At 60.7% G+C, this 55,672-nt stretch carries 56 protein-coding genes and 1 pseudogene (1 of these 57 cut by a window edge); 37 read left to right on the plus strand and 20 right to left on the minus strand.

Going from position 1 to position 55,672, the window contains the following annotated elements; genetic code table 11:
- The 3 genes from ACJ8KE_RS00005 to rpiB form a co-directional block, all read right to left on the minus strand.
- Nucleotides 1-1,136: transketolase family protein (locus ACJ8KE_RS00005; RefSeq protein ID WP_319025367.1), on the minus strand; the 1,136-nt coding region annotated here is incomplete at its 3' end.
- Between the two features lie 18 nt (nt 1,137-1,154).
- Nucleotides 1,155-2,105: a transaldolase gene (gene tal / locus ACJ8KE_RS00010; protein WP_016926754.1), complete on the minus strand. Its 951-nt coding sequence runs from the start codon at nt 2,103-2,105 to the stop codon at nt 1,155-1,157.
- 193 nt (nt 2,106-2,298) lie between these two features.
- Nucleotides 2,299-2,757, minus strand: a complete 459-nt coding sequence (rpiB, locus tag ACJ8KE_RS00015; RefSeq protein WP_004936593.1) for a ribose 5-phosphate isomerase B — start codon at nt 2,755-2,757, stop codon at nt 2,299-2,301.
- Between the two features lie 318 nt (nt 2,758-3,075).
- Here rpiB and ACJ8KE_RS00020 point away from each other — a divergent pair, with 318 nt between their 5' ends.
- The 6 genes from ACJ8KE_RS00020 (at nt 3,076) to ACJ8KE_RS00045 (ending at nt 9,078) form a co-directional block, all read left to right on the plus strand.
- Entirely contained in the window at nt 3,076-4,188 is a 1,113-nt protein-coding gene (locus tag ACJ8KE_RS00020) for an MDR/zinc-dependent alcohol dehydrogenase-like family protein (protein WP_028127773.1), read from the plus strand.
- A 66-nt stretch (nt 4,189-4,254) separates the two neighbouring features.
- Nucleotides 4,255-5,523, plus strand: a complete 1,269-nt coding sequence (locus tag ACJ8KE_RS00025; protein ID WP_004936588.1) for an MFS transporter — start codon at nt 4,255-4,257, stop codon at nt 5,521-5,523.
- Between the two features lie 35 nt (nt 5,524-5,558).
- Entirely contained in the window at nt 5,559-6,329 is a 771-nt protein-coding gene (locus tag ACJ8KE_RS00030) for an SDR family oxidoreductase (RefSeq protein WP_042705973.1), read from the plus strand.
- Between the two features lie 29 nt (nt 6,330-6,358).
- The gene (locus ACJ8KE_RS00035) at nt 6,359-7,360 is read left to right on the plus strand and encodes a dihydroxyacetone kinase subunit DhaK (protein WP_033639686.1); all 1,002 of its coding nucleotides are present in this window, start codon (nt 6,359-6,361) and stop codon (nt 7,358-7,360) included.
- 3 nt (nt 7,361-7,363) lie between these two features.
- Nucleotides 7,364-8,020, plus strand: coding sequence for a dihydroxyacetone kinase subunit DhaL (gene dhaL / locus ACJ8KE_RS00040; RefSeq protein WP_033639687.1), 657 nt, complete (start codon nt 7,364-7,366; stop codon nt 8,018-8,020).
- 95 nt (nt 8,021-8,115) lie between these two features.
- Nucleotides 8,116-9,078 carry a sugar-binding transcriptional regulator gene (locus tag ACJ8KE_RS00045; RefSeq protein ID WP_004936575.1) on the plus strand — a complete coding sequence of 321 codons (963 nt, stop codon included), beginning with the start codon at nt 8,116-8,118 and terminating at the stop codon, nt 9,076-9,078.
- 66 nt (nt 9,079-9,144) lie between these two features.
- Here ACJ8KE_RS00045 and ACJ8KE_RS00050 read toward each other — a convergent pair whose 3' ends face one another.
- On the minus strand, nt 9,145-9,738 hold the full coding sequence (locus tag ACJ8KE_RS00050) for a lytic polysaccharide monooxygenase (RefSeq protein ID WP_004936574.1): 594 nt from the start codon (nt 9,736-9,738) through the stop codon (nt 9,145-9,147).
- 404 nt (nt 9,739-10,142) lie between these two features.
- Between ACJ8KE_RS00050 and ACJ8KE_RS00055 the strand changes: the two genes are divergently transcribed.
- Nucleotides 10,143-11,084: a LysR family transcriptional regulator gene (locus tag ACJ8KE_RS00055; RefSeq protein ID WP_025303805.1), complete on the plus strand. Its 942-nt coding sequence runs from the start codon at nt 10,143-10,145 to the stop codon at nt 11,082-11,084.
- 85 nt (nt 11,085-11,169) lie between these two features.
- On the opposite strand, the gene ACJ8KE_RS00060 is transcribed toward ACJ8KE_RS00055, so the two are convergent.
- Nucleotides 11,170-12,669: a glycosyl hydrolase family 18 protein gene (locus ACJ8KE_RS00060; RefSeq protein ID WP_016926761.1), complete on the minus strand. Its 1,500-nt coding sequence runs from the start codon at nt 12,667-12,669 to the stop codon at nt 11,170-11,172.
- A gap of 292 nt (nt 12,670-12,961) precedes the next feature.
- Here ACJ8KE_RS00060 and ACJ8KE_RS00065 point away from each other — a divergent pair, with 292 nt between their 5' ends.
- The 7 genes from ACJ8KE_RS00065 (at nt 12,962) to ACJ8KE_RS00095 (ending at nt 17,373) form a co-directional block, all read left to right on the plus strand.
- Nucleotides 12,962-13,288 carry a phage holin, lambda family gene (locus tag ACJ8KE_RS00065; RefSeq protein WP_004936551.1) on the plus strand — a complete coding sequence of 109 codons (327 nt, stop codon included), beginning with the start codon at nt 12,962-12,964 and terminating at the stop codon, nt 13,286-13,288.
- A complete protein-coding gene (locus ACJ8KE_RS00070) occupies nt 13,278-13,679 on the plus strand; it encodes a M15 family metallopeptidase (RefSeq protein WP_049299551.1) in 402 nt (133 codons plus the stop codon). The genes ACJ8KE_RS00065 and ACJ8KE_RS00070 overlap by 11 nt, the downstream gene beginning before the upstream one ends.
- Nucleotides 13,676-14,053, plus strand: a complete 378-nt coding sequence (locus ACJ8KE_RS00075) for a DUF2570 family protein (protein WP_028127771.1) — start codon at nt 13,676-13,678, stop codon at nt 14,051-14,053. Before ACJ8KE_RS00070 ends, ACJ8KE_RS00075 begins: the two co-directional genes overlap by 4 nt.
- Nucleotides 14,034-14,207, plus strand: a complete 174-nt coding sequence (gene lysC / locus ACJ8KE_RS00080) for an Rz1-like lysis system protein LysC (RefSeq protein WP_033634179.1) — start codon at nt 14,034-14,036, stop codon at nt 14,205-14,207. The genes ACJ8KE_RS00075 and lysC overlap by 20 nt, the downstream gene beginning before the upstream one ends.
- 214 nt (nt 14,208-14,421) lie before the next feature.
- A complete protein-coding gene (maeB, locus tag ACJ8KE_RS00085) occupies nt 14,422-16,701 on the plus strand; it encodes an NADP-dependent oxaloacetate-decarboxylating malate dehydrogenase (protein WP_016926766.1) in 2,280 nt (759 codons plus the stop codon).
- 109 nt (nt 16,702-16,810) lie between these two features.
- Nucleotides 16,811-17,020: a type II toxin-antitoxin system Phd/YefM family antitoxin gene (locus ACJ8KE_RS00090; RefSeq protein ID WP_004936539.1), complete on the plus strand. Its 210-nt coding sequence runs from the start codon at nt 16,811-16,813 to the stop codon at nt 17,018-17,020.
- Entirely contained in the window at nt 17,017-17,373 is a 357-nt protein-coding gene (locus ACJ8KE_RS00095; protein ID WP_025303801.1) for a type II toxin-antitoxin system death-on-curing family toxin, read from the plus strand. The genes ACJ8KE_RS00090 and ACJ8KE_RS00095 overlap by 4 nt, the downstream gene beginning before the upstream one ends.
- Before the next feature lie 9 nt (nt 17,374-17,382).
- On the opposite strand, the pseudogene mmuM reads toward ACJ8KE_RS00095, so the two are convergent.
- Both mmuM and mmuP read right to left on the minus strand, forming a co-directional pair.
- Nucleotides 17,383-18,302 (minus strand): annotated as a pseudogene (mmuM, locus tag ACJ8KE_RS00100) (homocysteine S-methyltransferase).
- Nucleotides 18,292-19,701, minus strand: coding sequence for an S-methylmethionine permease (gene mmuP, locus ACJ8KE_RS00105; RefSeq protein WP_025303799.1), 1,410 nt, complete (start codon nt 19,699-19,701; stop codon nt 18,292-18,294). The pseudogene mmuM and the gene mmuP overlap by 11 nt, the downstream one beginning before the upstream one ends.
- Nucleotides 19,702-19,878: 177 nt before the next feature.
- On the opposite strand from mmuP, the gene ACJ8KE_RS00110 reads away from it, so the two are divergent.
- The 4 genes from ACJ8KE_RS00110 (at nt 19,879) to ACJ8KE_RS00125 (ending at nt 26,160) form a co-directional block, all read left to right on the plus strand.
- The gene (locus ACJ8KE_RS00110; RefSeq protein ID WP_016926769.1) at nt 19,879-20,718 is read left to right on the plus strand and encodes a ChaN family lipoprotein; all 840 of its coding nucleotides are present in this window, start codon (nt 19,879-19,881) and stop codon (nt 20,716-20,718) included.
- A gap of 102 nt (nt 20,719-20,820) precedes the next feature.
- Entirely contained in the window at nt 20,821-21,618 is a 798-nt protein-coding gene (locus ACJ8KE_RS00115) for an energy transducer TonB family protein (protein WP_079450340.1), read from the plus strand.
- 54 nt (nt 21,619-21,672) lie between these two features.
- Complete coding sequence (locus ACJ8KE_RS00120; protein WP_442517049.1) at nt 21,673-23,799, plus strand: S9 family peptidase; 2,127 nt, start codon at nt 21,673-21,675, stop codon at nt 23,797-23,799.
- 120 nt (nt 23,800-23,919) lie between these two features.
- The gene (locus tag ACJ8KE_RS00125) at nt 23,920-26,160 is read left to right on the plus strand and encodes a TonB-dependent receptor domain-containing protein (RefSeq protein WP_016926772.1); all 2,241 of its coding nucleotides are present in this window, start codon (nt 23,920-23,922) and stop codon (nt 26,158-26,160) included.
- 22 nt (nt 26,161-26,182) lie between these two features.
- Here ACJ8KE_RS00125 and ACJ8KE_RS00130 read toward each other — a convergent pair whose 3' ends face one another.
- From ACJ8KE_RS00130 to amiA, 3 genes are all read right to left on the minus strand, one after another.
- Nucleotides 26,183-26,638 carry a YaiI/YqxD family protein gene (locus ACJ8KE_RS00130; RefSeq protein WP_028127767.1) on the minus strand — a complete coding sequence of 152 codons (456 nt, stop codon included), beginning with the start codon at nt 26,636-26,638 and terminating at the stop codon, nt 26,183-26,185.
- Nucleotides 26,638-27,558, minus strand: coding sequence for an oxygen-dependent coproporphyrinogen oxidase (gene hemF / locus ACJ8KE_RS00135; RefSeq protein WP_016926774.1), 921 nt, complete (start codon nt 27,556-27,558; stop codon nt 26,638-26,640). Before hemF ends, ACJ8KE_RS00130 begins: the two co-directional genes overlap by 1 nt.
- Before the next feature lie 65 nt (nt 27,559-27,623).
- Nucleotides 27,624-28,505, minus strand: coding sequence for an N-acetylmuramoyl-L-alanine amidase AmiA (gene amiA, locus ACJ8KE_RS00140; protein ID WP_049299544.1), 882 nt, complete (start codon nt 28,503-28,505; stop codon nt 27,624-27,626).
- A 205-nt stretch (nt 28,506-28,710) separates the two neighbouring features.
- Between amiA and ACJ8KE_RS00145 the strand changes: the two genes are divergently transcribed.
- Nucleotides 28,711-29,136: a GNAT family acetyltransferase gene (locus ACJ8KE_RS00145; RefSeq protein ID WP_004936504.1), complete on the plus strand. Its 426-nt coding sequence runs from the start codon at nt 28,711-28,713 to the stop codon at nt 29,134-29,136.
- A gap of 41 nt (nt 29,137-29,177) precedes the next feature.
- Here ACJ8KE_RS00145 and ACJ8KE_RS00150 read toward each other — a convergent pair whose 3' ends face one another.
- Complete coding sequence (locus tag ACJ8KE_RS00150) at nt 29,178-29,576, minus strand: YgiW/YdeI family stress tolerance OB fold protein (protein ID WP_016926776.1); 399 nt, start codon at nt 29,574-29,576, stop codon at nt 29,178-29,180.
- A 174-nt stretch (nt 29,577-29,750) separates the two neighbouring features.
- Between ACJ8KE_RS00150 and ACJ8KE_RS00155 the strand changes: the two genes are divergently transcribed.
- From ACJ8KE_RS00155 to ACJ8KE_RS00200, 10 genes are all read left to right on the plus strand, one after another.
- Nucleotides 29,751-30,215: a DUF2919 domain-containing protein gene (locus ACJ8KE_RS00155; RefSeq protein WP_079452163.1), complete on the plus strand. Its 465-nt coding sequence runs from the start codon at nt 29,751-29,753 to the stop codon at nt 30,213-30,215.
- 156 nt (nt 30,216-30,371) lie between these two features.
- Nucleotides 30,372-30,959, plus strand: a complete 588-nt coding sequence (locus tag ACJ8KE_RS00160) for an RpoE-regulated lipoprotein (RefSeq protein ID WP_004936494.1) — start codon at nt 30,372-30,374, stop codon at nt 30,957-30,959.
- A 177-nt stretch (nt 30,960-31,136) separates the two neighbouring features.
- On the plus strand, nt 31,137-32,036 hold the full coding sequence (locus tag ACJ8KE_RS00165) for a Dyp-type peroxidase (RefSeq protein WP_308383456.1): 900 nt from the start codon (nt 31,137-31,139) through the stop codon (nt 32,034-32,036).
- A gap of 201 nt (nt 32,037-32,237) precedes the next feature.
- Nucleotides 32,238-33,260 carry a sulfate ABC transporter substrate-binding protein gene (locus ACJ8KE_RS00170; protein ID WP_442517050.1) on the plus strand — a complete coding sequence of 341 codons (1,023 nt, stop codon included), beginning with the start codon at nt 32,238-32,240 and terminating at the stop codon, nt 33,258-33,260.
- A complete protein-coding gene (gene cysT, locus ACJ8KE_RS00175) occupies nt 33,261-34,100 on the plus strand; it encodes a sulfate/thiosulfate ABC transporter permease CysT (protein ID WP_019453852.1) in 840 nt (279 codons plus the stop codon).
- Nucleotides 34,100-34,975, plus strand: a complete 876-nt coding sequence (cysW, locus tag ACJ8KE_RS00180; protein ID WP_021505625.1) for a sulfate/thiosulfate ABC transporter permease CysW — start codon at nt 34,100-34,102, stop codon at nt 34,973-34,975. Before cysT ends, cysW begins: the two co-directional genes overlap by 1 nt.
- On the plus strand, nt 34,965-36,053 hold the full coding sequence (gene cysA / locus ACJ8KE_RS00185) for a sulfate/thiosulfate ABC transporter ATP-binding protein CysA (protein WP_025303786.1): 1,089 nt from the start codon (nt 34,965-34,967) through the stop codon (nt 36,051-36,053). Before cysW ends, cysA begins: the two co-directional genes overlap by 11 nt.
- A gap of 81 nt (nt 36,054-36,134) precedes the next feature.
- The gene (gene cysM, locus ACJ8KE_RS00190) at nt 36,135-37,016 is read left to right on the plus strand and encodes a cysteine synthase CysM (protein WP_123867776.1); all 882 of its coding nucleotides are present in this window, start codon (nt 36,135-36,137) and stop codon (nt 37,014-37,016) included.
- A gap of 252 nt (nt 37,017-37,268) precedes the next feature.
- The gene (locus ACJ8KE_RS00195) at nt 37,269-37,949 is read left to right on the plus strand and encodes a response regulator transcription factor (protein ID WP_016926783.1); all 681 of its coding nucleotides are present in this window, start codon (nt 37,269-37,271) and stop codon (nt 37,947-37,949) included.
- 6 nt (nt 37,950-37,955) lie between these two features.
- Nucleotides 37,956-39,275 (plus strand): ATP-binding protein, encoded by a 1,320-nt coding sequence (locus ACJ8KE_RS00200; protein WP_079452164.1) that lies wholly within the window; start codon nt 37,956-37,958, stop codon nt 39,273-39,275.
- Between the two features lie 300 nt (nt 39,276-39,575).
- Here ACJ8KE_RS00200 and crr read toward each other — a convergent pair whose 3' ends face one another.
- The 5 genes from crr to cysZ all read right to left on the minus strand — a co-directional run bounded on the left by crr (nt 39,576) and on the right by cysZ (nt 44,478).
- The gene (gene crr / locus ACJ8KE_RS00205) at nt 39,576-40,085 is read right to left on the minus strand and encodes a PTS glucose transporter subunit IIA (RefSeq protein ID WP_004936467.1); all 510 of its coding nucleotides are present in this window, start codon (nt 40,083-40,085) and stop codon (nt 39,576-39,578) included.
- Between the two features lie 49 nt (nt 40,086-40,134).
- Nucleotides 40,135-41,862, minus strand: coding sequence for a phosphoenolpyruvate-protein phosphotransferase PtsI (ptsI, locus tag ACJ8KE_RS00210; RefSeq protein WP_015378671.1), 1,728 nt, complete (start codon nt 41,860-41,862; stop codon nt 40,135-40,137).
- A gap of 46 nt (nt 41,863-41,908) precedes the next feature.
- Complete coding sequence (ptsH, locus tag ACJ8KE_RS00215) at nt 41,909-42,166, minus strand: phosphocarrier protein Hpr (RefSeq protein ID WP_004936458.1); 258 nt, start codon at nt 42,164-42,166, stop codon at nt 41,909-41,911.
- Between the two features lie 399 nt (nt 42,167-42,565).
- Nucleotides 42,566-43,534, minus strand: coding sequence for a cysteine synthase A (cysK, locus tag ACJ8KE_RS00220; protein WP_016926786.1), 969 nt, complete (start codon nt 43,532-43,534; stop codon nt 42,566-42,568).
- Between the two features lie 185 nt (nt 43,535-43,719).
- Nucleotides 43,720-44,478: a sulfate transporter CysZ gene (gene cysZ / locus ACJ8KE_RS00225; protein WP_033639704.1), complete on the minus strand. Its 759-nt coding sequence runs from the start codon at nt 44,476-44,478 to the stop codon at nt 43,720-43,722.
- Nucleotides 44,479-44,699: 221 nt separating this feature from the next.
- Between cysZ and zipA the strand changes: the two genes are divergently transcribed.
- The 3 genes from zipA (at nt 44,700) to ACJ8KE_RS00240 (ending at nt 48,035) form a co-directional block, all read left to right on the plus strand.
- Entirely contained in the window at nt 44,700-45,719 is a 1,020-nt protein-coding gene (gene zipA, locus ACJ8KE_RS00230; RefSeq protein ID WP_306376892.1) for a cell division protein ZipA, read from the plus strand.
- Nucleotides 45,720-45,798: 79 nt separating this feature from the next.
- Nucleotides 45,799-47,820 (plus strand): NAD-dependent DNA ligase LigA, encoded by a 2,022-nt coding sequence (gene ligA / locus ACJ8KE_RS00235; RefSeq protein WP_004936443.1) that lies wholly within the window; start codon nt 45,799-45,801, stop codon nt 47,818-47,820.
- Entirely contained in the window at nt 47,820-48,035 is a 216-nt protein-coding gene (locus ACJ8KE_RS00240; protein ID WP_004936441.1) for a DUF3820 family protein, read from the plus strand. Before ligA ends, ACJ8KE_RS00240 begins: the two co-directional genes overlap by 1 nt.
- 26 nt (nt 48,036-48,061) lie before the next feature.
- Here the strand turns inward: ACJ8KE_RS00240 and ACJ8KE_RS00245 are convergent, their stop codons facing one another.
- Nucleotides 48,062-49,054: a bile acid:sodium symporter family protein gene (locus ACJ8KE_RS00245; RefSeq protein WP_193843000.1), complete on the minus strand. Its 993-nt coding sequence runs from the start codon at nt 49,052-49,054 to the stop codon at nt 48,062-48,064.
- 96 nt (nt 49,055-49,150) lie between these two features.
- Between ACJ8KE_RS00245 and ACJ8KE_RS00250 the strand changes: the two genes are divergently transcribed.
- Nucleotides 49,151-50,071: a LysR family transcriptional regulator gene (locus ACJ8KE_RS00250; RefSeq protein ID WP_016926791.1), complete on the plus strand. Its 921-nt coding sequence runs from the start codon at nt 49,151-49,153 to the stop codon at nt 50,069-50,071.
- A 1-nt stretch (nt 50,072) separates the two neighbouring features.
- Here the strand turns inward: ACJ8KE_RS00250 and ACJ8KE_RS00255 are convergent, their stop codons facing one another.
- Nucleotides 50,073-50,540: a FlxA-like family protein gene (locus tag ACJ8KE_RS00255; RefSeq protein WP_016926792.1), complete on the minus strand. Its 468-nt coding sequence runs from the start codon at nt 50,538-50,540 to the stop codon at nt 50,073-50,075.
- 52 nt (nt 50,541-50,592) lie between these two features.
- Entirely contained in the window at nt 50,593-51,141 is a 549-nt protein-coding gene (locus ACJ8KE_RS00260; RefSeq protein ID WP_274872150.1) for a nucleotidyltransferase family protein, read from the minus strand.
- Between the two features lie 158 nt (nt 51,142-51,299).
- Between ACJ8KE_RS00260 and ACJ8KE_RS00265 the strand changes: the two genes are divergently transcribed.
- Both ACJ8KE_RS00265 and eutC read left to right on the plus strand, forming a co-directional pair.
- Complete coding sequence (locus tag ACJ8KE_RS00265; protein WP_240293658.1) at nt 51,300-52,685, plus strand: ethanolamine ammonia-lyase subunit EutB; 1,386 nt, start codon at nt 51,300-51,302, stop codon at nt 52,683-52,685.
- Nucleotides 52,682-53,473 carry an ethanolamine ammonia-lyase subunit EutC gene (gene eutC, locus ACJ8KE_RS00270; protein ID WP_110147244.1) on the plus strand — a complete coding sequence of 264 codons (792 nt, stop codon included), beginning with the start codon at nt 52,682-52,684 and terminating at the stop codon, nt 53,471-53,473. Before ACJ8KE_RS00265 ends, eutC begins: the two co-directional genes overlap by 4 nt.
- On the opposite strand, the gene ACJ8KE_RS00275 is transcribed toward eutC, so the two are convergent.
- On the minus strand, nt 53,452-54,354 hold the full coding sequence (locus ACJ8KE_RS00275) for a LysR family transcriptional regulator (RefSeq protein WP_016926796.1): 903 nt from the start codon (nt 54,352-54,354) through the stop codon (nt 53,452-53,454). The genes eutC and ACJ8KE_RS00275 overlap by 22 nt on opposite strands.
- A 451-nt stretch (nt 54,355-54,805) precedes the next feature.
- Between ACJ8KE_RS00275 and budA the strand changes: the two genes are divergently transcribed.
- Together budA and alsS are read left to right on the plus strand one after the other, a co-directional pair.
- The gene (gene budA / locus ACJ8KE_RS00280) at nt 54,806-55,585 is read left to right on the plus strand and encodes an acetolactate decarboxylase (RefSeq protein ID WP_004936416.1); all 780 of its coding nucleotides are present in this window, start codon (nt 54,806-54,808) and stop codon (nt 55,583-55,585) included.
- A gap of 32 nt (nt 55,586-55,617) precedes the next feature.
- Nucleotides 55,618-55,672, plus strand: partial view of an acetolactate synthase AlsS gene (alsS, locus tag ACJ8KE_RS00285; RefSeq protein ID WP_143778428.1) — the 5' end (the start) only. Its footprint extends 1,631 nt past the window's final position; only the first 55 of its 1,686 coding nucleotides appear in the window; it begins with the start codon at nt 55,618-55,620; its stop codon lies beyond the right edge, outside the window.

Below are 55,672 nucleotides of genomic sequence, written 5' to 3' on the forward strand. Positions count from 1 at the left end.
GAGCCGCCCAGGAACTCCGGCAGCACCTTGCCGAACGCTTCCAGCGCGTTCTGCGACGCCTTGCGGCTGGCGATGTTGGCCGGGTTGGCCTGCAGTTTTTCCACGAACGCTTTGGCGTCAGCTTTCCAGTCGGCCGGCAGCTCGCCGTTCATGCGGCGCTTGAACTCGGCGGCCAGTTCCGGGAAGGCCCTGGCGTAGGCGGCGAACTTGTCGTTCCAGGCCGCTTCCTTGGCCTGACCGGCTTCTTTGGCGTCCCACTGAGCGTAGATGTCCTGCGGGATTTCAAAGGCGGCGTATTTCCAGCCCAGCGCTTCGCGGGTGGCGGCCACTTCGGCGGCGCCCAGCGCAGCGCCGTGCACGTCATGGGTGCCGGCCTTGTTCGGCGAACCGAAGCCGATAACGGTCTTGCACATCAGCAGCGACGGCTTGTCGGTCACCTTGCGGGCTTCTTCAATCGCGGCCTTGATGGCGTCCGGGTTGTGGCCGTCGACGTTGCGCACCACGTGCCAGCCGTAGGCTTCGAAACGCAGGGCGGTGTCGTCGGTGAACCAGCCGTCGACGTGGCCGTCGATAGAGATGCCGTTGTCATCGTAGAAGGCGGTCAGCTTGCCGAGCTTGAGGGTGCCGGCCAGGGAGCAGACTTCGTGCGAGATGCCTTCCATCATGCAGCCGTCGCCCATGAAGGCGTAGGTGTGGTGGTCGACGATGTCGTGGCCGGGGCGGTTGAACTGCGCCGCCAGGGTGCGTTCGGCGATGGCGAAGCCGACGGCGTTGGCGATGCCCTGGCCCAGCGGGCCGGTGGTGGTTTCAACGCCCGGGGTGTAGCCGTACTCCGGGTGGCCCGGGGTTTTGGAATGCAGCTGACGGAAGTTCTCCAGCTCGCGCATCGGCAGGTCGTAGCCGGTGAGGTGCAGGAGGCTGTAAATCAACATGGAGCCGTGGCCGTTGGAGAGCACGAAACGGTCGCGGTCAGCCCAGTGCGGGTTAGTCGGGTTGTGGTTGAGGTAGTCACGCCACAGGACTTCGGCGATGTCCGCCATGCCCATAGGGGCCCCCGGGTGGCCGGAATTTGCTTTTTGTACGGCGTCCATGCTGAGTGCGCGGATAGCGTTGGCAAGCTCTTTACGAGAAGACATAACGAAACTCCAGTGCGATTACAGTTGAGCGGCCAACATGTCTTCCAGCTTCTGCTGGTCGACGGCGAACAGGCGAATGCCTTCGGCGAGTTTTTCCACCGCCATGGCGTCCTGGTTGTGCAGCCAGCGGAACTCCGCTTCGGCCAGCGGGGCAGGTTGGTGGAAGCCCTCGGTCGACGGGGTCAGCTTGCGCTCGACCGGCTGTTCGCTGTTTTTCAGCTGTTCCAGCAGGTTCGGCGCGATGGTCAGGCGATCGCAGCCGGCCAGCGCCAGGATTTGCTCAACCTTGCGGAAGCTGGCGCCCATGATCACCGTCTGGTAACGATGACGCTTGTAGTATTCATAGATGGTGCGCACCGATTTCACGCCCGGATCCTGATCGGCGTCGTAGTCGGCGGCAGGCTGTTTGGCCTGATACCAGTCATAGATGCGGCCGACGAACGGCGAGATCAGATACACGCCGGCTTCGGCGCAGGCGCGGGCCTGGGCGAAGGAGAACAGCAGCGTCAGGTTGGTGTTGATGCCTTCTTTTTCCAGCTCTTCGGCGGCTTTGATGCCTTCCCAGGTGGAAGCCAGTTTGATCAGGATGCGCGATTTGTCGATGCCCTGTTCCTGATACATGCCGATCAGTTTGCGCGCTTTGGCGACGCACATGCCGCGATCGAACGACAGGCGGGCGTCCACTTCGGTGGAGATGCGGCCCGGCACGCTTTTGAGGATCTCGACGCCGATGTTGACCGCCAGTTTATCGCTGGCGTTGATCAGCTGGGTTTCCTTGCTGCCGCCCTGGCGGCGGGCATACTCCAGCGCTTCGGTGATCAGCGCTTTGTACTGCGGCAGCGCGGCGGCTTTCAGGATCAGCGAAGGGTTGGTGGTGGCGTCCTGGGGTTCGAACTGGCGGATGGATTCGATATCGCCGCTGTCGGCGACCACCGTGGTCAGCTGCTTGAGTGCGTCTAATTGATTCATTGATAAGCTCCTTGACCAAGCTCAATGTAGGGAAATGAGAACCTTTTTCATCATAGGGGGAACACACTGCATCATCGGATCGAGAATGAAAATGCGCTTTTTCTGATTGTTGCGATGGATAATAACAATGAATGCCGAATAAACCCAGGCGGAGCGCGGCTTGCGCGCGACCGCCATCGAGACTGCAGGCGGTTTAACGCCGTCCGGCCGCGTTTTCGTAATAGCCGATTCGCTCGACTTTCGGCGCCGATCCTCCCCCTTCAAACTCCGATTCCAGCCAGGCATCGACGATGGTTTTCGCCAGTTCGGCACCGATGACCCGCGCGCCCAGCGTGATGATCTGAGCATCATTGCTTTTGCGCGCCCGTTGGGCGGAGTAGGTATCGTGACATTGCGCCGCACGAATGCCGGGCACTTTATTGGCCACGATGCTCATACCGATGCCGGTGCCGCACAGCAGGATGCCCCGCCGATGTTTTTCCTCCCGTATCGCCTGCGCGACGCGATAGGCGATATCGGGATAGATCCCCGTTTCTGCGGCGCGATCCGTCGTGTAGTCAATGACGGGGATGTCCCGTTGTTGCAGGTGGGCAACGATCAGATCCTTCAGTTCAATGGCGGCATCATCGGCGCCGATGGCGATAGGCAGCATAGCGGTCTCCTGATTGGTAACGAAAAGGGTGGCGATCCTCGGTGGCGCCACGTTCATTACCGTATCCCTGTTTAATCAAATGTTCAATTGATGTTCTTTTGTTTTTTGCTGGATTTTTCAGTTTGCCACTGTAAAAGGTGATATCAGTCACTAAAAAAGGGCTTTCAATCGTTGTTTACCCTAGTTGAGACGGGTTTTTGAGCGATATCACACTTTGATAAGTTCACTGTGGGCAAATTGAACGCGCGGCGTTAGTGTTCATTTGTTCTTTGTTTGTATTAATGATCAAAATAAGTTCCCCTACCAGAGGAGAGTGCTATGTGTCAGACCTGCATAACAGAGGCGAAAATGGCGGCCGGTATCCCCGAGATCATGAAGGCGGTTGTGGCGTACGCCCCGAAAGATTACCGCCTGGAACAGGTGCCGGTACCGAAGATCGGCCCGAAAGAGATCCTGGTGAAGATCGAGGCCTGCGGCATCTGCGCCGGTGATGTTAAAGCGTTCGAAGGGGCGCCCAGCTTCTGGGGCGATGAAAAACAACCGGCGTACATCAAGGCGCCGATGATCCCCGGCCATGAATTTATTGGCCATGTCGTGGGGTACGGCGAAGGCGTCGAGGGCTTCAATCTCGGCGATCGCGTGATATCAGAACAAATCGTTCCCTGCTGGCAATGCCGCTTCTGCAACCGCGGTCAGTATTGGATGTGCGAAAAGCATGACCTGTACGGTTTCCAGAAAAACGTTAACGGCGGCATGGCCGAGTACATGAAGTTCACCAAAGAGGCGATTAACTACCATGTGCCGGCCGACCTGCCGATCGAAAAAGCCATTCTGATCGAACCCTATGCTTGCTCCTTCCATGCGGTGCAACGCGCCAATATCAAACTGGGCGATGTGGTGGTGTTGGCCGGCGCCGGCACCCTGGGGCTGGGCATGATCGGGGCGATCAAAAAGTCCGGGCCTTCGAAGCTGGTGGTGCTGGATCTGTCCGACGAACGTCTGGCCTTGGCGAAGCGCTTCGGCGCGGATGTGACGCTGAATCCCACCCGTGACGACGTGCCCGCCGCGGTTAAAGCGATGACCGACGGCTACGGCTGCGACATCTACATCGAGGCGACCGGCGCACAGAAGTCCGTGGAACAGGGCCTGACGCTGATCCGCAAGCTCGGCACCTTCGTCGAATTTTCCGTGTTCAAGGATCCGGTGACCGTCGATTGGAGCATCATCAGCGACCGCAAGGAGCTGGACGTGCTCGGTTCGCACCTCGGCCCTTACTGCTACCCGCTGGTGATCGAAGGCATCGCCAATGGCGATCTGCCGACCGAAGGCGTGGTGACGCATACGTTGCCGCTGGAACAGTTCGCCGAAGGTTTCGAGCTGATGAAGCGCGGCATCGGTTCAATCAAAGTGGTGCTTAATCCAAACCTCTGAAACCTGCGTCGTTCCTCGGGTGCGGGCGAGCCTGCGCCTCCATAATCACATGTGCTGGGGTGTTCTATGTTGCATGGACTGATTCATCGCATTGGTCTGTCACCGAAACTGCTGCTGGGCTATGCCGGCGTGTTGGTGTTCATGATGGGCGAAGGGCTGGAACAAGGATGGCTGTCGCCTTATTTGATTGGCAAAGGGCTTAGCATTCAGGAATCGGCGCTGCTGTTCAGCGTTTATGGCTTTGCGGCCGCGATCGCCGCCTGGTTTTCCGGCGTGCTGGCGGAAATCTTTACCGCCCGGCGGGTGATGTTGGCCGGCCTGCTGCTGTTTCTATTCGGTTCGGTGTGTTTTTTGACGTTCGGCCTGCCGAGCAACAACCTGGCGATCATGGTGCCGACCTATGCGCTGCGCGGCCTGGGCTATCCGCTATTTGCCTACGGTTTTCTGGTGTGGGTGGCGTATGAAGCGCCGCCGGAAAGGCTGGGGTCGGCGGTGGGGATTTTCTGGTTCGTCTACAGCGGCGGGCTCAGCGTGCTGGGCGTGCTGTATTCCAGCATCATGCTGCCTTATCTCGGCGAGATCCACACGCTGTGGAGCGCGCTGATTTTCGTCGTGTTGGGCGCGGTGATTGCGCTGATGCTCAATCGCGACGACGGCGCGGCACAGAGCGGCAACCGGGAAAAAGCGTCGCTGGGTTACGTCTTGAAGGGCATCACCATCGCGTTTGAAAACCCGAAGATTGGCCTGGGCGGCATCGTGCGCACCATTAATACCTCTGCGGCTTACGGCTTCGTCGTATTCATGCCCATGTACATGATGGATATGGGGTTCACCCGCACGCATTGGCTGCAGATGTACGCCGCGCTGTGGACGGTCAACATCATTTTCAACCTGATTTTCGGCGTGATCAGCGACGGGCTCGGCTGGCGCAATGTGGTGATGTGGTTCGGCTGCGTCGGCTGCGCCTTGACCACGCTGATGTTCTACTACGTGCCGCAATTCTTCGGCGCCAACTACCTGCTGACCGTTTGCGCCGCCGGTTTGTTCGGCGCCTGTCTGGCGGCGTTTGTGCCGTTGTCGGCCATCATGCCGTCGCTGGCGCCGGATAATAAGGGCGCGGCGATGTCGATTCTCAATCTGGGCGCCGGCCTGAGCACCTTTGTCGGCCCGGCGGTGGTGGGGCTGTTTATCGGCAGCCTCGGCACCGTTGGCGTGATCTGGATCTTTACCGGCTTGTACCTGTTCAGCGGCGTGCTGATGAAATTTGTCACGCTGCCGAAAGAAAGCGCGACGGCGCAGGAAGAACGCGGCGCGAGTTTGGCGAAAATATCCTGACCGATCGTGAAGTTCACAGTTTTAAGGGGAAATTTATGATTAATCATCAAACTACGGCGCCGCGCGAGCTCTCGCTGCAGGGCAAGGTGGCGCTGATTACCGGCGGCGCTGCAGGGATCGGTCTCGCGATTGCCGAACGCTATCTGCAAAACGGCGCGCGCGTGGCGCTGCTCGATCGGGCGCCGCAGGTTGCGGAAGTGGCGCGACAGCTGGACGCCGAGGCGGCGCTGGGCGTCGTGGCCGACGTCACCGATGCCGCGTCGGTGGAGCGGGCGGTGGCGCAGATTGAGGCGCATTTCGGGCGGCTGGACGTGCTGGTCAACAGCGCCGGCATCGTCGCGCTGCATCCAGCCGAGGAGCTGCCGGAAACGGCGTGGGATGCAACCCTGGCGGTCAACCTGAAAGGCGTGTTTCTTACCTGCCAGGCGGTAGGGCGCCGTTTCATTAGTCAGCGCGGCGGCAGCATCATCAATCTCGCCTCGCAGGCCGGGGTGGTGGCTTTGCCTAATCACCTGGCCTATTGCGCCAGCAAAGCGGGCGTTATCGGGTTGACCCAGGTGCTGGCGCTGGAGTGGGGGCCGCACAACGTGCGGGTCAACGCCATTTCACCCACCGTGGTTTTGACGGAGCTGGGCCGTAAGGCCTGGTCTGGCGAGGTGGCTGAGCAGATGAAGCAGAAAATTCCGCTGCGGCGCTTTGCTGAGCCGCAAGATATCGCCGCCAGCGCCCTGTTTTTGGCCGGTGACGCGGCGGCGATGATCACCGGCGCCAACCTGGTGGTCGACGGCGGTTACACCATTCAATAATTTCTTATTCAGGCGACAGAGAGGCCGCGATGAACAGAATCATTAACGATCCCGATCACGTAGTGGAAGACGCCATCCAGGGCTACAGGCTGGCCCACCCGAACTATTACGCCGCCACCGACAATGCGCGGGTGTTGAAATATCCGCCTGCGCCGATCGCCGGCAAAGTGGGCATCGTCACCGGCGGCGGCTCCGGCCATGAGCCGGCGTTCCTGGGCTATGTCGGCAAAAACATGCTGGATGCCGTCGCGATTGGCGAGATTTTTTCATCGCCTACGGCGGGGGCTTTTCTCGACGCCTTCAAGGCGGCGGACAGCGGTGCGGGCGTCGCTTGCCTGTACGGCAACTACGCCGGCGATAACATGAACGTCAAGATGGCGATCAAGAAGGCGACGGCGGCCGGCATACGGGTGAAAACCGTGGTGGCCAACGATGACGTCGCCTCGGCGCCGGCCAGTGAGAGGGATAAGCGACGCGGCGTGGCCGGCGAAATTCTGATGTGGAAGGTCGGCGCGGCGGCGGCGGCCAAGGGATACGATCTGGACGGCGTGATCGGCGCGGCGCAAAAAGCCATCGACCGGTGTCGTTCGATCGGCGTCGGCCTCAGTTCCTGCACCATTCCCGCGGTCGGCAAACCCAATTTTCATATCGAAGACGGCAAGATGGAGATCGGCATCGGCCATCACGGCGAACCGGGCATTGAGGTATCGCCGATCCAGTCGGCGTCGGCGATGGCCGGCACCATGCTCGATTTTGTGCTCAACGATATGCCGTTGGAACAAGGCCAGGAGGTGGCGTTGCTGATCTCCGGGCTTGGCGCCACGCCGGTGATGGAGCTGTATATCTATTATGCCGAAATAGAGCGCCGGTTGACGGCGAAAGGCGTGCGGGTGCATCGGCGCTACGTCGGCAATTACTTCACGTCGCTGGAAATGATGGGCGTGACGCTGACGCTGATGACGCTGGATGACGAACTGAAAACGCTGCTGGACATGCCGGCGCAATCTTTAGGCTTAACCCAGGTGGAGTGAATCATGACGGAACAAATTTCAACCCGGTACGGCAGTGAGATCGTTACGGGGCTGATAGAAACCATTGTCAGCAACCGCGAATACCTCAGCGAAATCGACGGCGCCATCGGCGACGGTGACCACGGCATTAATATGTCGAAGGGATTCGCGATGTGCGGCGATGCCATTCGCGGCCGCGAGCTCACGCTGGCGCAGGCGTTCGATGCGGTATCGGATGCGCTGATGGAGGGCATCGGCGGTTCGATGGGGCCGCTGTACGGCAGCCTGTTCATGGGCATGGCGGAGAGCGTCCGTGAGCGCAGTGTGCTGGATAAGCAGGCATTTTTGGCGATGTTGCACGGCGGATTGAGCGAACTGCAGGACATCAGCAGCGCGGGCGTGGGCGACAAGTGTCTGATGGATACGCTGATACCGGCGGTGGCGGCGTTTGAGCAGGCGGCCGGGCGCGGTGACGACTTCGCCGCAGCGCTGGAAAAGATGAGGATCGCCGCGGAACGCGGGCGCGATTCCACGCGCGAGCTGGTGGCGAAAATCGGCCGCGCCAGCCGTCTGGGCGAGCGTTCGCGCGGCGTACTGGACGCCGGCGCGGTATCTTGCTGCCTGCTCTTGACCCGATTGGCGGACGAGGTGGAACAACGACTGAATACCGTTGCCGCTTGAACGCGTTATACTAGCGGGCATTCAGCCTTGTCGGAGGGGCGTGTATCGTCCCTCCGCCATCATCAACCGGCCTGCCGTGGGGAAACGTCTAACGGATGGAAAAACAAACTGTGTCCCAGGATAACGAACTGCTGACCGAAATCGCCGTTGCTTATTATCAGGATGAGATCACGCAGGAAGAGATCGCCAAAAAATTCGGCATCTCACGGATCAAAGTCGGTCGTTTGCTCAAGCGCGCCAAGGAAGAAGGCATCGTCGAGATCAACGTGCGTTATCACCCGGTATTCAGCACCCGGCTGGAACAGCAGATGATGGAACGTTTTCCCATCAGCCGCGCGTTGATCGCGCTCGACCATCAGGACGAAGAGGAACAGCGTCGGCAGGTGGCGGCGCTGGTGTCCAACTATCTGGCGATGTCGCTGAAAGACGATATGGTGTTGGCGGTCGGCCAGGGACGCAACGTGGCGGCGATCGCCGATCACGTCGGCAGCGTGACGGAACGCAACTGCAAGTTCATCTGCGGCATCGGCGGCACCCACCGTCCGGGCGATGCGATCAACGCCGACCATATCAGTCGGCGCTTGGCGAAGAAGTTCGGCGGCAGCAGCGAGACGCTTTACGCGCCGGCCTACGTCGAAAATCGCGCGCTGAAAGACGCCTTCATGCAGAACGGCACGATCAAGGAAACGCTGGACCGCGCGCGTAAGGCCGATGTGGCGTTAGTCGGTATTGGCGACATGAATGAAAACAGCTATATGGTGAAATTGGGGTGGTTTACGCCGCACGAGATTATCGACGCCAGCCTTAATCAGGGCGTGATCGGCGACATCGCCGGCTATGACTTTTTCAATGCTCAGGGGCAGCATGTCGACACGGTGATGAATGACAGAGTGATCGGGCTGAGCATTGATGAGCTGCGCAAAATCCCTTGCGTGATCGCCATTGCTTCCGAGAATACCAAGGCGTTGGCGATTTTGGGCGCTTTGCGCACCGGCGCCATCGACATTATCGCCACCAGCGCGCTCAATGTGCGCACTATCCTCAACATGTCGCAATAGCGGCACCTGCAAAAAAAAAGGGTTCAGCGCCAGGCTGAACCCTCAACGATCTCTTCATTTGACCGATTATTTGCTCAGGTTGACGTCGATCGCCTGATAGAAGGCGTTGGCGGTGTCGGCTATGTCCCACACGGCAAGGATCACGTGCGAACCGCTGCGATCTGCCGGTATGTTGCACTGGTGGGTGACCTGTGCGGCAGGGATGGCGCCGCCGTCGTTGAACTGGCAGAACGGCGTCAGGTCAAAGGAAGCGCGGGTCAGCGGCTGCGAAGCGTCCCAGTTCGGCTTGGTGATGAAATAGCGCCAGCTGGTGGTGCTGTGACGGGCGGTCAGCTTCCAGGTAAAGGAGTTCGGGCCGGTTTTCAGGTTGAGCTTGTTCCAGCGCGTCGGCGTTTGCTGATCCAGTTCGAAGAAGGTGGACTTGTCGGCGCTGGCGATGTGGCCGTCAGCCGGGCCGGCCTGTGGGAAGCCTTTCAGGCCTTCGACGCTCTGCGGTTCGTACTGCACGCTGCCGCACTGCGTGTTGAGCTGCAGTTTGCACTGATAGGCGCGGCTGGCCGGCGATTCGACATAACCGTGAGCATTCGCCTGTTGTGAAACGCCGAACATGGCCGCGCTCAGCAGGCCCAGAGAGAGCAGGGTACGGGAAGTTTTGTTCATAAGTCACTCCTGACTGAAATTATGTTGTAAGTTGAGCGTATTTCACCGACAAAATGAGAGACTAATAACGCAATTGGAAATAACCCCTCTTGTCGGCTTGTTTTATTTTTACCATTCTGGTTTGGCCGTAGATTGGAATGTTTTACTGGCTATTAACGAAAAATATTATGATGACGATCTTTGATCGTTAGGCCGAATTTATTTAACTGTCACAGTGTAAAAGTAGGGCGCTATGATGAATTTTATATCAGGTCGTGATGAATAGTATTTAAGATAGCGCTCTCATTTATGAAGTATATTGCTTGTTGCTATGAGTACCCTTGTTCGATTTGATCGATTTTTGTGCGCCACCACCTTGGGAATTTAGTGTCATTTTTCTTATTTTATTTTAAAGAGGAATTTGTATGACTAGATTATCCCTGGACGCGATTAAAATAATCAGCACCATCAAGAGCACCGGATCTTTCTCTATGGCGGCGGAGGCACTGCATAAAACGCCTTCGGCGATTTCTTATCGGGTTTCCAATATTGAAAGCAAACTCTGCGTGAAACTTTTTCATCGCAATGGCCCCATGATTACCCTGACGGATGAAGGGGAGTTTCTCCTGCAGGAGGGCAGCTGGATATTAAATGCGGTGCAGGATCTGGAAAGCCGGGTGCGCAACATTCCCAAGCTGGACAATAATATCCGCTTGGCGGTAGACACCTTCTTCCCGTTGGAAACCCTGACGCAGGATATCCGCGACTATATTCAGCATTGCCCGAACGCCAGTATCTCGGTGCAGCGGGAAGCGTTGAACGGTACCTGGGATGCGCTGAAGAACAACCGGGCGGATCTGATCATCGCCATCGGCCAAATTCCCGACAGCGTGCAGGCCAAAACCCTGATGCTCGGCAAGCTCAACTTTGTGCTATGCGTGTCGCCTTCGCACCCGTTCGCGGCGCAGAGAAAACCGGTGTGCAAGAAACAGCGGTTGAACGACATCGTGGTGGTGATCGCCGACAGCAGCCACGAGCTGCCCAAGCGCAATCACGGCACGCTGCCCTTGCAGCGTCAGTTGGTGGTATGCGACGTGGAAAGCAATCTGGCGCTGCTCAAGCGCGGCATCGGCCACGCTTTTCTGCCGCCTGCTTTGATCGAAAAGGAATTGGCCAGCGGCGAACTGGTGACGGTGCCGGTGGAAATGCAAAAGGGCGACGAAATGATTTGGCTGGCGTGGCACCCGGCCAGCAAGGGCGCCGGGTTTAACTGGTGGCATGAGCGGCTGACGCGCAAAAGCGATGTCTACAGCCTGATGGGCCGCGAAGTGGTACGGGATGGCGGCTATCCGTGGTGCCACAACTGATGGAATAGAGACGAAGGGACGCGAAAATCAAACGGTTAACTCAATGAAAACCCCGCAGCATTCGGCTACGGGGTTTTTTTACGGCTTACGCCAGGCGGCCCACCTTCAGCCAGGCGCTGTCTGAGCCGGGCGCCGAGGTGATGTAACCCCACTTGGTCTGCCAGACGTAGCCTTGGTAGGACACCAGCGCGCCCTGGGCGTAAGTGGTGCCCGGCACATAGGCCGGCGCGGTCATGATCGGCAGGTTGCCGGGGCCAACGCCGGTGTATCGCAGGCCGGTGCCCATATCCAGCTGGCTGTCGTCGTAGTCTGCGGCGTTGAAATAGCGATCCAGCGCGGCCAGCAGATCGCCGTTGCGGTTGTCTTGCCCCAAATGCCAGAACATTACGCCGCCCAGCTGCTGCTGCTTGATGTACTTCGCTTTGTATTTGAAGCTCTCGGCATCGTCATAGGTGACAAACAGCCCGTTCTGCGCATGATACAGATACGGGGTTTTGGTCTTATCGTTCCACAACCGCTGATAGCCGTAGTTGCCCTGCAGCATCTGCTCCAGCTGGCGATAGGAGGCGATGCGCGGATCCTTGTCGCGCACGCACTCGTCGCAGCCCACCAGCCAGTAATCGGCGTTCGGATACGGATCTTCGCCCGGCGTGCTGTGGCTGCTGTACTGGCCGCCGTTGCCGCCGCTGACGCCCTTGAAGGCGCGGCCGTAGAAGGGCACGCCCATGACGATTTTGGCGCTCGGCACGCCTTCCATCATCAGGTGCTGCTGCACGGCGGCGTCGACCGTCAGGCTGAACGGGCTGGGGAAAGCGCGGGTCAGCTCTTCCCAGCTCCAGCCCAGATTGGCTTCGCGCAGCGCGTTGTAGAAGGTCGGCCCGGCCGCGTCGCCGAACAGCGCCGCCTGGTGGTTGGTGATCTTCTCCCAGGGGCCGGCCAGATCGTAGGTCATCAGGTTGATGTAATCGAGTGGCGCGACGATTTGCGCCAGCTTGCTGTAATAGCGCGACAGGAAGAAGGCGCCGCCGGCGCCGGCGATGGTCAACTGATACGGCAACGCCTGGCGGCCGTCCGCGATGGTTTGCTGGTTCAGCAAGGTGCGGATCTCCTGCAGCGCGGCGATGAAACCGTCCACTTCCGCCGCCTGCGGATACTCCCAGTCGATGTCCACGCCGTCGAAGCCGTAATCCTTCATGATGCGCACGCAGGATTGGGCGAACTTGGTGCGCGCCGCCGGGGTTTTCACCGCGTTGACGTAGTTGGCGTGCGACACGCCCAGATCGTTGGAGTAGTACCAGCCGCCGATGGAGAACATGATGCGCAGGCTGGGGTTGTGCGCTTTGAGCGCGGTTAAACGGTTGACCACATCGCGCGCCTTGGCGTCGTTGGTGGCCGGATCCCAGGCGCATTCCAGGTTGCTGTTGATATCCAGGAACGAGAAGTTAATGTGCGTCAGCTGTTTGGCTTTGGCCGGCGTGATGTTGGAAACCGGGAACGGTACGACAGACGTATCGGTCTCGGTGTAATTATTGATTTGGTTGGTCGGAATAAAATAATACCCAATAACGGCTTTGCGTGTGGACATGGCATTTCTCCAGAGTGGATGTTTTTCAATGGGGGAATATTCCCCGTCGCCATTAATGTTTATTTTCCTCGGGAATAAAAGTCGAAATAAATCACCATAAGAATGAATTTTTATTAACTGCCGCATGCATTGGCGTTTTATGTGTTGTGCCAACGTTCAGCGTGAATGAATTCGACCATAGGGCCTGTATTTATTCATTTGCTTTGTAATAGCATCCTTAACTAGATTCTGAGTATCCGATGTCCCGCCGGCCGTGATTGGCATTTAATTAAAAATAAAAAGGAGATGAGCTATGTCCAGCATAGAGCCTGACGCTGTTGGCTTAATAGTCCAGCGAGTATGTGAATATCTTCAGCCGGTATTGAACGCCATTCTGGCCGGCGTGATGGCGCTATTACATGGCGCTTACCGCAACGTGGGAATTCGGCGCCGTTTATTGAATGCGGCGATGTGCGCGTTATTGGCCTGGACGGTGCGCGATGCGCTGGCGCTGATGGGCCTGGAATTAAAGTGGGCGAATTTGGCCAGCGTACTGATTGGTTTTATGGGGGCGGATTACATCAACGCCTTAATTAAAAAATTCATCGGCAAAAAGACGGGGTTTAAAAATGTTAAATGACATTGAAGAGATTCGTTTTACCGCCCGCAGCGAAGAGAACCTGCGCGGTGTGCACCCGGATCTGGTGCGCGTTATTCGCCTGGCGCTGCGTTATTCGCTGGTGCCGTTTTCCGTCAGCGAGGGGCTGCGCAGCATGGCGCGCCAGCGGGAAATGGTGCGCGCCGGCAGCAGCCAAACGCTGCGCAGCCGCCACCTGACCGGGCACGCGGTGGACGTGGTGGCGATGCCGGCGGGCGTGGCCTCCTGGGAGTGGGATTACTACGCGCAGATTGCGGTGGCGGTGCGGCGCGCGGCGCGTGAATGCGGCATCAACGTCGAATGGGGCGGCGAGTGGAAAACCCTCAAGGATGGCCCGCACTTCCAACTGCCGTTCCGGGACTATCCGGCATGAGCGGCTGGCTGCAAAAACTGATGCAGGGCGGCTTGCTGCTGTTGTTGCTGGCGGCCATCTGCCTGGGCGGCTATAGCTCGCTGTTGTCGCACCAGTTGGCGTCCGCGCGGCAACAGGCGGCGGAACTGCAAAAAAGCCTAGCGCAGCAGGCGGGGCTTATCGCCACCTTGCAGACACAGGATGCGCAAAATCGCGCGCTGATGGCGGCGCAGCAGCGGCAGGAACGGCAGTTGCGCCAACAACACGAGGCTTATCAGAGGAAATACCGTGAAGCGATTAAAAACGATCCCTGCGCCGCTCAGCCTCTGCCTGGCGCTGTGCTTGAGCTCCTGCGCCCGGCCGACGCCGCAGGCCGTGCCGCTGTTGCCCCCTGAGTCGGTGTTCGCTCCCTGTGAACAACCGCAGTTAGAGGGAGAGACCTGGGGGGATGCGGTGAGCTATGTCCTGGCGTTACAAACCTCGTTACACATTTGCGCCGGCCAGGTGGAGACGCTCAACGCCTGGCGCGCCACGCTGCCGCCGCGCTGACGGCGGCGTTTCTCTGCTCGTCTCGCAGATCTTCTTTTTTTACTTTTAAAACGCTCTTTCGACCAAGGTTATGGCGCGCTTCAAAGTTTGTGATGTTTCTCTCACTATACTTCAAGGCTGTGCCCTGTCATTGTAATTGGGCGCCATGGCCCACGGCAGGGCGCAGCCTCAAAGCCTTACCTCAACATAAAAGCAAAAAACAAAGGAATCCATAATGGACGAACAGCTCAAACAGAGTGCCCTTGATTTCCATCAGTTTCCTGTCCCAGGGAAGATCCAGGTTTCCCCTACCAAACCGTTGGCGACCCAGCGCGATCTGGCGCTGGCCTATTCGCCGGGCGTCGCCGCGCCTTGCCTCGAGATCGCCGAAGATCCGCTGGCGGCCTACAAATACACCGCGCGTGGCAATCTGGTGGCGGTGATTTCCAACGGCACGGCGGTACTGGGTCTGGGCAATATCGGCGCGTTGGCCGGTAAGCCGGTGATGGAAGGCAAGGGCGTTTTGTTCAAGAAGTTTTCCGGTATCGATGTATTTGATATCGAAGTGGATGAGCATAACCCTGACAAGTTAATCGATATTATCGCCGCGCTGGAACCGACCTTCGGCGGCATCAACCTGGAAGACATCAAGGCGCCGGAGTGTTTCTACATCGAACAGAAACTGCGTGAGCGCATGAAGATCCCGGTATTCCACGACGACCAGCACGGCACGGCGATCATTACCACCGCTGCGGTGCTCAACGGCCTGCGCGTGGTGAAGAAGAATATCTCCGACGTGCGGCTGGTGGTGTCCGGCGCCGGCGCGGCCTCCATCGCCTGCCTGAACCTGCTGGTGGCGCTGGGGCTGCGTCAGCAGAACATCACCGTCTGCGATTCCAAGGGCGTCATCTATAAAGGCCGCGACGCCAATATGGAACAGACCAAAGCCGCCTACGCCATCGAGGATAACGGCCAGCGCACGCTGGGCGACGCCATCCCGAATGCCGACATCTTCCTCGGCTGCTCCGGGCCGGGCGTCCTGACGCAGGATATGGTGAAAACCATGGCGCGCGATCCGCTGATCATGGCGCTGGCCAACCCGGAACCGGAAATTCTGCCGCCGCTGGCCAAAGCGGTGCGCCCGGACGCCATCATCTGTACCGGCCGTTCCGACTACCCGAACCAGGTGAACAACGTCCTGTGCTTCCCGTTCATTTTCCGCGGCGCGCTGGACGTGGGCGCCACCACCATCAACGAAGAGATGAAGCTGGCCTGCGTGCATGCCATCGCCGATCTGGCGCTGGCGGAGCAGAGCGACGTGGTGGCTTCCGCGTATGACGATCAGGATCTCTCCTTCGGGCCGGAATACATCATTCCGAAACCGTTCGATCCGCGTTTGATCGTCAAGATCGCGCCGGCGGTGGCCAAGGCGGCGATGGATTCCGGCGTGGCGACGCGCCCGATCGAAGACTTCGACGCCTATGTGGAGAAGCTGGCGGAGTTCGTCTACAAAACCAACCTGTTCATGAAACCGATCTTCTCGCAGGCGCGCAAAGAGGTGAAGCGGGTGGTGCTGGCGGAAGGCGAGGAAGAGCGCGTGCTGCACGCCACGCAGGAGCTGGTGTCGCAGGGGCTGGCCTTCCCGATCCTGGTCGGCCGGCCGAGCGTGATCGAGATGCGCCTGAAAAAGCTGGGCCTGCAGCTGACGCCGGGCAAAGATTTCGAAGTGGTGAACAACGAGTCGGATCCGCGCTTCAACGAATACTGGGGCGAGTACTACCAGATCATGAAACGCCGCGGCGTTTCGCAAGAGCAGGCGCGCCGCGCGGTGATCGGCAACCCGACGCTGATCGCCGCCATCATGCTGCATCGCGGCGAAGCGGATGCGATGATCTGCGGCACCATCGGCAGCTACCACGAGCATTACGACGTGGTGAAGAACGTGTTCGGCTTCCGTGAAGGCGCGCACGTCGCCGGCGCGATGAACGCGCTGCTGCTGCCGAGCGGCAACACTTTCATCGCCGACACCTACGTCAACGACGATCCGACGCCGGAACAGCTGGCGGAGATCACCCTGATGGCGGCGGAAACCGTGCGCCGCTTCGGCATCGAACCGAAGGTGGCGCTGCTGTCTCATTCCAGCTTCGGCTCGTCTGACTGCCCGGCGGCGCGCAAGATGCGCAAAACGTTGGAGCTGGTGAACGAGCTGGCGCCGGAGCTGGAGATCGATGGCGAAATGCACGGCGACGCCGCGCTGGTGGAGAGCATCCGCCACGATCTGATGCCGGACAGCCCGCTGAAAGGCTCGGCCAACCTGCTGATCATGCCGAACATGGAAGCGGCGCGCATCAGCTACAACCTGCTGCGCGTCTCCTGCTCGGAAGGGGTGACCGTCGGGCCGGTGCTGATGGGGGTCGCCAAACCGGTGCACATCCTGACGCCGATCGCCTCGGTGCGCCGCATCGTCAACATGGTGGCGCTGGCGGTGGTGGAAGCCCAGACCGAACCGCTGTAAGCCCGGGTTGAGTGACTGGCCCCCTGCGCCGTTGGCGCCGGGGGCTTTTTTATTTCCAGCGGGCGTGGTACAAATAATCGTCAAATATGTACATGTACAGGTAAAGAAAATGACTACGATTAGCTATACGGCGGCGAGAAACAATTTGGCCGAGGTGCTTTTGGAAGCGCAAAAACAGCCGGTGGAAGTGACGCGCCGCGGACACGATGAGGTTTACATCATCAGTAAGGCCGACTATGAGGTTTTGGTCAAAGCCAAAGTGAAAGCGCGCATTCAGGCTAAACACGCGGATACGATTAAGGCGCTGGCGAATAGATGATCTTTTTGACCGCAGAGGATATTGCGGAGTTCAATGCTGAAATTGTGCCTCACGGCCGCCAGGAAGGCAGCAAAGTTGAGGCTGTAGCCAACCGCGTGCTCAATGCTTACCACTACGAGAACGTCACAGACGTATACCGCTTGGCCGCGCTCTATCTCATCGCCATCAGCCACGGTCACATTTTTCTTGATGGCAACAAACGTACGGCCTTCCAAAGCATGGCGCTATTTCTCGGTATTAATGGCATTGCACTGCGGGAAGACGCAGAACTGGTCGAAATTACGGTTGAAGCAGCTCAAGGCCGCCTCAACGTAGAACAAGCCGCTGAACACTTACGCCGGCTAACCGAATAACCCCCCTGCTCATTTCTTGCAGCGCGCGGCGATGGCGCGAATATCCTGCGGTGTGGTGCGGCAACAGCCGCCGATCAATTGCGCGCCGCCTGATCGACCAGGCTGCCGTGCTCGCCGTCGCAGGCGTGCCAGGTTTTGCTGACCGCATCGTAGTGCTCCCCGGAGTTTGGGTAGACCAGCAGCGGCTTGTCGGCCAGCGCGTTCAGTTGACGCAACGCCGGGGCGACCTTGTCCAGCGCGATGCAGTTGATGCCGATCGCCAGCACCTGCGGATTGCCGCGCAGCGCGGACATGACCTCCGTCAGCGGCGTGCCGTCGCTGAGGTGTTGGCTGTCGCGCAGGGTGAAGGCGAACCAGGCGCCGAGCGTCGGGAACTCCTGCAACAGCGTCAGCAGCGCCTGTAGTTCAGCGAACGACGGCAGCGTTTCGCAGGCCAGCAGATCGACGCCGGCGGCGGCCAGCGCGGCGAGGCGAGGGCGGTGGAAGGCAATGAAGTCATCCTGCGCCAGCCGATAGTCGCCGCGGTATTCCGAGCCGTCGGCCAGATAGGCGCCGTATGGGCCCACCGAGCCGGCGATCAGCAGCGGCGCCGCTTGCGGGTGCGCGGCCAGATAATCGCGGCGCGCCCGCTGCGCCAGCTGCACGCTTTTGGCGATCAGCGCCAGCGACTGATCCTGATCCAGGCCGCGGCGCAAGAAGCCCTGCGGCGTGGCCTGATAGCTGGCGGTGATGGCGCACTGGGCGCCGGCGTTGAAATAATCGAGATGCACCTGATAGATAAGCTCGGGATTTTCAATCAGCACCTTGGCCGACCACAGCGGATCGGTCAGGTCGCAGCCGCGCGCTTCCAGTTCGGTGGCCAGCGCGCCGTCCAGGATCAGCGTCGACTGTTCGGCCAGCAGGCGGGCGACGGGGTTGTTAACCGACATGTTGTTCTCCCAAAGCATTTTTTTGCCCGGCGCGCCGGGTCAGGAAATAGGTGAGGTAGCACAGGGCGACGAACGGCAGCCCGCAGTAGAGCGCAATACGCTGCTCCGGATCGAACGCCAGCCCGATGCAGGCCAGCAGGCACAGAGCAAAGCCGAGGATCGGCGTCAATGGATAGCCGGGCGCGCGGTATTTCAGGCCGCTTATCGGCTGGCCGCTGCGCAGGTAGGCGCGGCGGAAAGCATAGTGGGCCGCGCAGATGCTCAGCCACACCGCCACTACCGCAAAGCCGGAGATCGCCGACAGGGCGACGAACACCGTGTCCGGCGCGATCACGCTGGTCAACAGCGCCAGCACGCCGCCGAGCATGCTGAAGGTCAGGGCGTTGATCGGAATGCCACGCGCATTGACGCGCGCAAAGTAGGCCGGCAGGGTGCGCTGGTGGGCCAGCGACCACAGCATGCGCCCCGAGGCGTACAGGCCGGAGTTGGCCGCCGACAGGATGGCGGTCAGGATCACGAAGTTGAAGATATCGGCGGCGTAAGGCACACCGATGCGTTCAAACACCAGCACGAACGGGCTTTTGACGATCCCCGCCTGATCCATCGGGATCAGCGCCGCCAGCACGAAGACCGTGCCGATAAAGAACAGCATCAGGCGGATCACCGTGGTGCGGATCGCCAGCGGCACGACTTTTTCCGGGTTCTCGGTTTCACCGGCGGCGATGCCGATCAGTTCCGTGCCGGAGAAGGCGAAGTTCACCGCCACCATGGTCATCAGGATCGGCAGCGTGCCGTGCGGCAGCCAGCCGGAAGCGGTCAGGTTGTGCAAGAACGGCGCCGGGGTGCCGTCTTTCATCGGCAGCAGGCCGAACATGGCGGCGCCGCCCAGTATGATGAACGCCAGAATGGTCACCACTTTGATCAGCGAAAACCAGAATTCACTTTCGGCGAAAAAGCGGGTGGTCACAACATTGAGCAGGAAAATCGCCGCGCAGAAGATCAGGCACCACAGCCACACCGGCGACTGCGGGAACCAGTACTGCATGCAGAATCCGGCCGCGGTCAGGCTGGAGCCCAGCGCCACCGTCCAGGTCAGCCAATACAGCCAGGCTACGGCATAGCCGGTGGCCGGCCCCAAATAGCGCGAAGCGTAGACGTGAAAGGCGCCGGTTTCCGGCATCGCCACCGACAGCTCACCCAGGCACAGCATCACCAGATACACCACCAGCGCGCCGATCAGGTAGGCCAGCAGCGTGCCGAGCGCGCCGGTGGTGGAGATGATGTAGCCGGTGTTGAAAAACAGCCCGGTGCCGATCACGCCGCCCAGCGACAGCATCACCAGGTGCCGGGCCTTCATGCTGCGTTTGAACTGTCCTGCGGCGGGTGCCGATGGTTGCATAATAATCTATCCGTATAGACGTCTAAATATCTGAATGGCTATTGGTTATACCCGCAATGCTTTTTCAACGCAATGCGCAGCCGGCGATCGCCGCGTAAAAAAATCGTTAAGCCAAATCTATATGCAAATGATAATTATTATCTATAATGTCGCCATTTTCGATAATGGGGCAACATGATGAGATATCTGATTTTATTGGCGGCGTTGGCGCTTGGCGCCTGCAGCCAAACGCCGGTTAAGACACCGGCCAGCGACGTCGCGAGTTTGGGAAGCATCACCGATCTGCACAGCGGCGCGGCCCTGACGCCGGAGCAGCTGTTGACGCGATTGGCGCAGCAGCCGCGGGTGATCCTGGGGGAGAAGCATGACAATCCTTACCACCATCAGATTGAGCAATGGCTGGTGCAGCAGTTGCCGCAACGGCGGCCGCAGGGCAGCGTGCTGATGGAGATGATCAACCCGAACCAGCAGGCGCAGGTCGACAAGGTCAAACAGTGGCTGCAGAGCGATCCCACGGTGCGTGACGGCCGCGTAGCGGAACTGATCGCCTGGCAGCCGGGCTGGAAGTGGGAGCTGTATGGCGGGGTGACGATGGCGGCGATGCGCGCGCCTTACCCGCTGTGGTCGGCCAACCTGGATCGCAGCGAGATTACGGCGTTCTATCAGCAGCCGCAGTTCCCGGCGGGGCAGCTATCGGCGCAGCCGGCGGTGCGCAAGGCGCTGGAAGAGACCATCCGCACTTCGCACGGCGGCAAGATTGAGGCCGACCAGCTGCATGCGATGCTGGCGATCCAGCAGCAGCGCGATCGGCGCATGGCGGAACGTTTGCTGGCGGCGCCCACGCCCGCGCTGTTGATCGCCGGCGGCTATCACGCCGCCAAATCGGTAGGGGTGCCGCTGCACGTGCGGGATCTGCAACCGGCGGCGGTGCCGACGGTGCTGATGCTGGCGGAACCGGGCGTACAGGTCGATGCGAACACCGCAGACTACCTGTGGATCACACCATCAGTGAAATGAATACGTTAAGAGAGTGAAAAGGGGTGTTAATTATAGTTGCAAATGATTATCATTAGTAAATGTGATCTGCAATCATTCGCAATTAAGCAAGCTAATGCCCCTATGTTAAGTCAGTCTTACTCCCTCCCGGCCTTTGAACTGCCGCAGCCGCGCTGGGCGCGCGGCCTGCTGCTCGCCCTGGCGGCTCACGCGGCGTTGGTGCTGCTGTTTTACTGGCCGCAGACGGCGCGGGAGCCGGTGGTGTTGCCGCCGCCGGCGGTGATGATGAGCTGGGCGGCGCAGATTGAAGCGCCGGAAAGCAAGCCACTGCCGCTGGGCGTGCAGCAGGCGGAATCCGCCGCGGCGCAGCCCGCTGAGCAGCAGCAACAGCCGGATCTGCCCAAGCTGGCGCGCGCCGATAAAGCAAAAATCGTGACGGCGCAGAAGAAGCGCGCCGAACACCGTCCCCCGCAAAAAGCGCAGCCGAAGCCGCAGGAACAGGCCAAAGAGACGCGCAATGCCGCCGCGTCCAGCGCCGCCGCGCCGCAGGCGCAGACGCTCTCCCACCACACCGCCGCCCCGATCAACAGCGACGCCAACAGCAACGCGCAGGCCAAGCTGTCGTGGGAGAGCCTGGTGAAAGGCAAGCTGAACCGCATCAAGGATTACCCTTTGGATGCCCGCAGCCGCCGGCGCAGCGGCATGCCGCAGGTCAGTTTCAGCGTCGATGCGCAGGGGCGGGTATCGAACGTGATCCTGCTGGCGCGTTCCGGCACCGCGTCGCTGGATCGGGAAGCGGTGGCGGTGGTATCGCGCGCGCAGCCGTTGCCGCCGCCGCCGCCGGAGATGCTGCAGCAGGGGGCCGTCAGGGTGACGATGCCGATCGATTTCAATCTGGCGGAGCTGAATGCCCGCCGTTAATGCCCGCAGGCGCCGCATCGCCGTCGTGCGCCTCTTCAAACTTCGTGAGGGATTATGAATCCGCTGTTATTCACCCCGCGCCGTCGCATCGCGGCCGCGCTCTGGCTTTCTTTAGGCCTCGCCGGCGCCGCGCTGGCGCAACCGCAGCCGCCGTTGGCGGAACGCGCGCCGAAAGCGCTGACGGCGCATGGCGAGACGCGCACCGACGATTACTACTGGCTGCGCGACGACAGCCGAAAAGAACCGAAGGTGCTGGACTACCTGAAGGCGGAGAACCGCTATACCGAGCAGATGATGGCGCCGTACCAGAAGCTGCGCGCCACGCTGTATCAGGAGATGCTGGGCCGCATGAACCCTGACGATCGTTCAGTGCCGTATCAGCTCAACGGCTATCGCTATCAGGAAAGCTACGCCGCCGGTAAAGATTTCGCGCTGTATCAACGCCAGGCGCTCACCGCCGACGCGCCATGGCAAACCCTGCTGGACGCCAACCAGCGCGCCGCCGGCCACGCTTACTATCGCCTGGGGGCGATGGACATTAGCCGGGACAACCGCCGTCTGGCGGTGGCCGAAGATCTGCAGGGCCGCCGCCAATACCGCATCTCCCTGCGCGAGTTAGGCAGCGAACGCTGGTCGCCGGAAACGCTGGAAAACACCTCCGGCAACATGGTGTGGGCCAACGACAACCAAACCCTGTTCTACGTGCGCAACCACCCGCAAACGCTGCTGCCGTATCAGGTCTACCGTCATCAGTACGGCACGCCGCCGGCGGAAGATAAACTGGTGTATCAGGAAAACGATCCGGCGTTCTACCTCAGCCTCAGCCGTTCTTCTTCGCGTGACTACCTGATACTCACCATCAGCGGCAACACCACCTCCGAGGTGCGCCTGATCGACGCCAGCCAGCCGCAGCGCGAGCCGCAGCTGTTCGCCGCCCGGCAAAAAGGCCGCGAGTATTATCTCGATCACTACCGCGGCGAGTTCTATTTGCGTTCCAACCATCAGGATCCGAACTTCGGCCTGTACCGCACGGCGGCGGCGGGCAAACCCTGGCAGACGCTGATTGCGCCGCAGGCGCAGCACGAGGTGGAGAGCTTCAGCCTGTTCCGCGACTGGCTGGTGGTGCAGGAGCGCGCCAACGGGCTGGTGCAGCTGCGGCAAATCAGCTGGGACGGTAAAACCGAGCGCGCCATCCCGTTCGACGACGCCAGCTACATGGCCTGGCTGGGCTATAACCCGGAGCCGGACAGCGATCGGTTGCGCTACGGTTATTCGGCGATGACCACGCCGACCCGCACCTATGAGTGGGATCTGAACAAGGGCGAGCGCACCCTGCTCAAGCAACAGGAAGTGAAAGGCGTCGATCCCAGCCTGTATCACAGCGAACGCATTTGGATCGCGGCGCGCGACGGCGTGAAGGTGCCGGTCTCGCTGGTGTACCGCACATCGCTGTTCAAAAACGGGCATAACCCGCTGCTGGTGTATGGCTATGGCGCTTACGGCATGAGCATGGATCCGGCGTTCAGCGCCAACCGCATCAGCCTGTTGGATCGCGGCTTCGTCTATGCGCTGATCCACGTGCGCGGCGGCGGCGAGCTGGGGCAGCGCTGGTACAAACAGGGCAAACTGACGCACAAACCGAACAGCTTCAACGATTTCATCGACGCTACCCAAGCGCTGATCAACGACGGCTACGGCCAACCGGGGCGCATCTACGCCATGGGCGGCAGCGCCGGCGGTTTGCTGATGGGGGCGGTGATCAATCAGGCGCCGCAGCTGTACAACGCGGTGGTGGCGCAGGTGCCGTTCGTCGACGTGGTGACCACCATGCTGGACGACAGCATTCCGCTGACCACCGGGGAATACGAGGAGTGGGGCAACCCGCACCAGCCGGCCGCCTATGCGCTGATGAAGTCCTACAGCCCGTACGACAACGTGCGCAGGCAGCGTTACCCGAACCTGCTGGTCACCAGCGGTTTGTACGACTCGCAGGTGCAGTATTGGGAACCGGCCAAATGGGTGGCGAAGCTGCGGCGCTTCAAGCAGGGCGATTCGCTGCTGCTGCTTTCCACCGACATGACCGCCGGCCACGGCGGCAAATCGGGTCGCCTGGCGCGGCTGGAAAACGGCGCGCTGGAGTACGCCTTTATTCTGGCGGCGGATCGGCAGGCGCAGAAATAACCTTCAGCGCCGCGGCACGCTGCGGCGCAATAAAACAATAACAACTTTTACCGCGCTTTCGGCGGGCTTTTTGCTGGGCATTGTCGGCCATCAAACCTTATTGGCTATTTCTGGGGATATATGAAAATCAAAATGATAGCGAGCCTGATCGGCGCGGGACTGGCGCTGTACGGGCCGGCTGCGGCCGCGCAGGAACAGGCGGAAAATAATAAAGGCAGCGTGGCGTTCAGCCCGCTCAACGTCTCGGCCGCCGACGGCGGCAAGAGCAGCGAAAAAGAGGCGTTGGCCAGGCCGGGCGCGTTCAGCTCGCGCGACGAAAACAAAAATCTGGAGTCGGTGGACAGCATTCTGCGCAGCATGCCGGGCACCTATACCCAGATCGATCCCGGCCAGGGATCGGTCAGCGTCAATATTCGCGGCCTGAGCGGCTTTGGCCGGGTCAACACCATGGTCGACGGCATCACGCAAAACTACTACGGCAACTCGCCGAGCGACGCGGCGCACGGGGGATTGCCCACCAGCCAGTTCGGGGCGCTGATCGATCCTAACTTTATCGTCGGCGTCGACGTGGCGCGCGGCAACGCCACCGGTTCCGACGGGGTGAACGCCCTGGCGGGCAGCGCCAACTTCCGCACCATCGGCGTGGACGATGTGGTGTTTTCCGATAACCCGTTCGGCGTGCGCACCAAATTCTCGGTGGGCAATAACGGCATCGGCCGCAGCGGCATGATCGCCGTGGGCGCCAAAACCGCCGCTTTTGCCGACGGCGGCAGTCTGGGGGCGATGGCGGCGATCAGCGGCAGCTCCATCACCTCCAACTACAAAAACGGCGCCGGTTTCGACAGCGAGATGTTCAACGTCGATAAAACCTACCGCCAGAACCCGAAATCCCAGCTGTTCAAGGTGGACATCAAGCCGGATGCCTTCAACAGCATCGAACTGTCGGCGCGCAGCTACCAGAATAAAATCACCCGCCGGCACATCGACAGCGACGATTTCTACCTTAAATACCACTACGCGCCGTTCTCCGAACTGATCGATTTCAACCTGACCGCCAGCACCAGCCGCGGCGAGCAGAAGTTCATGTCCGACAACATGGCGGGATTCAGCGACAGCACGGCGAAAAACATCTCCGATGCGCTGGATATCAACAACACCAGCCGTTTCAGCCTGCAGGACGTCGATTTCGCGTTCAGCTACGGCGGCAAGCTGGTGCGCAACGAGTATAAGAAAAAGGCCTCCGGTTTGGTGACGGATGACAATCAGGCGGAAAGCATGCCGGTGGGAATGTCGGGCAAGCAGGATATCTCCAGCCTGTACAGCGGCCTGCAGGCCAACTACGGCATCTGGCAGGGGAATTTCGATCTGAACTACACCGCCTATCGCCTCTCCGGCTATAAGCCGGCCTGTGACGAGCGCGTAGAGTGCTTCCCGCAGGGCGCCGGCAATATCAACCGTAACGAACACGGCTTCAACCCGTCGGTCATGCTGTCGGCGCAGGTGACGCCGTGGCTGCAGCCGTTCGTTAGCTACAGCAAGTCGATGCGCGGGCCGAATATCCAGGAGGTGTTCTTCGCCAACAGCGGCGGCCAGTCGATGAACCCGTTCCTCAAGGGCGAAAAAGCGGAGACCTGGCAGGGCGGGTTCAACGCCAATGCCCACGATCTGTTGTTCAAGCAGGACAGCTTCCAACTGAAAGCGGTCTATTTCGAAACCAGGATCAAAAACTACATCTCCAGCCAAACCTACCTGGTGTGTAAAGACCGCCAGAAGTGCAACCGTTCGCAGGCGACGCAGGAAGAGTGGGATAACGCGGACGTCAACGTCAGCATGACCATGTACAGCAACGCCCCCGAACCGGTCAAAATGCGCGGTGTGGAGATCGAAGCGCTGTACGACGCCGGTTTCGCGTTTACCAAACTGTCGTTAAGCAAGGAGCATACTTCCCAGCCGACCAACCAGGCCAGCAACGTGTTCGGCGCGGGTGATGTCAGCGAACTGCCGGAATTCTACTTCACGCTGGACAGCGGGGTGCGCCTGCTGGACGAGACATTGACGCTGGGCGGGGTGGTGAAATACACCGGCAAAGCGGTGCGCCTGTCGCCTGATTCCACTCTCGATGAAAACGAACAGTTGATGAAGGAGCCGGCGCCGCATATTCCGACCATTATCGATCTGTACGGCACCTATCAGGTGAATCGCAATCTGCTGCTGAAGCTCAGCGTGCAAAACCTGATGGACAAGGACTACTCGGACGCGCTGAACAAGATGAATTCGCTGCCTTCGCAGTCACAAGATTTCACGCCGACCAACACCGCCCGTGGGCGGACTTATATCTTCGGGGGGGAGTTGCGCTTCTAAACCGCAGCAGAGCAGGGCGCAGTCACTGCGCCCGTTTCGCCTGCAGCAGCCATTTGTCCAGCTCGTTGGCGAACTGCTGGCGGTCGCGCTGGTTCAGGGCGTTCGGGCCGCCGGTCTGAATGCCGCTGGCGCGCAGGGTATCCATAAAATCGCGCATGTTGAGGCGCTCGCGGATGGTGTCCGGCGTGTAGCGCTCGCCGCGCGGGTTCAGCGCCACCGCACCTTTCTCGATCACCTCCGCCGCCAGCGGGATGTCGGCGGTGATCACCAGATCGCCCGCTTCGCAGCGGCGCACGATCTCGTTATCGGCCACGTCGAAGCCGGCCGCCACCTGCAGCGAACGGATGTGCTTCGACGGCGGCGTGCGCAATGGCTGGTTAGCCACCAGCGTGACGGTGATGGCGGTGCGATCGGCGGCGCGGAACAGCACCTCTTTGATCACGTTCGGACAGGCGTCCGCATCGACCCAAATCTGCATCATTTCGACTCCTGCAGCCAGTCGCGCACCGGCAGGAAATCGCGCGCCAGCGCCGCTTCCGGGCTGTCGGCCTCCGGCTGGTAGTTATATTCCCAACGCACCAGCGGCGGCATCGACATCAGGATGGACTCGGTGCGCCCGCCGGTTTGCAGCCCGAACAGCGTGCCGCGATCCCACACCAGGTTGAACTCCACATAGCGGCCGCGGCGATACAGCTGGAACTGGCGCTCGCGCTCGCCCCAGGTCAAGGCCTTGCGTTTTTCGACGATCGGCAGATAAGCGTCGAGGAAGCCCTGGCCCACCGCGCGGGTGAAGGCGAAACAATGGTCGAAATCCGGGGTGTTCAGATCGTCGTAGAACAGGCCGCCGATGCCGCGCGCTTCGTTGCGATGCTTGATGAAGAAGTAATCGTCGCACCACTGTTTATATTTGGGGTAGACCTCGTCGCCGAACGGCGCGCACAGCTCGGCCGCGGTGCGGTGCCAGTGCACGGCATCCTCTGCGAAACCGTAGAACGGCGTCAGGTCAAAACCGCCGCCGAACCACCACACCGGGGCTTCGCCCGGTTTTTCGGCGATGAAGAAGCGCACGTTGGCGTGGCTGGTGGGCACGTAGGGGCTGAGCGGGTGGATAACCAATGAGACGCCCATCGCCTGGAAGCTGCGTCCGGCCAGTTCCGGACGGTGCGCGGTCGCCGAGGCCGGCAGGGTGGCGCCGGAGACGTGCGAGAAGTTGACTCCTGCCTGTTCGAACACCGCGCCGTTGGTCAGCACGCGGCTGCGGCCACCGCCGCCTTCTTCACGCGTCCATTGGTCTTCGGTGAACACGGCGCCGCCGTCGGCCTGGGCGAGCTGCGCGCAGATGTGATCCTGCAGCGCCAGCAGGAAGGATTTTACTTCAGCGATGTTAGGTAAACTCATGCGGGGTCTTTATAGCGTCTGGCTGAACAAGGCGCTGAGTATACTCTTATTCGCCGCCCGCGGCATCAGCGGGGTTTGCGTTGGTGTGCGTCGAAATAGTCGAAGAAGTTGACGATGCCGTCCGCGATGGCGCGGGCGATTTTCTCGCGAAACGCGGTGGTGCCCAGCAGCCGTTCTTCGTTCGGGTTGGTGATGAACGAGGTTTCCACCAACACCGAGGGGATGGACGGGGATTTCAGCACCGCGAACGCCGCCTGTTCGGTGCTGTCGCTGTGCAGATGGTGCACCGGGCGAATTTGACCGAGCACGTGGCGGCCGAGCGTCAGGCTGTTGTTGATGGTGTCGGTTTGCACCAGATCGAACAGCACCTGCTGCAGGTAGTTGTCCTGATCCTTGTACTTGCCGCCCGCCACGTCGTCGGCGGCGTTTTCACGGTTGGACAGGTAGCGCGCCATGGCGCTGCTGGCGCCGCGGTTGGAGAGGGCGAACACCGAAGCGCCGGAGGCCGACGGGCTGGTAAAGCCGTCGGCGTGAATCGAAATGAACAGGTCGGCCTGGTGCTGGTGGGCGATCTCGACCCGCTGGAACAGCGGAATGAACTCATCTTCTTCGCGCGTCAGGCGCGCCTCGACGTGATCGTGCTCATGCAGGAAACGGCGCACGTGGTTGGCGATTTCCAGCACGATGTGTTTTTCCTGCGAGCCTTCGTGGCCGACCGCGCCGGAGTCGATGCCGCCGTGGCCGGGATCGATCATCACCCGCTTTTTGCCGCCGGCCGGTTTCGCCGCCGGTTTGCTGTGCTGATTGCGCAGCAGGCCTTCCGCCTTGGCGCTGTGGTTTTTCACGCCGAACAGCGCCACCGCCAGGCCGGAAAGCAACAGTTGGCGTCGCGTCGGGGAAACGGCAAGCGGCTTAAAATTGAGGAATTGTTTACCCTGCTTTTTCATTACGCAACGCTCCGTCGACGTTTCTATTTTGCGACGTTATATCGTATTGATAATCATTAATCGACCCGATAACTATTTCCATTTATTACGCCTGTTACCGGCGATTTCCGGGCAAAATAGCGCGCTAAATCGCAGTTTGATATTGCGTAAGTGAATAATCACGCGATAATCAGATAAACACCTTAATTAACAGCGGCCAACATCGATGGAAATTCGCGTATTTCGACAAGACGACTTTGAAGAAGTCATTACCCTGTGGGAGCGCTGCGATCTGCTGCGGCCCTGGAACGATCCGGAAATGGACATCGAGCGCAAGCTGAACCACGATCCGGAGCTGTTCCTGGTGGCGGAAGTCGGCGGCGAAGTGGTCGGTTCGGTGATGGGCGGCTATGACGGCCACCGCGGCTCGGCGTATTACCTCGGGGTGCATCCCGACTATCGCGGGCGCGGCATCGCCAATGCGTTGATCAACCGTCTGGAGAAGAAGCTGATCGCCCGCGGCTGCCCGAAGATCCAAATTATGGTGCGCGAAGACAACGACACGGTGGTTGAGATGTACGAGAAGCTCGGCTACGAAATCCAGGGCATCACCAGCCTGGGCAAGCGGCTGATCGAAGATCAGGAATATTGATCGAGCGGCGGACGGCGGTATAGCCCGCCCGCCGCATCGCATTACGGCAGCTTTTTGACGGTTTTCACGTCCACTTCCACGCTGCTCCAGTCTTTATCCACTTTCCCTTCCAACTGCACCTTGTCTTTCGGCGTGACGGTTTGGCCGTTCCAGCGCTTGCGATCGATCTCGACCGTCAGGGTGCCGGTGGCGTCGCGGAAGGTGTAGGTATCGTCGCCGATGCGCTGCTCGATGTTGCCCTGCAGCATCACCCAGGTGTCGTCGCTCAGCGATTTCACCTTGTCCACGGTGGTCAGCGCCGCGCTGGGGCCGGAGAAACCACCTTGTGCGGTGGTTTGCGTTTGAGCCTGCGGCGCGGCCGGATCGAGGAACCCGCCTTGTTGCGCCAGTACCGGTGCGCTGCACAGCGCGATCAGAGCGGCCAGAGTCAGTTTTTTCATGTTGCGCTTCCTTATCGTTATTGAAAATCACATCCCGCTGATATCGGGGGCTTGCTTAGTGATAGGGATTAAAACACGCCGATCTTAAGAGCTTCTTAAGCCGACGCATTGAAATTCCCATCGCCGGCGCCCATCTGTAGCCATAGTCTTTATTCTGTTGGCAAGGAACGATCGTTGAAGCCATTCTCACCCCGGTTTTCCCCGGATGATTACGACCAGCACGGCGCGCTGCGGCTGCCGCTGGGATTTTGGGCCGTGCTGATTTTGCAGGCGCGCACCTGGCTATTGTTCGTGATGGCCGGCGTTTCGCATGAGCAGGGCGAAAGCTTGCTGGCGCTGTTTTATCCGGATACCCAACGCTTTTGGTACGGCATGCTGCTCGGTCTGCCGGCGGCGCTGGCGTTTTTGCTGAGCGGCCGTCGCCACCAATGGCCGCGGCTGTGGCGCGGTTGGCGCTGGGGGCTGGCTGTCTCGCTGCTGGCGTCGCTCGGCGGCTCGCTGTTCAGCCTGTGGCGCCAGGACGGCGATGCGCCGGGGCTGGAGCTGGCGTTGGCGTTACTCGACGCGCTGGCGCTGAGCTATCTGTTGCTGAATGCGCGTCTGAAAGCCTGTTTCGCGCCGGCGGAGCACGCCGACTAATTGCCGAGAAGTGCGGCACTTTTCGCATTTTCCGCACTCCAAGCTGGCAACCGTTGGCGTAGTGCGGGCCGTTGTGAGAGGCTGGCATGCAGTAAAACGCCGAGTGCGGCAGGGGCGGGTTACCGCCCCGAGCCATTGATGTTTAAGGAGCTAGAGATGAATATTCGCCCCCTGTTGTTAGGGCTTCCGTTGTTACTGACCGGCTGTTCGAGCATGTCCAATTTCTCTTGGTCCAGCCTGTCGCCGTTCAACTGGTTCGGCAGCAGCCTGGAGGTCGGCGCCAAGGGCGTCGGCAAGCTCAACGCTGGCACGCCGATGTCGGAAAGCGCCATCAATGACGGGCTGGACGGCAACTACCGCCTGCGCGGCGGCATGGCGACCAACAACGGCCAGATCGTCTCTTATTACCAGGCGCTGTCCGGCGACGAAGTGAAACTGGTGATCACCGGCGAACCGAAAGGGCGCCTGCAGCGCGTGGACGTGCTGGATCCGAAAGTGGCGACGGAGTGGGGCAACAAGCTCGGCACGCCGTTCGGCGATATGTACAGCAAGGCGTTCGGCTCCTGTAAGCCGGGCAGCGGCGAAGACGCCGGTAAAGTGGAGTGCGTGGCGGAGCAGAGCAAGTACGTCACCTACATCTTCAGCGGCAAGTGGGCCGGGGCGCAGGATATCATTCCGCCGGACGACACCCTGAAAAGCTGGACGGTCAGCAAAATCATCTGGCACGCCAAGCCGCAGCAGTAACGCGTTCAACGGGCGCCGGTTCGCGGCGCCTGCCTTTTCACGCCATTACCCCTATTTTCTTTGCGCTGCTGCAAGGCAATCGCCCGCGCTTGCGGTATGATAGCGCGCGTTTGTAACAGGGAACCCGCGCGTCAACCGCCATACCTGTTGCCTGGTTTTGGTATTGAGGATAACAACATGACACAGGTTCAGAGCGGCATTCTGCTGGAGCACTGCCGTTTCGCCATTTTTATGGAAGCCAGCGTACAGGGCGAATTCGCCGACTTGCGCCAGGGCTGCAAGCAGTTTTGTCAGACCCTGAGCGAGCTGCAGCAGCAGTTCCCCGATGCGCGCCTCGGCGCGGTGATCGCTTTCGGTTACGACGTCTGGCACGATCTCTCCAGCGGCCAGGGCGCGAAAGAGTTGAAGCCGTTCACGCCGCTCGGCAAAGGGCTGGCGCCGGCCACCCAGCGCGATATGCTGATCCACATCCAGTCGCTGCGTCACGACGTCAACTTCACGCTGGCGCAGGCGGCGTTGGCGGCGTTCGGCAACGTCATCAAGATTGAAGAAGAAACCCACGGTTTCCGCTGGGTGGAAGAGCGCGATCTGAGCGGCTTCGTCGACGGCACCGAAAATCCGCAGGGCGATCAGCGCCCGGCAGTGGCGACGATCGCCGAAGGCGAAGAGGACGCAGGCGGCAGCTACGTGCTGGTGCAACGCTACGAGCACAACCTGCGCCAGTGGCAGCGCTTTACCACCGAACAGCAGGAGCAGATCATCGGCCGCACCAAGCACGATAGCGAAGAGCTGCCGGCGGATCGGCGCCCGGATACCTCGCACGTCAGCCGCGTCGATTTGAAAGAGAACGGCAAGGGCCTGAAAATTCTGCGTCAGAGCCTGCCTTACGGCACCGCCAGCGGCAAGCACGGCCTGTTCTTCATCGCCTATTGCGCGCGCTTGCACAATATCGAGCAGCAGCTGCTGAGCATGTTCGGCGATCTGGACGGCAAACGTGACGCGATGTTGCGCTTCAGCCGTGCAGTGACCGGCAGCTACTACTTTGCGCCATCGCTGACGCGCCTGCTGTCACTTTGACGCCGTCGCCGAAGCCGGCGCGTCCGGCTTCGGTCCGTTTTCCCGTCCCGAAAACGCCTCGCATTCCCTGCCTTATAGCGTTTGATGCTTGTAAATCACTAAACGGTATATAAAAGCGTTACAGCTCCGCACCGAGTTATAAATACACTGGTCGTCAATAAGGCGAAAGCCTGAAGGAATGACTCAGTGATAAGGTGCAGAATGAAACAAAACCGGGTTAAAAATCTCGTGCTGAAAGGTTGGCTGGCGGCTGCGCTGTTGGCGAGCGGCGCCGCGTCGGCGGCGGAAATGCTGAACAGCTCTTATGACGTTTCCCGTGAATTGTTCGTCGCGCTGAATCCCGGCTTTGAACAGCAGTGGAATCAGCAGCATCCGAACGACAAGCTGACCATCAAACAATCGCACGCCGGCTCGTCGAAGCAGGCGCTGGCGATCCTGCAGGGCCTGCGTGCCGACGTGGTGACGTACAACCAGGTCACCGACGTGCAGATCCTGCACGATCGCGGGCAGCTGATCCCGGCGGACTGGCAGGCGCGCCTGCCGAACAACAGCTCGCCGTTCTATTCCACCATGGCGTTTCTGGTGCGCAAGGACAACCCGAAGGGTATCCACACCTGGAACGATCTGGTGCGCGACGACGTGAAGCTGGTGTTCCCGAACCCGAAAACCTCCGGCAACGGCCGTTACACCTATCTGGCCGCCTGGGGCGCGGCCAGCCAGGCTGACGGCAACGATGCGGCCAAGACCCGCGCCTTCATGACCCGCTTCCTGAAAAACGTGCTGGTGTTCGATACCGGCGGCCGCGGCGCGACCACCACCTTCGTCGAGCGCGGTTTGGGCGACGTGCTGATCAGCTTCGAGTCCGAAGTGAACAACATCCGCAAGCAATACGGTGAAGACAAGTACGAAGTGATCGTGCCGCCGGTCGATATTCTGGCGGAGTTCCCGGTGGCCTGGGTCGACAAAAACGTCGAGCGCAACGGCACCGAGCAGGCGGCCAAAGCCTATCTGAACTACCTCTACAGCCCGGCGGCGCAGCAGGTGATCACCAGCTTCTACTACCGCGTCTATGACCAGAAAGCGATGGCTGCCGCGAAGGGGCAATTCCCGGACACCCAACTGTTCCGGGTGGAAGACCAGTTCGGCGGCTGGCCGCAGGTGATGCAAACCCACTTCGCCACCGGCGGCGAGCTGGATCAGCTGTTAGCGGCAGGGCGCAAGTAAATGTTGGCGTTGTCGTCCAGTAAGCGGGTGCTGCCCGGATTTGGCCTCAGCCTCGGCAGCAGCCTGTTTTATACCTGTTTGATCCTGCTGCTGCCGCTCACCGCGCTGGTGATGCAGCTGGCGCAGATGAGCCTGGCGCAGTACTGGGAAGTGATTTCCAACCCGCAGGTGGTGGCGGCGTATAAAGTGACGCTGCTGGCGGCCGGCGTCGCCAGCCTGTTCAACGCGGTGTTCGGTATGCTGATGGCCTGGATCCTGACGCGCTACCGTTTTCCCGGCCGTTCGCTGCTGGACGGCCTGATCGATTTGCCGTTCGCGCTGCCGACGGCGGTAGCCGGCCTGACGCTGGCCGGTCTGTTTTCCACCACGGGCTGGTACGGCCAGTGGCTGGCGCACTTTGACATCAAGGTCACCTTCACCTGGCTTGGGATCGCGGTGGCGATGGCGTTCACCAGCCTGCCGTTTGTGGTGCGTACCGTGCAGCCGGTGCTGGAAGAGTTAGGGCCGGAGTACGAAGAGGCGGCCGAGACGCTGGGCGCCACGCGCTGGCAGAGTTTTCGCCGCGTGGTGCTGCCTGAAGTGGCGCCGGCGCTGCTGGCCGGCACCGCCATTTCCTTTACCCGCAGTCTGGGCGAGTTCGGGGCGGTGATTTTCATCGCCGGCAATATCGCCTGGAAGACGGAAGTGACCTCGCTGATGATTTTTGTGCGTTTGCAGGAATTCGATTATCCGGCGGCCAGCGCCATCGCCTCGGTGATCCTTGCGGCGTCGCTGCTGCTGCTGTTCAGCATTAACGTCTTGCAAAGCCGCTTCGGCAGACGTTTAGGAGGAGGGCACTGATGGCTGATATTTCCGCCTTCAACGGCGCCGAGCGCCCGCGCGTCAACTGGGGCAAGTGGACGCTGATCGCTATCGGTACGCTGTTCTCGGTGCTGCTGCTGGTGGTGCCGATGATGTCGATTTTCGCCGAGGCCTTCTCCAAAGGGGTTGGCGCGATGTGGAGCAACTTGCTCGATCCGGACATGCTGCACGCCATCTGGCTGACGGTCTTGATCGCGCTGATCACCGTGCCGTTCAACCTGGTGTTCGGTACGTTGCTGGCGTGGCTGGTGACGCGTTTCACCTTCCCCGGCCGCCAGCTGCTGCTGACGCTGATCGACATCCCGTTCGCCGTTTCACCGGTGGTGGCGGGGCTGATTTATCTGCTGTTTTACGGCAGCAACGGCCTGCTGGGCGGCTGGCTGGATGCGCATAACATCCAGATCATGTTCTCCTGGCCGGGCATGGTGCTGGTGACCATCTTCGTCACCTGTCCCTTCGTGGTGCGCGAGCTGGTGCCGATGATGCTCAGCCAGGGCAGCCAGGAAGATGAGGCCGCCATTCTGCTGGGGGCGTCCGGCTGGCAGATGTTCCGCCGCGTGACGCTGCCCAACATTCGCTGGGCGTTGCTGTACGGCGTGGTGCTGACCAACGCGCGCGCCATCGGCGAGTTCGGCGCGGTGTCGGTGGTGTCTGGTTCGATTCGCGGCGAAACCTACAGCCTGCCGCTGCAGGTCGAGCTGTTGCAGCAGGATTACAACACCGTCGGCGCTTTTACCGCTGCCGCGCTGCTGACCCTGATGGCGATCGTTACCCTATTTTTGAAGAGTGCGCTGCAGTGGCGTCTGGAACGTCAAAATGCGCGTCTTGAGCGGGAGGAAAATCATGAGCATTGAGATTAACGGCATCAACAAGTACTTCGGTCGCACCAAGGTATTGAACGATATCTCGCTCGATATTGCTTCCGGCGAGATGGTGGCGCTGCTCGGTCCATCCGGTTCCGGCAAGACCACGCTGCTGCGCATCATCGCCGGGCTGGAAAGCCAGAGCGGCGGCAAGCTGGGTTTTCACGGTACCGACGTCAGCCACATGCATGCGCGCGACAGACGTGTCGGCTTCGTGTTTCAGCACTATGCGCTGTTCCGCCACATGACGGTGTTCGACAATATCGCCTTTGGCCTGACCGTGCTGCCGCGCCGCGAGCGGCCGAACGCTGCGGCGATCAAACAGAAAGTCACTCAGTTGCTGGACATGGTGCAGCTTGGCCATTTGGCCAATCGCTACCCGTCGCAGCTGTCCGGCGGCCAGAAACAACGCGTGGCGCTGGCGCGCGCCCTGGCGGTGGAACCGCAAATTCTGCTGCTGGACGAGCCGTTTGGCGCGCTGGATGCGCAGGTGCGTAAAGAGCTGCGTCGCTGGCTGCGCCAGCTGCACGAAGAGCTGAAGTTCACCAGCGTATTCGTCACCCACGATCAGGAAGAGGCGATGGAAGTGGCCGACCGCATCGTGGTGATGAGCCAGGGCAATATTGAACAGGTTGGCTCGCCGGAGGAGATTATGCGCGAGCCGGCCAGCCGTTTCGTGCTGGAGTTTATGGGGGAAGTGAACCGTCTGAACGGCGAAATTCGCGGCTCCCAGCTGTTCGTCGGCGCGCACCAGTGGCCGCTGTCGTTCCAGCCGATGCACCAGGGCAGCGTCGATCTGTTCCTGCGCCCGTGGGAAATGGAAGTGGCGACCGAGAGCAGCGAGCGCTGCCCACTGCCGGTTCAGGTATTGGAAGTCAGCCCGCGCGGCCATTTCTGGCAACTGACGGTGCAGCCGATCGGCTGGCATCAGGAACCGATAAGCATAGTGTTGCCGGAAGGCAACGCCACGCCGGTGCGCGGCGGCCGTTATTACGTCGGCAGCCTCAATGCGCGGCTGTATGCCGGCGATCAACTGCTGCAACCTGTTGCGTTAGCCAAAAGCGCCTGATAGGTTTTAGCCGTCCTTTTCTTCAAGGCAACCCCGGGGTTGCCTTTTTACTTTACGCACACCAACACACAGGCAAAGATCGTGACAACGCTCGAACAATGCATCGGGAATACCCCGCTGGTAAAACTGCAACGGCTGGCCGCCCAGGCGGGCAGCGAGGTATGGGTCAAACTGGAAGGCAACAACCCGGCGGGATCGGTGAAGGATCGCGCCGCGTTGGCGATGATTCAGCAGGCGGAGCTGCGCGGTGAGATCAAGCCCGGCGACGTGCTGATCGAGGCCACCAGCGGCAACACCGGCATTGCGCTGGCGATGATCGCTGCATTGAAAGGCTATGCGCTGAAGCTGCTGATGCCGGAGAACATGAGCCTGGAGCGGCAGGCGGCGATGCGCGCCTACGGTGCGGAACTGATCCTGGTCAGCCGTGAGCAGGGGATGGAAGGGGCGCGCGATCTGGCGCTGGAGATGCAGCGCCAGGGGCAGGGCAAGGTGCTGGATCAGTTTAACAATCTCGACAATCCCTATGCCCACTTCACCACCACCGGCCCGGAGATCTGGCGCCAGACCGAAGGGCGTATCACGCACTTCGTTTCCAGCATGGGCACCACCGGCACCATTACCGGCGTGGGCGGTTATCTGAAAAGCCAGAACCCGCAGGTGCAGATCGTCGGCCTGCAGCCTGCGGAGGGCAGCAGCATCCCCGGCATTCGCCGTTGGTCGCCCGCTTACCTGCCGGGGATTTTCCGCCCGGAGCTGGTGGATCAGGTGTTGGATATCGAACAGGGCGATGCCGAGCAGACCATGCGCCAGTTGGCGCAGCGTGAAGGCATTTTCTGCGGCGTCAGCTCCGGCGGTGCCGTAGCCGGCGCCTTGCGCATCGCGGCGGCCCATCCTGGCAGCGTGGTGGTGGCGATCGTCTGCGATCGCGGCGACCGTTACCTCTCTACCGGCGTGTTCGACTGATCGCTCCTTCCCGGCGGTGTGTTCCGTCGGGAGAATCTTTCCCACTTTCCTTCCGACAGACGGCAGCCCCGCTTGCGTGGTAGCTGCCGCTTGCTCGTGCGCCAATGCCATGACTGAAGTAGAGAAATTGCGCGGCAGCGACCACAATAACGGTGGCGAGACGCAAAGAGCGATGTGTAAGGATTGAGTAAAACCGGCTGCGGGCCGGCGGAATTGGCGGGAAAATAACGAAAATCGGTGAAGGAGCAAGGCATGAAAATTTTACTGGTCGACGATGACCTGGAGCTTGGCACCATGCTGAGCGAATACCTGACGGGCGAAGGCTTCGACGCCACGCTGGTGCTGACCGGCAAGGCGGGGGTTGAGGGCGCGCTGTCGGGCGACTATACCGCGATGATCCTCGACATCATGCTGCCGGACATGAGCGGCATCGACGTGCTGCGCGATGTGCGTAAAAAGAGCCGGCTGCCGATCATCATGCTGACCGCCAAAGGCGACAACATCGATCGGGTGATTGGCCTGGAGATGGGTGCTGACGATTACATGCCCAAACCGTGCTACCCGCGCGAATTGGTGGCGCGTCTGCGCGCGGTGCTGCGCCGTTTCGAAGAGCGGCCGCAAGAGGCGGACGAGGAGGCCGCCATCAGCTTCGGCGAGCTGACGCTGAACCCTTCAACCCGCAGCAGCGAATGGCGCGGTAAGGCGTTTGATCTGACCGCTTCGGAATTCAATCTGTTGGAGCTGTTGCTGCGCGCGCCGGATCGTGTGGTATCGAAGGACGAACTGTCCGAGAAGGGGCTGGGGCGCCCGCGCGAGGCCTATGATCGCAGCGTGGACGTGCATATCAGCAATATCCGCCAGAAGCTGAGCGCGCTGGCCGGCAGTAAGCTCAGCATCGAGACGGTGCGCAGCATCGGCTATCGCATTCGGTAACCTGACATGCGCGGAAGACTGTTCTGGAAAATTTTACTCGGCTTTTGGCTGACCTTTCTCATCATGACGCAGGCGCTGTGGGTGGCGTTTTCTCTCTATGGCGATCGCTATGTGCCGCCGGAGAACGTCATGGCGCGGCGGGTCATCGGCCTGCAGCTGACCTCGGCCGCCACTCAGTTGCGCCGCGGCGGCATGCCGGCGCTGGAAGCCTTGATGCGCGACTGGCCCGAGGACGATCGGCGTCTGCTGTCGGTGACGCCAATGACCCAACCGCCGCCTGCGCCGGAAGAACCGGTGTTTGAAGGGCGGCGGATGCCGAAAGCGATTTCCGCCTGGGTGCAGACCGGGGAAGGGCAGGGTTACTGGCTGAGCTATGACGTGCGCGGGCTGCGGGAAGAGTATCGGCCGGAGCGGCGTTCCCACTTCTTCAACATTCCTGCGCCGATGCTGTGGGTCGGCGGGCTGGGCGGTTTGCTGTTCAGCGCCGTGCTGGCCTGGAACCTGACCCGGCCGATGCGTCAGCTGCGCGGCGGCCTGGATCGGGTGGCGCAGGGCGATCTCTCGGTGCGGCTGTTTCCGACGATGCGGCGCCGCCATGACGAGCTGTCCGACGTGGCGCGCGATTTCGACACTATGGCCGAACGCCTGGAGCTGTTGGTCAGCGCCCGCGAGCAGCTGTTGCACGACGTCTCGCACGAGCTGCGTTCACCGTTGGCGCGCCTGCAGCTGGCGATCGGACTGGCGCGACAGAATGCCGGCAACGTCGAAACCTCGCTCAAGCGCATCGAACATGAGTCGGGGCGGCTGGACAAAATGATCGGCGAGCTGCTGGCGCTGTCGCGTACCGAACACAGCAGCCTGCCGGACGAAGAGTATTTCGATCTGTACGGCCTGGTGGATGCGGTGGTGAGCGATGCGCGCTACGAGGCGCAGGTGCCCGGCGTGGATATCGTGCTGCAGGCCGAATCGGACGTGGAGTATACCGTCAAGGGCAATGCGGAGCTGATGCGGCGAGCGGTGGACAACATCGTGCGCAATGCGCTGCGCTTTTCCATCCACGGGCAGCGGGTGACGGTGGCGCTGTCGCGCGTCGATAACCAGTTCCAGATCGCCGTCAGCGATCAGGGGCCGGGGGTCGAAGAGGCGAAGCTGTCGAGCATCTTCGATCCGTTCGTGCGCGTGAAGTCGGCGCAGTCGGGCAAGGGCTACGGCCTGGGGCTGGCGATTACCCGCAAGGTGGTGTTGGCGCACGGTGGCCAGGTTGAGGCGCGCAACGGCGACAAAGAGGGGCTGGTCATTACCCTGCGTATCCCGCGCTGGCAATAATAGACTATCTTACTTGCCATTTTGAACTAGGGCAGTGCACGCCTTCGTCACGTACTGCGTGTACGCTTCGAAGGTTGCGCGCTGCCCATGTTCAAACTGCCTGCGCCGATAACGCCTATTATCCGCGGCATACCCAAAGGATTTCGAATTGCAGCTAGGCGGCAAGCGGGGGAATCTCCGGGAGCTTACTCCGGTAAGTGACCGGGGTGAGCACGTGCGGCCAACAACGCTGCGGTTCGAAAGACGAAGGGGATAAAAAAAAACGGCGCCGAGGGCGCCGTTTTTCTTGCTCATCCGCGATTACTTCTTGATGCGGATGATCGGGGTTTCGCCAACGGTCACGCTGCCCGACAGTTTGATCAGCTCTTTGATCTCGTCCATGTTGGAGATAACGACCGGCGTCAGGGTAGACTTGGCTTTCTCTTCCAGCAGTGGCAGGTTGAACTCGATAACGACGTCGCCTTTCTTGACGCGCTGGCCTTCTTCGGCGATGCGTTTGAAGCCTTCGCCTTTCAGTTCTACGGTATCGATGCCGAAGTGGACGAACAGCTCAATGCCGCTGTCGGATTCGATAGAGAATGCATGGTTGGTTTCGAAAATCTTGCCGATGGTGCCGTCAACCGGAGCAACCATTTTGTTGCCGGCCGGTTTGATGGCGATACCGTCGCCAACGATTTTTTCAGCGAACACTACGTCCGGCACATCTTCGATATTGACGATTTCGCCAGAAAGGGGAGCGACGATCTCGATAGTGCCCGTGTCTTTCTTGTCATCAGAAACCAGAGATTTCAGTTTATCGAACAAACCCATGATCTTCTCCTAAGCATTAAATTGGGCGGCGTTCCAGTGTCGTGGAAGTTTAGCAGAGCGTTTTTTCTTCGATGAATTTATTGACGCAATTCATCAGGTCTTGTGCCGTTGGCTGTGCCAAGGCCTGCGCTGCCAACGCCTTCACATCTTCGAAATTCGTGTTACGAATAATTTTCTTGATGCGCGGGATTGAAATCGCACTCATGCTGAACTCATCCAGCCCCATGCCCAATAACAACAGTGTAGCACGCTCATCGCCAGCCAGTTCGCCGCACATGCCGGTCCACTTGCCTTCCGCGTGAGATGCATCAATAACCTGTTTGATCAGGCCAAGCACTGATGGGGACATCGGGTTATAGAGATGAGAAATCAGCTCGTTGCCGCGATCTACCGCCAGAGTATACTGGGTTAGATCGTTTGTCCCAATACTAAAGAAGTCGACTTCTTTCGCCAGGTGGTGAGCGATGACCGCCGCAGCCGGTGTTTCCACCATCACGCCCACTTCGATGCTCTCGTCAAACGCCTTGCCTTCTTCGCGCAGTTGCGCCTTCAGCGTCTCGATTTCGCCTTTCAGATCGCGCACTTCTTCCACGGAGATGATCATCGGGAACATGATGCGCAGTTTGCCGAACGCCGAGGCGCGCAGGATGGCGCGCAGCTGGGCGTGCAGGATTTCACGGCGGTCCATCGCGATGCGGATGGCGCGCCAGCCGAGGAACGGGTTCTCTTCCTTCGGCAGGTTCATGTACGGCAGGTCTTTGTCGCCGCCGATGTCCATGGTGCGGACGATCACAGCCTGCGAGCCCATGGCTTCTGCCACGGCTTTATAAGCCTGGAACTGCTCGTCTTCGGTCGGCAGCGAGTCGCGATCCATGAACAGGAATTCGGTACGATACAGGCCGACGCCTTCCGCGCCGTTGCGCTCTGCACCCGCGACGTCGCGCACGGTGCCGATGTTGGCGCAGACTTCAACCTGATGGCCGTCCAGCGTAATCGCCGGCAGATCCTTCAGCTTGGCCAGATCGTTTTTCTCGGTGATGTATTGGTTCTGGGCGGCTTTCAGCTGATCGATCACATCAGCGGTCGGGTTAACGTAAATTTTGTTGTTAACCGCATCCAGAATCAGGTAGTCGTCGTTTTTCACCTGCTTGGTCACGTCGCTGGTGCCGACGATCGCCGGCAGCTCCAGGGAGCGCGCCATGATAGAGGTGTGGGAGGTGCGGCCGCCGAGATCGGTGATGAAGCCCAGCACTTTGTCCAGGTTCAGCTGCGCGGTCTCGGACGGGGTCAGATCGGTGGCCACCAGGATCACTTCGTCCTGAATGGAACCCAGATCGACGATCGGCATGCCCAGAATGTTCTGCAGCAGGCGTTTGCCGATGTCGCGCACGTCGGCGGCGCGTTCTTTCAGGTATTCGTCGTCCAGCTCTTCCAACGCTTTCGCCTGGCCTTCGATCACGGTGTAGGCGGCGGCGTCTGCGGAGGCCAGATCGTCTTTGATTAGGGCTATGATTTCCTGCTCAAGCTCTTCGTCTTCCAGCAACATGATGTGGCCTTCGAAGATAGCTTCCTTCTCTTCGCCGAAGGTTTCGCCAGCTTTGGTCTTGATCGCTTCCAGCTGTTCGGACGCTTTCGCGCGGCCAGCCAGAAAACGCGAGACTTCCTGCTCTACTTGATCAGCAGAGATTTTCTTCCGGTTGATGACGATGTCGTCTTCTTTCAGCAAGAGAGCCTTACCAAAAGCGATGCCCGGTGATACTAAAATGCCTGAAATCATAACCCTACCTTACTCTTGACTGGTGTTAACTAAAAAGACGGGCCGATTACTCAAGCTCTGCCATCAGTTTTACCAAGTGCTCAACGGCTTTCTGCTCGTCTTCACCTTCAGCTGAGATGGTCACTACGGTCCCTTGAGTCAGCCCCAGAGTTTGCAGTTTGAACAGGCTTTTAGCGCTGGCGCTTTTGCCGTTGGAGGTCACGGTGATGTCAGACGTGAAGCCTTTGGCTTCTTTAACGAACTGAGCGGCAGGGCGAGTATGCAGACCATTCGGAGCGGTAATAGTAACTTCTTGCTGGAACATTGATGTTTCCCCAACTTATTGGATTAATGTTGTGGAGTTAAAGTTTAGCCCAGGGGCCTGACTTTAACTTGTCTGGTTATAGCGCCTGACTATGGACAGGGGCGAACGTTGATGCAACAGAAAACGACGCGTTAGGCACTTCAGATCAAAAAACTCGGCTTTAGACGTCGTTCCAATCCGCTCCCCATTATGCCCGATTCGCCGCGTCGGCGACAGATGAGTAAATCGATTCAGCCTCGACCAGGCTCGGAGAGTGATTAATTTTGCGCATCGAAATAATGCACCGTTAAATACTAAAGGCGACGGGCAAAAGCAATCTTGGACTGCTATAAAGTTTGATCCAGTCCACAAAAAAGCACCCCGCAGGGTGCTTTTTTAGCGATTTGTGCAGTGGCGGAATTACTGCTGCAATTCCTGCTCGGTGAACAGATCGGCGAACAGCGCGGTGCTGAGATAACGTTCGCCGGAAGAGGGCAGGATGACCACAATGGTCTTGTCGGCGAACGCCGGTTCTTCGGCCAGTTTTACCGCCGCTGCGACCGCTGCGCCGGAGGAGATGCCTGCCAGGATGCCTTCTTCGTCCATCAGGCGGCGTGCCATGCTGATGGCTTCGTCGTTGGAGATTTTTTCGACGCGATCCACCAGGTCAAGATCGAGGTTGCCTGGTATGAAGCCGGCGCCGATGCCCTGGATCTTGTGCGGGCCCGGTTTCAGCTCTTCACCGGCCAGCGCCTGGCTGATGACCGGCGAGTCGGTCGGCTCGACCGCCACGGTCGTGATGGCCTTGCCTTTGGTGTTCTTGATGTAGCGGCTGACGCCGGTCAATGTGCCGCCGGTGCCGACGCCGGAGATGAACACGTCGACTTCCCCATCGGTGTCTTCCCAGATTTCCGGGCCGGTGGTTTTTTCATGGATGGCCGGGTTGGCCGGGTTGCTGAACTGTTGCAGGATCAGGTAACGGTTTGGATCGGTGGCGACGATCTCCTCCGCTTTGGCGATGGCGCCTTTCATGCCTTTCGCCCCTTCGGTCAGCACCAGATTGGCGCCCAGCGCCTTGAGCAGCTTGCGGCGTTCGATGCTCATGGTTTCCGGCATGGTCAGCGTCAGCTTGTAACCGCGCGCGGCGGCGACGAAGGCCAGCGCGATGCCGGTGTTGCCGCTGGTCGGCTCCACCAGTTCCTTGCCGGCGGTCAGCACACCGCGTTGTTCCGCATCCCAAATCATATTGGCACCGATGCGGCATTTGACGCTGAAGCTCGGGTTGCGTGATTCAACCTTGGCCAGAATGCGTCCGTTGCCGATACGGTTCAGACGAACCAGCGGCGTATGGCCGATTGTTAATGAGTTGTCTTCATATATCTTGCTCATAGCCCGTCCTTTAACTCTATGAAAATGTGGGGAACATCGAAAGCATACGCTAACAGTACCGGCAGGGAAGTAAAGAATTGGTATATCTATATGTTATTAGGAAATAAGTTTTAAGCACAATGATAAGGGCGCGAAATGCGCGCCCTGTCGAAAATTTCCGCGCTGTCGGCGGCAAAAAACGGCGGTTATCGGACGAATTGCGAGCGGTAGCGATCGACCCACATCGCGGTGGCGCCGCAGACGGCGACCGGCAGGATCACCAGGTTGAGGATCGGGATCATGGTAAACAGGCTGACCAGCGCGCCGAACTGCAGGTTGTCGGTTTTGTGCTGGCGCAGTGCGCGGCGCATGTCGGCAAAGCTCACCTTGTGGTTATCGAACGGATAGTCGCAATACTGAATCGCCAGCATCCAGGCGCTGAACAGGAACCACAGCACCGGCGCCACCGTCTGGCCGATGCCGGGCACGAAGTACAGCGCCAGCAGCAGCAGCGCGCGCGGCAGGTAATACATCAGTTTGCGCCATTCGCGCGCCATGATGCGCGGCAGATCTTTGGCGATGCCGAGCAGGCCGGTGTCCGGCAGCGGTTTGCCGGTCAGGCTGCCTTCGAGCTGTTCGGCCAGCAGACCGCAGAACGGCGCGGCGATCAGATTGGTGATGGTGCTGAACAGATAGCTGAACACCAGCAGCACCGAAATGACCGCCAGCGGCCACAGCAGGTAGCTCAACCATTGCAGCCAGTCGGGAACGTGGCTCATCATCGCCGGGATCCAGTCGCCGAGGCGGCTGAACAGCCACCAGAAAGCGGAACCCATCAGCAGCACGTTGACCAGCAACGGCAGGACCACATAGCGTTTAATCCCCGGGCGTGAAATCAGGCGCCAGCCTTCGGCGAAATAGTGAATGCCGCTGGTCGATCGGGGAGGGGGCTGCGTATAGGACATATCTTAAGTTATCTCGTTGTCTGAACAGGCATCATTATCATATAGGGATGATTTTCCACTGGCTAGGGTAGGGTTGGCTGAAAAACCAGCAGAAAAAGGCAGTATAATCATCTTTATTGGCATAAAGTTCAGCACGGACTTGCACTTGTGTGCGCGGGCAAATAGAGTTAAAGAGTGAATGTTTGCCGCGGTGGCAATGTATTGGAACAACAGAGATAGCAATGATGCAGGATTTGCGTCTGATATTAATCGTTGTTGGCGCGATCGCCATAATAGCGCTGTTATTGCACGGTCTGTGGACCAGTCGCAAAGAACGGTCAGCGCTCTTCCGCGATCGCCCAGCCAAACGTTCCCAAAAGGAACGTGAACAAACTCCGATCGACGATCTCGAAGAAGGCGTCGGTGAGGTGCGCGTACGCGCCGCTCACCCGCAAGACGAGCCGTCATTCGGCCATTTCGATGCCGCACGCGAAGAACCCGTGGCCGCGCCGAAGCCCGCTCCGGCGGCTGCGCCTGCGCCCCGCGCCGTTCAGCCGGCCGCTCATCAGACGCCGCCTCCGCTGTCTCAGCGGCCGGAGTATGATGACATCCTGCTGAACAACTACGCGCCGGACGAAGAACCGGCCGAGCCGCAGCAATCGCAACCGGCCGCGCGCCGCGAGCCACGCGTTGACGATCTGCCGCATGAACATGAGGCGCCGCTGGCGGCGGAACCGGCATTCCACGCCGAACCCGCCCCGGTGCAGCAAGCGCCGGAAGTGAAGCCAGCGTCGGAACCTGCACCGCAACAGCCGGCCGCTGCGCCAGTACAGGCTAAACTGAAAGAGACCGTGCTGGTGCTGCACGTCGCGGCCCATCAGGGCGGCGTGATCGGCGGCGAAGTGCTGCTGCAGAGCGTGTTGCAAGCGGGCTTCCAGTTTGGCGAGATGGGCATCTTCCACCGCCATATCAGCCCGGCCGGCAGCGGCCCGGTGCTGTTCAGCCTGGCGAACATGGTCAAGCCGGGGTCGTTCGATCCTGACATGATGTCCGATTTCTCCACGCCGGGCGTGTCGATGTTCATGATGGTGCCGTCTTACGGCGACGCCAATCAGAACTTCAAGCTGATGCTGCAGTCGGCGCAGCGCATCGCCGACGACGTGGGCGGTGTGGTGCTGGATGACGAGCGCCGCATGATGACGCCGCAGAAGCTGGAAACCTACAAAGCGCGTATCCGTGAAGTGTTGGAAAACAACGCCTGACCGGGTTGCCGCGCGCACTGAACATCCGTAACAACAAAGCCCCCGCTAGCCGGGGGTTTTTTATCTTTGATGGTGAGCCATGGAATCGATAATCCAACAAATCAATCAACTACGAGCCACATTGCGCCATCATGAATACCAGTATCATGTACTGGATGCGCCGGAAGTGCCGGATGCGGAATATGACCGCCTGATGCGCGAACTGCGCGAGCTGGAGAGCGCGCATCCGGAACTGATCACCGCCGATTCACCGACCCAGCGTGTGGGCGCGGCGCCGCTGGCGGCGTTCGACCAGGTGCGTCACGAAGTGCCGATGCTGTCGCTGGACAACGTATTCGACGAAGAAAGCTTCCTGGCGTTTTACAAGCGCGTGCAGGACAGGCTCAAAAGCAGCGATCCGCTGACCTTCTGCTGCGAACTGAAGCTGGATGGCCTGGCGGTCAGCCTGCTGTATGAAGACGGCGAACTGGTGCGCGCGGCGACGCGCGGCGACGGCACCACCGGCGAGAACATCACTACCAACGTGCGCACCATTCGCGCCATCCCGTTGCGCCTGACCGGCGACAATATCCCGCGCCGGCTGGAAGTGCGCGGCGAAGTGTTCATGCCGCAGGCCGGTTTTGAACAGATGAACGAAGAGGCGCGGCGCAAAGACGGCAAGGTATTCGCCAACCCGCGCAACGCCGCCGCCGGCTCGCTGCGCCAGCTCGATCCGCGCATTACCGCCAAACGCCCGCTGACCTTCTTCTGCTACGGCGTCGGCCTGCTGGAAGGCGGCGAGCTGCCGCGCAGCCACTTTGAGCGCCTGATGCAGTTCAAGGCCTGGGGCCTGCCGGTCAGCGATCGCGCCCAGCGCCGCACCGGCAGCGAGGAAGTGCTGGCGTTCTATCGCCAGGTCGAGCAGGACCGCGCACAGCTCGGTTTCGACATCGACGGCGTAGTGATCAAGATTGACGATATCGATCTGCAGGAAACGCTGGGCTTCGTGGCGCGTGCGCCGCGCTGGGCGACGGCGTTCAAATTCCCGGCGCAGGAGCAGATCACCGTGGTGCGCGAAGTGGAGTTTCAGGTTGGCCGCACCGGCGCGATTACGCCGGTGGCCCGCCTTGAGCCGGTGCTGGTGGCCGGGGTGACCGTCAGCAATGCGACCTTGCACAACGCCGATGAAATTGAGCGGTTGGGGCTGCGCATCGGCGATACGGTGATCGTGCGCCGCGCCGGCGACGTGATCCCGCAGGTGGTGGGGGTGCTGGAAGACCGTCGGCCGCAGGATGCGCGCGAAGTGGTGTTCCCGCTGCACTGTCCGGTGTGCGGCTCCGACGTTGAGCGCGTGGAAGGCGAAGCCGTGGCGCGCTGCACCGGCGGGCTGATCTGCGGCGCGCAGCGCAAAGAGGCGTTGAAGCACTTCGTTTCCCGTCGCGCGCTGGACGTCGAGGGCATGGGTGACAAGATCATCGAGCAGCTGGTGGACAAGGAGTACGTGAAGAACCCGGCCGATCTGTTCCGCCTGTCCGCCGGCATTCTGACCGGTCTGGATCGCATGGGGCCGAAATCGGCGCAGAATCTGGTCAACGCGTTGGAGAAATCCAAGCAGACCACCTTCGCCCGTTTTCTGTATGCGCTCGGCATTCGCGAGGTCGGTGAAGCGACCGCCGCCAACCTGGCTGCGCATTTCGGTTCGCTGGAGAAGCTGTTCGCCGCCGATATCGAGGCGCTGAAAGAAGTGCCGGACGTCGGCGAAGTGGTGGCCAAACACACCCGCAATTTCCTCGATGAAGCGCTCAATCAGCAGGTGATCAACGAGTTGGTGGGCGCCGAGATCGGCATCCGCTGGCCGGCGCCCGTGGTGGTGGTAGCGGAAGAGATAGACAGCCCGTTCGCCGGCAAAACCGTGGTGCTGACCGGCTCGCTGAGCCAGCTGTCGCGCGACGAAGCCAAAGATCGCCTGACGGCGCTGGGCGCCAAGGTCAGTGGCAGCGTGTCGAAGAAAACCGATCTGGTGATCGCCGGCGAAGCGGCCGGCTCCAAGCTGGCGAAGGCGCAGGAGCTGGGTATCGCCGTGATCGACGAAGCGGAAATGATCCGCCTGCTGGGTGACTGATGGAAAAGGAAAACCTGCTGGAGATCGCCAACACCGTGATGCCGTTCGGCAAGTACCAGGGGCGGGTGCTGATCGACCTGCCCGAAGAGTACCTGCTGTGGTTCGCCCGTAAGGGCGAATTCCCCAAAGGCAAGCTCGGCATGCTGATGGAGATGACGCTGGCGATTAAAATCGAAGGGCTTGACCACCTGGTCAAGCCGCTGAAGAAAAGCTGATCTGACGGGCCTCGGCCCGTCTTTTTTTACCCGCGCGACGCCTGCGCGTTGGGCACCGCCTGCTGCGTCTGCTGCTTGCGTTGATACCTTTTGGCCAGCACTGCGCAGGTCATCAACTGCACCTGATGAAACACCATCAGCGGCAGCACCATGATCCCCACCGTCGCCGCCGGGAACAGGATATTGGCCATCGGAATGCCGTTCGCCAGGCTCTTCTTCGATCCGCAGAACACGATGGTGATTTCGTCCGCTTTGCTGAACCCCAGCCAGCGCGCCATGTAAGTGTTCACCACCAGCACGAACGCCAGCAGCACGATGCTGCCGCCGACGATAAACGCCAGCGAACCGATCCCTACTTGATGCCAGATGCCGTGCGTCACCGCCTCGCTGAAGGCGGCGTACACCACCAGCAGAATCGAGGTCTGGTCGGTTTTGCCGATAAGCGGGCGATGGCGCTCGATCCAACCGCCGATCAGCGGCCGCAGCAGGTGGCCGGCGACGAACGGCACCAGCAGCTGCAGCACGATCGAGCCCACCTGCCGCAGGCTGCCGGTATCGCCGTGCACGTTCATCAGCAGGCCGACCAACAGCGGCGACACGAAGATCCCCAGCAGGCTGGAGGCGGAGGCGCTGCACACCGCCGCCGCCACGTTGCCGCCCGCCAGCGAGGTGAAGGCGATGGCTGACTGCACGGTGGCGGGCAGGATGCACAGATAGATGAAACCGGCGTACAGCTCGGGGCTGACGTCGATCGGCGCCCACCAGGCGAACAGCATCCCCAGCGCCGGAAAAATGATGAAGGTGCTGAACATCACCCACAGATGCAGCCGCCAGTTATTGCTGCCGGCCAGGATGGCCTCGCGCGACAGCTTGGCGCCGTGCATGAAGAACAGCAAGGCGATGGCGGCGATGGTCAGGGCGTTGAGCCAGCCGACGAACTCGCCGCGCGCCGGCAGGAACGACGCCAGCAGCACGGTGGCGATCAGCGTCAGGGTAAAACGATCGGGCAGGAATCTCATGGCGATGCGCTCGGGTAGAAAATCGATGGGGCTATTCTCCCGCGCGGGGATATAATAATTAAATTGATTTATTTAATTCATCTATGAATAAAACACATGAATTACTCACTCAAACAGCTGCGGGTGTTCGTCGTTGTCGCCCGCCACGGCAGCTTCAGCCGCGCCGGCGAGGCGATCGGCCTGACGCAATCGGCGGTCAGCCACAGCGTGAAAGAGCTGGAGGCGGAGGTCGGCGTGCGTTTGCTGGATCGCACCACGCGTGAAGTGGTGTTGACCGACGCCGGCCTGCGGCTGGCCAACCGGGTTGAACGGTTGCTGGACGAACTGCAGGCTGCTTTGCTGGATGCGCGCAGCTTTGGCGTACAGCGCAGCGGCACGGTGCGGGTGGCGACGAGCCAGACCATTTCCGCCCATCTGATGCCGCAGTGCATCGCCGCCGGCGAGCGCCAATACCCGGAGATCCGCATCATGCTGCGCGATCAGGCGCAGCAGCAGGTGCTGCACAGCGTGCGTAACGCCGAGGTGGATTTCGGCATCGTGGTCGATCCGGTGCAAGCGGTGGATCTGGAGTGCGAAGCGGTGCTGCATGAACCGTTCCTGTTGCTGTGCCGCGACGATCACCCGTTTGCTGCGCAGCAGGCGGTGCGTTGGTCGGCATTGAACGGCTGCCGTCTGGTGCTGCAGGATTATGCGTCGGGCAGCCGGCCGCTGATCGACAGCGCGCTGAGGCAGCAGGGGGTCGAAGCGCAGGTGGTGCAGGAAATCGGCCATCCGGCGACGCTGTTCCCGATGGTGGCGGAGGGGATCGGCATCAGCATTTTCCCGGCGTTGGCGCTGCCGCTGCCGGAAGGGGGGCGGCTTCGGGTACGGCGGCTGGTGCCGGAAATTAACCGCGCGCTGATGCTGGTGCGGCGCAAGAACCGCTCGCTGACGCCGGCGGCGGAGGCCATCTGGCAGGTGGCGCGTCAGCAGGCGGCGCTGCTGCAACAGCGCCGGCGGGAAAACGCGGAATATTGACTCAGATATAGACGTCCACCGCGTTGAGCGGCGTTGGGCGGTTTACGCCGTCGCCGGCTCGCGCCGCGGCTTTTTCCATTTGCTCCTGCTGCTGCTTTTCCATTTCTTCTTTCTGGATGCGCGCGATCTCGGCTTGCAACATCTTGATCTGCGCTTCGATCAGCTGTTTCTGCTTTTCGATTTCCTTAGGATCGGCGTCGGAGTCCTTCAGTTCCACCAGCTTTTGCTGCAGCGCCTGAATCTGCCGGTTCAGCGCCTTGATGCGCGCCGAGGCGCGGCTTTCGTTGAGATTAACCGGTTCATCATTGCCGTTGGCGCGTTCGTTTTTCTCCATCTTGCCGCCTTGCGGCTGGTTGTTGACCGGCTTGGCCATCAGCAATTCGCCCTGATGGCCCGGCGCGCTGAAGACGTTGCTGACGCCGGGGACGGTATTCTTGATCGGTACGATCATGGTGATGGTGGTCGACATGGTTGCTCTCCCTGAGTCTGGATCTCGCTGTTCAGGGTATCGGCAGCGGCGGCTAAATCTTTACCTGCCGCAGACGCGGCCAGCGCAGCAGCCAGCCTTTGTCGACCACGCGCTGGGCATAGGCTGCGCGATCGCCGTTTTTCGCGTTGAAGGTAATGGTGTCGTCGAACAGCGCCGCGAGCCCGAAGGGGGCCACCAGCGTGATGCTGTCGTCGGCGTTCAGGCGCGCGCCGATCGCCGTTTCCACTTCGGTCCAGAAGCTGATGGCCTCTTCGCTGTCGCGGTAAGGCGCCCGGCCGCCGCGCAGGTGCATCCGCGCCTGGTTCTTGACCGACCAAGGCCGCGGCAGCCACTGCTGCAGCCGCGCCTCCAGCATGCGATCGCGCTCAGCGTCCGCACGCTCCGCATCGAAGTGGATCACGTCGATATCGTTGAGCGGCGTGGGCTCCACATAGCCATGGCGCCGATCCCACACCAGATTGCGCACAAAGCCGGCGCCGAGGCACCAGTCATTCAGGCCGAGCCGGCGCACGGTGCGCAGGGCGGCCATGCGTGCGTTATCCTGTTGCAGCCAGTTGATAATTTGACGTTGCGGATCCATCACCCCTCCTGTTTTCGCGGCTACTGTAACCCGAAGCGGCAACGGGTGAAATGGGGGATGCGCGATGGCGGCGATAGCAGGCAAATTAATTTTCTTGCTTCACTGACTACACTTGGTGCAGGGCTGTTATCTCGTCACCCGGGGCAAGGGAGGGGGCTATGTATCAGGCAACGGTGGGCCAACGCGGCTATCGCTTTGGCGATCTGCGTCAACTGATGGCGAAAGCTTCGCCGGCGCGTTCCGGCGATTATCTGGCGGAGGTGGCGGCGGAAAGCGCCGAAGAGCGCATGGCGGCGCGCATCGCGCTGGCGGATGTGCCGCTCAAGGCGTTCCTGCAGCAGGCGCTGGTGCCGTACGAACAGGACGAGGTGACGCGCCTGATCATCGACAGCCACGACGCCGCCGCCTTTGAGCCCATCTCGCACCTCACGATCGGCGATTTTCGCGACTGGTTGCTGAGCGAGCAGGCGGACAGCGCCATGCTGGCGCAGGTGGCCGCCGGCATTACGCCGGAGATGGCGGCGGCGGTAAGCAAGATCATGCGCAATCAGGATCTGATCCTGGTGGCGAAGAAATGCCGAGTGGTGACGCGCTTTCGCAACACGATCGGTCTGCCGGGCCACCTCAGCGTGCGGCTGCAGCCCAATCACCCGACCGACAGCCTGCAGGGCATCGCCGCCAGCATGCTGGACGGTCTGCTGTACGGCAGCGGCGACGCGGTGGTCGGCATCAACCCGGCCAGCGACAGCCTGCCGCTGCTGGAAAAGCTCAACTATATGCTGGACGAGGTGATCCAGCGCTTCGCCATTCCCACCCAATCCTGCGTGCTGACCCATGTGACCAACACGCTGCGGCTGATGGAGCGCGGCGCGCCGGTGGATCTGGTGTTTCAGTCGATCGCCGGCACCGAGACGGCCAACCGTGGTTTCGGCATCAGCCTGGCGCTGCTGGCGGAGGCGCAGCAGGCGGCGCTGAGCCTTAGGCGCGGCACATTGGGCGATAACGTGATGTACTTCGAAACCGGGCAGGGCAGTTGCCTGTCGGCCAACGCGCATCACGGCGTCGATCAGCAGACCTGCGAGGCGCGCGCCTATGCGGTGGCGCGCCATTTCTCACCGCTGCTGATCAACACCGTGGTGGGGTTTATCGGCCCCGAATACCTGTATGACGGCAAGCAAATTATTCGCGCCGGGCTGGAGGACCACTTCTGCGGCAAGCTGCTCGGCCTGCCGCTGGGCTGCGACGTCTGCTACACCAACCATGCCGAAGCCGATCAGGACGACATGGACACGCTGCTGACGCTGTTGGCCGCCGCCGGGTTGACGTTCCTGATCGGCGTGCCGGGCGCGGACGACATCATGCTCAACTACCAAAGCACCTCGTTCCATGACGCGCTCTATATCCGCGAGCTGCTGGGGCTGAAGCATGCGCCGGAGTTCGCCGCCTGGCTGGCGGCGATGAACATCACCGACGAACGCGGGCGGCTGCGCGACGCCGCCGCCAATCACCCGTTGTTGCTGGCGCTGCAGGGAGAACGGACATGAGCAAACCGGTTCACGTCAACAGTTGGAACGCGCTGCGCGCCTTTACCGACGCGCGCATCGCGCTGGGGCGCACCGGCGCCAGCCTGCCGACCGACGAGCTGCTGCGCTTCGGCCTGGCCCATGCCCAGGCGCGCGACGCGGTGCATCAGCCTTTCGACAGCGAGCGGCTGGCGGCGGATTTGCACGAGGCCGGTTGGCCCACGCTGACGGTGCACAGCCAGGCCGCCGACCGCGCCGCCTACCTGCGCCGACCGGATCTGGGGCGGCGATTGGCGCCGGACAGCCGCAGCCTGCTGCTCGGCTCACCATCGCGCCGTGTCGATCTGCTGCTGGCGGTGGCGGACGGTCTCTCCTCCAAGGCGGTGCACCGTCAGGCGCTGCCGCTGCTGCAGGCGCTGCGACCTTATCTCGATACGCTGGGATTGAGCGTGACGCCGGTGGTGCTGGCGCATCAGGCGCGGGTGGCGCTGGGGGATGAGATCGGCGAATGCCTGCAGGCCCGGGCGGTGGCGGTGCTGATCGGCGAACGGCCGGGGCTGTCGTCGCCGGACAGCCTGGGCGTCTATTTGACCTGGGGACCGAACGTGCGCAGAACGGACGCCGAGCGTAACTGCATCTCCAACGTGCGGCCGGAGGGGCTGGATTACCCGCAGGCGGCGTTCCGTCTGGCCTGGCTGCTGGAGCAGGCGTTCCAGCGGCGGCTGAGCGGCATCGAGCTGAAGGACGAGAGCGACAATCCGGCGCTGCACAACCGGGTGACACCGCTTTACCCCCAACTGGGCGGCTGACCGAGGGTTTGCTGCAGCAGGGCGGTGAAGGCCGCCAGCCGCGCGGACACCTTCGCCATCGGGCGCAGCAGATAGATGCCTTGCTGCTCATGGCGCGGATCTTCGAGCATCTGAACCAGTTGCCCATTCTGCACGTCCGGCCCCACCACCCAGTTGGGCAGGAAGGCTATGCCGAGGCCGAGCAGCGCCGCTTGGCGCTGCGCGGTGAAGTCGTCGCAGCGCAGCGCCATGGTGCAGCGGCTCATCAGCGCCGCGTCGAGGATCTGCGCCCAGCAGGCCGGCTGCTGTTTGTGGTAGCGGGCGATCAGCCGATGCTGCGGCAACGCTTCCAGATCGCTCGGCAGGCCATAGCGGGCGACGTAGGCGGGGCTGGCGCACATCACCCAGCGTTGCGTGGCGATACGGCTGGCGTACAGCGCGCTGTCCTTCTGTTCGCCGATGCGGAGGGCGGCGTCCAGCCGTTCCTGGGTCGGATCGGTCTGGCGTTCGGTCAGATCGAGATCGACAGACAGCTGCGGATGGCGTTCCGCCAGCGTCGGCAGCAGCGGCAGCACATAGGTTTTGCCGAAGGTCGGCAGGCAGCTGATGCGCAGCGTGCCCTGCGGCGTTTCGTTTAACGCGCTCAGCTCGGCGTGAATACCGGTAATGTCCGCCATCAGCGCGGCGGCGCGCGTCAGCAGCAGCTCGCCGGCGTCGGTCAGCAGCAGCCCACGGGTGGAGCGGACGAACAGCGCGGCGCCGAGCGCGCTTTCCAATGCGTCGATATGGCGCACCAGCGAGGAGGGCACCATGCCCAGCCGGCGAGCGGCGGCGGAAAAGCTGCCCAGGCGGGCCACGTCGAGAAAGATCGGCAGATGTTCAACATAACGGGCGTCATTCATTTTTGCATTATATGCAAAAGCGTTTCTTATGAATACCCGCTTCTCTGTCGGCGGCGCTGCGGCTACTCTGGCTGCGGGTTGACGGCGGGCTTCAACGCCGCCGCATCCTGGCCGTATAGAGAAAAAACGCATAAACCTCGCGGCGCTTAGCACTAAATAACAGATGTTTTTCCCAGGCTGCATGAGCCGCCTGCGGAGTTGATTGTCGCTCCAACACCAGATTAACCGTTCAATTTGATATCCGACTCAGCATTAATGATTAGTGAGCCTTTACTTTCACACATCATGCCGTGGGTTCTGGATATCGGCCGGCCAGCCGTGCCGGTTTTTTTGTCGCCTCAGGCTGAATCGTTCCAACTGATGAACGCGCCTTAGGGGGCATCTTGGCCCGCCGTCGGTGGGTCTTTTGAACGCGCGGAATCGCGATCCCGCGCTGGTGGAGGAGTGAGTCATGAACGAAAAACACGGGTGTTCCTGTGCGCGCCATTTGGCGCAGGGTTTTGCCAGGCAGTCGATCAACGCCGGGGAGGGCGAAATCTATCAAATCTCGCTGATGAGCGCGCTCATCGACGGGGTCTACGAGGGTGAAACCACCATTGCCGAGTTGCTCAAACACGGCGATTTCGGCCTCGGCACCTTCAATCACCTGGACGGCGAACTGATCGCTTTCGACCAGGAAATACACCAGCTGCGCGCCGACGGCAGCGCCCGCCCAGCCGGTTTGCAACAGAAAACCCCTTTCGCCGTCGTCACCTTTTTCCAGCCCAGCATCAGCCAACAGTTCGACCGGCCGATCACCAAGGCGCAACTGCATCAGTGCATCGACGAACAGGTCGCCTCGCCGAACCTGTTCTGCGCGGTACGGGTCGACGGTGAGTTCAGTCACGTGGAAACCCGCACCGTGCCGCGCCAGGAGCGTCCCTACCGCCCGATGTTGGAAGCGATAGAAGAGCAGCCGACCTTCTCGTTTCATCAACGGCGCGGCACGCTGGTCGGTTTCCGCTCGCCGGATTACATGCAGGGCATCGGCGTGGCCGGCTATCACGAACACTTCGTTACCGACGACCGCAGCGGCGGCGGCCACGTGCTGGACTACCAGCTCGATCATGGCCGCCTGCAGTTCGGCGTCATCACCCGTCTCAATCTTCAGTTGCCGCATGATGCGGATTTCTTGCGCGCTAACCTCTGCCCAGAGGATTTGGATCGCGCGATTCGTTCCGCCGAGGGCTAACCCCGGCGATCGTTTTCTTAGGAGGTGGAACCATGGCACAGGAAAAAACAGGCAATGATTGGCAATGCGGCGCCGATTTGGTGGTGA

Origin of the sequence: Serratia sp. CY56464 (assembly GCF_052168435.1) — a bacterium.
In the GTDB taxonomy this organism is placed as follows: Bacteria; Pseudomonadota; Gammaproteobacteria; order Enterobacterales; family Enterobacteriaceae; genus Serratia; species Serratia marcescens.

Coding starts and splice junctions, on each gene's coding strand:
- ACJ8KE_RS00275 (WP_016926796.1), bottom strand. CDS start 54,354: ATGAATGACGCCCGTTATGTTGAACATCTGCCGATCTTTCTCGACGTG.
- mmuP (WP_025303799.1), bottom strand. CDS start 19,701: ATGCAACCATCGGCACCCGCCGCAGGACAGTTCAAACGCAGCATGAAG.
- ACJ8KE_RS00130 (WP_028127767.1), bottom strand. CDS start 26,638: ATGCAGATTTGGGTCGATGCGGACGCCTGTCCGAACGTGATCAAAGAG.
- ligA (WP_004936443.1), top strand. CDS start 45,799: ATGGAATCGATAATCCAACAAATCAATCAACTACGAGCCACATTGCGC.
- ACJ8KE_RS00090 (WP_004936539.1), top strand. CDS start 16,811: ATGACTACGATTAGCTATACGGCGGCGAGAAACAATTTGGCCGAGGTG.
- ACJ8KE_RS00125 (WP_016926772.1), top strand. CDS start 23,920: ATGAAAATCAAAATGATAGCGAGCCTGATCGGCGCGGGACTGGCGCTG.
- cysA (WP_025303786.1), top strand. CDS start 34,965: ATGAGCATTGAGATTAACGGCATCAACAAGTACTTCGGTCGCACCAAG.
- ACJ8KE_RS00195 (WP_016926783.1), top strand. CDS start 37,269: ATGAAAATTTTACTGGTCGACGATGACCTGGAGCTTGGCACCATGCTG.
- ACJ8KE_RS00020 (WP_028127773.1), top strand. CDS start 3,076: ATGTGTCAGACCTGCATAACAGAGGCGAAAATGGCGGCCGGTATCCCC.
- ACJ8KE_RS00160 (WP_004936494.1), top strand. CDS start 30,372: ATGAATATTCGCCCCCTGTTGTTAGGGCTTCCGTTGTTACTGACCGGC.
- ACJ8KE_RS00025 (WP_004936588.1), top strand. CDS start 4,255: ATGTTGCATGGACTGATTCATCGCATTGGTCTGTCACCGAAACTGCTG.
- cysK (WP_016926786.1), bottom strand. CDS start 43,534: ATGAGCAAGATATATGAAGACAACTCATTAACAATCGGCCATACGCCG.
- ACJ8KE_RS00240 (WP_004936441.1), top strand. CDS start 47,820: ATGGAAAAGGAAAACCTGCTGGAGATCGCCAACACCGTGATGCCGTTC.
- ptsH (WP_004936458.1), bottom strand. CDS start 42,166: ATGTTCCAGCAAGAAGTTACTATTACCGCTCCGAATGGTCTGCATACT.
- dhaL (WP_033639687.1), top strand. CDS start 7,364: ATGACGGAACAAATTTCAACCCGGTACGGCAGTGAGATCGTTACGGGG.
- ptsI (WP_015378671.1), bottom strand. CDS start 41,862: ATGATTTCAGGCATTTTAGTATCACCGGGCATCGCTTTTGGTAAGGCT.
- ACJ8KE_RS00115 (WP_079450340.1), top strand. CDS start 20,821: ATGTTAAGTCAGTCTTACTCCCTCCCGGCCTTTGAACTGCCGCAGCCG.
- ACJ8KE_RS00030 (WP_042705973.1), top strand. CDS start 5,559: ATGATTAATCATCAAACTACGGCGCCGCGCGAGCTCTCGCTGCAGGGC.
- ACJ8KE_RS00060 (WP_016926761.1), bottom strand. CDS start 12,669: ATGTCCACACGCAAAGCCGTTATTGGGTATTATTTTATTCCGACCAAC.
- ACJ8KE_RS00065 (WP_004936551.1), top strand. CDS start 12,962: ATGTCCAGCATAGAGCCTGACGCTGTTGGCTTAATAGTCCAGCGAGTA.
- hemF (WP_016926774.1), bottom strand. CDS start 27,558: ATGAGTTTACCTAACATCGCTGAAGTAAAATCCTTCCTGCTGGCGCTG.
- maeB (WP_016926766.1), top strand. CDS start 14,422: ATGGACGAACAGCTCAAACAGAGTGCCCTTGATTTCCATCAGTTTCCT.
- ACJ8KE_RS00200 (WP_079452164.1), top strand. CDS start 37,956: ATGCGCGGAAGACTGTTCTGGAAAATTTTACTCGGCTTTTGGCTGACC.
- ACJ8KE_RS00110 (WP_016926769.1), top strand. CDS start 19,879: ATGAGATATCTGATTTTATTGGCGGCGTTGGCGCTTGGCGCCTGCAGC.
- ACJ8KE_RS00095 (WP_025303801.1), top strand. CDS start 17,017: ATGATCTTTTTGACCGCAGAGGATATTGCGGAGTTCAATGCTGAAATT.
- cysZ (WP_033639704.1), bottom strand. CDS start 44,478: ATGTCCTATACGCAGCCCCCTCCCCGATCGACCAGCGGCATTCACTAT.
- ACJ8KE_RS00170 (WP_442517050.1), top strand. CDS start 32,238: ATGAAACAAAACCGGGTTAAAAATCTCGTGCTGAAAGGTTGGCTGGCG.
- cysT (WP_019453852.1), top strand. CDS start 33,261: ATGTTGGCGTTGTCGTCCAGTAAGCGGGTGCTGCCCGGATTTGGCCTC.
- ACJ8KE_RS00120 (WP_442517049.1), top strand. CDS start 21,673: ATGAATCCGCTGTTATTCACCCCGCGCCGTCGCATCGCGGCCGCGCTC.
- eutC (WP_110147244.1), top strand. CDS start 52,682: ATGAGCAAACCGGTTCACGTCAACAGTTGGAACGCGCTGCGCGCCTTT.
- ACJ8KE_RS00255 (WP_016926792.1), bottom strand. CDS start 50,540: ATGTCGACCACCATCACCATGATCGTACCGATCAAGAATACCGTCCCC.
- ACJ8KE_RS00145 (WP_004936504.1), top strand. CDS start 28,711: ATGGAAATTCGCGTATTTCGACAAGACGACTTTGAAGAAGTCATTACC.
- ACJ8KE_RS00045 (WP_004936575.1), top strand. CDS start 8,116: ATGGAAAAACAAACTGTGTCCCAGGATAACGAACTGCTGACCGAAATC.
- crr (WP_004936467.1), bottom strand. CDS start 40,085: ATGGGTTTGTTCGATAAACTGAAATCTCTGGTTTCTGATGACAAGAAA.
- ACJ8KE_RS00075 (WP_028127771.1), top strand. CDS start 13,676: ATGAGCGGCTGGCTGCAAAAACTGATGCAGGGCGGCTTGCTGCTGTTG.
- cysW (WP_021505625.1), top strand. CDS start 34,100: ATGGCTGATATTTCCGCCTTCAACGGCGCCGAGCGCCCGCGCGTCAAC.
- ACJ8KE_RS00165 (WP_308383456.1), top strand. CDS start 31,137: ATGACACAGGTTCAGAGCGGCATTCTGCTGGAGCACTGCCGTTTCGCC.
- ACJ8KE_RS00265 (WP_240293658.1), top strand. CDS start 51,300: ATGTATCAGGCAACGGTGGGCCAACGCGGCTATCGCTTTGGCGATCTG.
- ACJ8KE_RS00035 (WP_033639686.1), top strand. CDS start 6,359: ATGAACAGAATCATTAACGATCCCGATCACGTAGTGGAAGACGCCATC.
- ACJ8KE_RS00050 (WP_004936574.1), bottom strand. CDS start 9,738: ATGAACAAAACTTCCCGTACCCTGCTCTCTCTGGGCCTGCTGAGCGCG.
- tal (WP_016926754.1), bottom strand. CDS start 2,105: ATGAATCAATTAGACGCACTCAAGCAGCTGACCACGGTGGTCGCCGAC.
- amiA (WP_049299544.1), bottom strand. CDS start 28,505: ATGAAAAAGCAGGGTAAACAATTCCTCAATTTTAAGCCGCTTGCCGTT.
- zipA (WP_306376892.1), top strand. CDS start 44,700: ATGATGCAGGATTTGCGTCTGATATTAATCGTTGTTGGCGCGATCGCC.
- ACJ8KE_RS00070 (WP_049299551.1), top strand. CDS start 13,278: ATGTTAAATGACATTGAAGAGATTCGTTTTACCGCCCGCAGCGAAGAG.
- ACJ8KE_RS00245 (WP_193843000.1), bottom strand. CDS start 49,054: ATGAGATTCCTGCCCGATCGTTTTACCCTGACGCTGATCGCCACCGTG.
- ACJ8KE_RS00055 (WP_025303805.1), top strand. CDS start 10,143: ATGACTAGATTATCCCTGGACGCGATTAAAATAATCAGCACCATCAAG.
- rpiB (WP_004936593.1), bottom strand. CDS start 2,757: ATGCTGCCTATCGCCATCGGCGCCGATGATGCCGCCATTGAACTGAAG.
- ACJ8KE_RS00150 (WP_016926776.1), bottom strand. CDS start 29,576: ATGAAAAAACTGACTCTGGCCGCTCTGATCGCGCTGTGCAGCGCACCG.
- budA (WP_004936416.1), top strand. CDS start 54,806: ATGAACGAAAAACACGGGTGTTCCTGTGCGCGCCATTTGGCGCAGGGT.
- ACJ8KE_RS00260 (WP_274872150.1), bottom strand. CDS start 51,141: ATGGATCCGCAACGTCAAATTATCAACTGGCTGCAACAGGATAACGCA.
- ACJ8KE_RS00250 (WP_016926791.1), top strand. CDS start 49,151: ATGAATTACTCACTCAAACAGCTGCGGGTGTTCGTCGTTGTCGCCCGC.